The 48,407-nt window shown below is 63.9% G+C and carries 44 protein-coding genes, 1 pseudogene and 1 riboswitch; of the genes and pseudogenes, 36 read left to right on the forward strand and 9 right to left on the reverse strand.

Annotated elements, in window-relative coordinates:
- On the forward strand, positions 1-759 hold a 759-nt coding region (locus tag ACX80G_RS16435; RefSeq protein ID WP_459309037.1), incomplete at its 5' end, for an HNH endonuclease.
- Positions 760-884: 125 nt separating this feature from the next.
- Here the strand turns inward: ACX80G_RS16435 and ACX80G_RS16440 are convergent.
- Positions 885-1,121: pseudogene (locus tag ACX80G_RS16440) on the reverse strand (integrase core domain-containing protein); the annotation flags it as partial.
- Between the two features lie 376 nt (positions 1,122-1,497).
- Here ACX80G_RS16440 and ACX80G_RS16445 point away from each other — a divergent pair.
- From ACX80G_RS16445 to ACX80G_RS16455, 3 genes are read left to right on the forward strand one after another with little or no spacing between them, the layout of a single operon-like run.
- Positions 1,498-2,094 carry a helix-turn-helix domain-containing protein gene (locus ACX80G_RS16445; RefSeq protein WP_459309039.1) on the forward strand — a complete coding sequence of 199 codons (597 nt, stop codon included), beginning with the start codon at positions 1,498-1,500 and terminating at the stop codon, positions 2,092-2,094.
- Positions 2,091-2,822 carry a B3/B4 domain-containing protein gene (locus ACX80G_RS16450; protein ID WP_459309041.1) on the forward strand — a complete coding sequence of 244 codons (732 nt, stop codon included), beginning with the start codon at positions 2,091-2,093 and terminating at the stop codon, positions 2,820-2,822. The genes ACX80G_RS16445 and ACX80G_RS16450 overlap by 4 nt, the downstream gene beginning before the upstream one ends.
- Entirely contained in the window at positions 2,819-3,784 is a 966-nt protein-coding gene (locus ACX80G_RS16455; protein WP_459309043.1) for an EamA family transporter, read from the forward strand. Before ACX80G_RS16450 ends, ACX80G_RS16455 begins: the two co-directional genes overlap by 4 nt.
- On the opposite strand, the gene ACX80G_RS16460 is transcribed toward ACX80G_RS16455, so the two are convergent.
- Together ACX80G_RS16460 and ACX80G_RS16465 are read right to left on the reverse strand one after the other, a co-directional pair.
- The gene (locus ACX80G_RS16460; RefSeq protein WP_459309045.1) at positions 3,678-4,166 is read right to left on the reverse strand and encodes a nucleotide exchange factor GrpE; all 489 of its coding nucleotides are present in this window, start codon (positions 4,164-4,166) and stop codon (positions 3,678-3,680) included. The two genes, ACX80G_RS16455 and ACX80G_RS16460, sit on opposite strands and share 107 nt — an antisense overlap.
- The gene (locus tag ACX80G_RS16465; protein WP_459309047.1) at positions 4,163-4,927 is read right to left on the reverse strand and encodes an alpha/beta hydrolase; all 765 of its coding nucleotides are present in this window, start codon (positions 4,925-4,927) and stop codon (positions 4,163-4,165) included. The genes ACX80G_RS16460 and ACX80G_RS16465 overlap by 4 nt, the downstream gene beginning before the upstream one ends.
- 131 nt (positions 4,928-5,058) lie before the next feature.
- Here ACX80G_RS16465 and ACX80G_RS16470 point away from each other — a divergent pair, with 131 nt between their 5' ends.
- A complete protein-coding gene (locus tag ACX80G_RS16470; RefSeq protein WP_459309049.1) occupies positions 5,059-5,958 on the forward strand; it encodes a lysophospholipid acyltransferase family protein in 900 nt (299 codons plus the stop codon).
- 206 nt (positions 5,959-6,164) lie between these two features.
- Positions 6,165-7,484, forward strand: coding sequence for a class II 3-deoxy-7-phosphoheptulonate synthase (locus ACX80G_RS16475; protein ID WP_459309099.1), 1,320 nt, complete (start codon positions 6,165-6,167; stop codon positions 7,482-7,484).
- 103 nt (positions 7,485-7,587) lie between these two features.
- Here ACX80G_RS16475 and ACX80G_RS16480 read toward each other — a convergent pair whose 3' ends face one another.
- Together ACX80G_RS16480 and ACX80G_RS16485 are read right to left on the reverse strand one after the other, a co-directional pair.
- Positions 7,588-9,714, reverse strand: a complete 2,127-nt coding sequence (locus ACX80G_RS16480; RefSeq protein ID WP_459309050.1) for a protein kinase domain-containing protein — start codon at positions 9,712-9,714, stop codon at positions 7,588-7,590.
- Positions 9,715-9,796: 82 nt separating this feature from the next.
- Entirely contained in the window at positions 9,797-11,182 is a 1,386-nt protein-coding gene (locus ACX80G_RS16485) for a lytic transglycosylase (RefSeq protein WP_459309052.1), read from the reverse strand.
- Positions 11,183-11,445: 263 nt separating this feature from the next.
- Here ACX80G_RS16485 and ACX80G_RS16490 point away from each other — a divergent pair, with 263 nt between their 5' ends.
- A complete protein-coding gene (locus ACX80G_RS16490; RefSeq protein WP_459309053.1) occupies positions 11,446-11,799 on the forward strand; it encodes an Rv2175c family DNA-binding protein in 354 nt (117 codons plus the stop codon).
- 41 nt (positions 11,800-11,840) lie between these two features.
- Here the strand turns inward: ACX80G_RS16490 and ACX80G_RS16495 are convergent, their stop codons facing one another.
- Positions 11,841-12,965 (reverse strand): polyprenyl synthetase family protein, encoded by a 1,125-nt coding sequence (locus ACX80G_RS16495; RefSeq protein WP_459309055.1) that lies wholly within the window; start codon positions 12,963-12,965, stop codon positions 11,841-11,843.
- A gap of 106 nt (positions 12,966-13,071) precedes the next feature.
- On the opposite strand from ACX80G_RS16495, the gene dinB reads away from it, so the two are divergent.
- From dinB to dnaE, 23 genes are all read left to right on the forward strand, one after another.
- Positions 13,072-14,286, forward strand: a complete 1,215-nt coding sequence (gene dinB / locus ACX80G_RS16500; protein WP_459309056.1) for a DNA polymerase IV — start codon at positions 13,072-13,074, stop codon at positions 14,284-14,286.
- Positions 14,287-14,510: 224 nt separating this feature from the next.
- A complete protein-coding gene (locus ACX80G_RS16505) occupies positions 14,511-14,891 on the forward strand; it encodes an SCO2097 family morphological protein (protein ID WP_459309100.1) in 381 nt (126 codons plus the stop codon).
- A 344-nt stretch (positions 14,892-15,235) separates the two neighbouring features.
- On the forward strand, positions 15,236-15,667 hold the full coding sequence (mraZ, locus tag ACX80G_RS16510) for a division/cell wall cluster transcriptional repressor MraZ (RefSeq protein WP_459309102.1): 432 nt from the start codon (positions 15,236-15,238) through the stop codon (positions 15,665-15,667).
- 191 nt (positions 15,668-15,858) lie between these two features.
- Positions 15,859-16,869 carry a 16S rRNA (cytosine(1402)-N(4))-methyltransferase RsmH gene (gene rsmH, locus ACX80G_RS16515; RefSeq protein ID WP_459309057.1) on the forward strand — a complete coding sequence of 337 codons (1,011 nt, stop codon included), beginning with the start codon at positions 15,859-15,861 and terminating at the stop codon, positions 16,867-16,869.
- The gene (gene ftsL, locus ACX80G_RS16520; RefSeq protein ID WP_459309058.1) at positions 16,866-17,495 is read left to right on the forward strand and encodes a cell division protein FtsL; all 630 of its coding nucleotides are present in this window, start codon (positions 16,866-16,868) and stop codon (positions 17,493-17,495) included. Before rsmH ends, ftsL begins: the two co-directional genes overlap by 4 nt.
- 45 nt (positions 17,496-17,540) lie before the next feature.
- A complete protein-coding gene (locus ACX80G_RS16525; RefSeq protein WP_459309060.1) occupies positions 17,541-19,310 on the forward strand; it encodes a peptidoglycan D,D-transpeptidase FtsI family protein in 1,770 nt (589 codons plus the stop codon).
- Positions 19,311-19,367: 57 nt separating this feature from the next.
- A complete protein-coding gene (locus ACX80G_RS16530; protein ID WP_459309103.1) occupies positions 19,368-21,014 on the forward strand; it encodes a UDP-N-acetylmuramoyl-L-alanyl-D-glutamate--2,6-diaminopimelate ligase in 1,647 nt (548 codons plus the stop codon).
- Between the two features lie 6 nt (positions 21,015-21,020).
- The gene (locus tag ACX80G_RS16535) at positions 21,021-22,541 is read left to right on the forward strand and encodes a UDP-N-acetylmuramoyl-tripeptide--D-alanyl-D-alanine ligase (protein WP_459309061.1); all 1,521 of its coding nucleotides are present in this window, start codon (positions 21,021-21,023) and stop codon (positions 22,539-22,541) included.
- Positions 22,538-23,641 carry a phospho-N-acetylmuramoyl-pentapeptide-transferase gene (gene mraY / locus ACX80G_RS16540; protein WP_459309062.1) on the forward strand — a complete coding sequence of 368 codons (1,104 nt, stop codon included), beginning with the start codon at positions 22,538-22,540 and terminating at the stop codon, positions 23,639-23,641. Before ACX80G_RS16535 ends, mraY begins: the two co-directional genes overlap by 4 nt.
- On the forward strand, positions 23,638-25,188 hold the full coding sequence (murD, locus tag ACX80G_RS16545; protein ID WP_459309064.1) for a UDP-N-acetylmuramoyl-L-alanine--D-glutamate ligase: 1,551 nt from the start codon (positions 23,638-23,640) through the stop codon (positions 25,186-25,188). The genes mraY and murD overlap by 4 nt, the downstream gene beginning before the upstream one ends.
- Positions 25,188-26,540, forward strand: a complete 1,353-nt coding sequence (gene ftsW, locus ACX80G_RS16550) for a putative lipid II flippase FtsW (RefSeq protein ID WP_459309065.1) — start codon at positions 25,188-25,190, stop codon at positions 26,538-26,540. The genes murD and ftsW overlap by 1 nt, the downstream gene beginning before the upstream one ends.
- Entirely contained in the window at positions 26,537-27,646 is a 1,110-nt protein-coding gene (murG, locus tag ACX80G_RS16555; RefSeq protein ID WP_459309067.1) for an undecaprenyldiphospho-muramoylpentapeptide beta-N-acetylglucosaminyltransferase, read from the forward strand. The genes ftsW and murG overlap by 4 nt, the downstream gene beginning before the upstream one ends.
- On the forward strand, positions 27,643-29,067 hold the full coding sequence (murC, locus tag ACX80G_RS16560; protein ID WP_459309069.1) for a UDP-N-acetylmuramate--L-alanine ligase: 1,425 nt from the start codon (positions 27,643-27,645) through the stop codon (positions 29,065-29,067). Before murG ends, murC begins: the two co-directional genes overlap by 4 nt.
- Positions 29,064-29,936, forward strand: coding sequence for a cell division protein FtsQ/DivIB (locus ACX80G_RS16565; RefSeq protein WP_459309071.1), 873 nt, complete (start codon positions 29,064-29,066; stop codon positions 29,934-29,936). The genes murC and ACX80G_RS16565 overlap by 4 nt, the downstream gene beginning before the upstream one ends.
- A 187-nt stretch (positions 29,937-30,123) precedes the next feature.
- Positions 30,124-31,317: a cell division protein FtsZ gene (ftsZ, locus tag ACX80G_RS16570; protein WP_459309073.1), complete on the forward strand. Its 1,194-nt coding sequence runs from the start codon at positions 30,124-30,126 to the stop codon at positions 31,315-31,317.
- A gap of 11 nt (positions 31,318-31,328) precedes the next feature.
- Positions 31,329-32,042 carry a purine nucleoside phosphorylase YfiH/LACC1 family protein gene (locus ACX80G_RS16575; protein ID WP_459309075.1) on the forward strand — a complete coding sequence of 238 codons (714 nt, stop codon included), beginning with the start codon at positions 31,329-31,331 and terminating at the stop codon, positions 32,040-32,042.
- Positions 32,042-32,788 (forward strand): YggS family pyridoxal phosphate-dependent enzyme, encoded by a 747-nt coding sequence (locus tag ACX80G_RS16580; protein ID WP_459309077.1) that lies wholly within the window; start codon positions 32,042-32,044, stop codon positions 32,786-32,788. Before ACX80G_RS16575 ends, ACX80G_RS16580 begins: the two co-directional genes overlap by 1 nt.
- 37 nt (positions 32,789-32,825) lie before the next feature.
- Positions 32,826-33,344, forward strand: coding sequence for a cell division protein SepF (locus ACX80G_RS16585; protein ID WP_459309078.1), 519 nt, complete (start codon positions 32,826-32,828; stop codon positions 33,342-33,344).
- 59 nt (positions 33,345-33,403) lie between these two features.
- Positions 33,404-33,700 (forward strand): YggT family protein, encoded by a 297-nt coding sequence (locus ACX80G_RS16590; protein WP_459309080.1) that lies wholly within the window; start codon positions 33,404-33,406, stop codon positions 33,698-33,700.
- 142 nt (positions 33,701-33,842) lie between these two features.
- Positions 33,843-34,508, forward strand: coding sequence for a DivIVA domain-containing protein (locus tag ACX80G_RS16595; RefSeq protein ID WP_459309082.1), 666 nt, complete (start codon positions 33,843-33,845; stop codon positions 34,506-34,508).
- A 166-nt stretch (positions 34,509-34,674) separates the two neighbouring features.
- Entirely contained in the window at positions 34,675-35,292 is a 618-nt protein-coding gene (gene lspA, locus ACX80G_RS16600) for a signal peptidase II (protein WP_459309083.1), read from the forward strand.
- Positions 35,289-36,224 carry an RluA family pseudouridine synthase gene (locus ACX80G_RS16605; protein ID WP_459309084.1) on the forward strand — a complete coding sequence of 312 codons (936 nt, stop codon included), beginning with the start codon at positions 35,289-35,291 and terminating at the stop codon, positions 36,222-36,224. Before lspA ends, ACX80G_RS16605 begins: the two co-directional genes overlap by 4 nt.
- 69 nt (positions 36,225-36,293) lie before the next feature.
- Complete coding sequence (dnaE, locus tag ACX80G_RS16610) at positions 36,294-39,860, forward strand: DNA polymerase III subunit alpha (protein ID WP_459309085.1); 3,567 nt, start codon at positions 36,294-36,296, stop codon at positions 39,858-39,860.
- Between the two features lie 26 nt (positions 39,861-39,886).
- On the opposite strand, the gene ACX80G_RS16615 is transcribed toward dnaE, so the two are convergent.
- Positions 39,887-40,405, reverse strand: a complete 519-nt coding sequence (locus ACX80G_RS16615; protein ID WP_459309087.1) for a flavin reductase family protein — start codon at positions 40,403-40,405, stop codon at positions 39,887-39,889.
- Between the two features lie 55 nt (positions 40,406-40,460).
- Between ACX80G_RS16615 and ACX80G_RS16620 the strand changes: the two genes are divergently transcribed.
- The 5 genes from ACX80G_RS16620 to ACX80G_RS16640 all read left to right on the forward strand — a co-directional run bounded on the left by ACX80G_RS16620 (position 40,461) and on the right by ACX80G_RS16640 (position 45,307).
- Positions 40,461-40,973, forward strand: a complete 513-nt coding sequence (locus tag ACX80G_RS16620) for a hypothetical protein (RefSeq protein ID WP_459309088.1) — start codon at positions 40,461-40,463, stop codon at positions 40,971-40,973.
- A gap of 62 nt (positions 40,974-41,035) precedes the next feature.
- A complete protein-coding gene (locus ACX80G_RS16625; protein WP_459309089.1) occupies positions 41,036-42,055 on the forward strand; it encodes an NADPH:quinone reductase in 1,020 nt (339 codons plus the stop codon).
- Between the two features lie 52 nt (positions 42,056-42,107).
- Entirely contained in the window at positions 42,108-42,377 is a 270-nt protein-coding gene (locus ACX80G_RS16630) for a hypothetical protein (RefSeq protein ID WP_459309091.1), read from the forward strand.
- A 63-nt stretch (positions 42,378-42,440) separates the two neighbouring features.
- Positions 42,441-42,555, forward strand: a riboswitch (SAM riboswitch).
- Between the two features lie 39 nt (positions 42,556-42,594).
- Complete coding sequence (locus ACX80G_RS16635) at positions 42,595-43,932, forward strand: MFS transporter (RefSeq protein WP_459309092.1); 1,338 nt, start codon at positions 42,595-42,597, stop codon at positions 43,930-43,932.
- 7 nt (positions 43,933-43,939) lie between these two features.
- Entirely contained in the window at positions 43,940-45,307 is a 1,368-nt protein-coding gene (locus ACX80G_RS16640) for an LLM class flavin-dependent oxidoreductase (RefSeq protein WP_459309093.1), read from the forward strand.
- Positions 45,308-45,327: 20 nt separating this feature from the next.
- Here the strand turns inward: ACX80G_RS16640 and ACX80G_RS16645 are convergent, their stop codons facing one another.
- Together ACX80G_RS16645 and ACX80G_RS16650 are read right to left on the reverse strand one after the other, a co-directional pair.
- Complete coding sequence (locus ACX80G_RS16645) at positions 45,328-45,918, reverse strand: hypothetical protein (RefSeq protein WP_459309095.1); 591 nt, start codon at positions 45,916-45,918, stop codon at positions 45,328-45,330.
- 222 nt (positions 45,919-46,140) lie between these two features.
- Entirely contained in the window at positions 46,141-46,641 is a 501-nt protein-coding gene (locus ACX80G_RS16650) for a hypothetical protein (protein WP_459309096.1), read from the reverse strand.
- A 1,058-nt stretch (positions 46,642-47,699) separates the two neighbouring features.
- Between ACX80G_RS16650 and ACX80G_RS16655 the strand changes: the two genes are divergently transcribed.
- Positions 47,700-48,203, forward strand: coding sequence for a hypothetical protein (locus ACX80G_RS16655; RefSeq protein WP_459309097.1), 504 nt, complete (start codon positions 47,700-47,702; stop codon positions 48,201-48,203).
- Positions 48,204-48,407 lie beyond the last annotated feature (204 nt).

Consider the following 48,407-nt stretch of genomic DNA (forward strand, 5'->3'; position numbering starts at 1 on the left):
CAGGGCCCCGACGAACCCCGCACCCTCACCCAACTCAGGGCTGACGTCCTCATCGACGCCCTCACCAGCGCCGGCCCGGAATCCGTTGGTGAGACCAACCCTGAGAGGGCTGCCGGTGATTCTCTTACCCGATCACGGGCCGGGTCACAGGCCGAAGCACCCGGTGAAGGCAACCAGTCGCGGGAGGGCAACCAGTCCGGGGAGGGTAGCCAGTCGTGGGAGGGCAACCAGTCCGGTGAGGGCAACCAGTTTTGGGGTGTGCAGGCGAAGGTTTTCGTGACGGTCCCGGTGTTGACCCTCATGGGTGGGGATGCGCCGGGTGAGTTGGAAGGGTACGGCCCGATCGACCCGGACACTGCCCGGAGGCTCGCTGGGCACGCGCCGTCGTTTACGAGGATCCTCACCCACCCCTTCACGGGGGCCAGGTTGGGTGCTGATGCAACCACGTACCGGGTCCCCAAAGACCTCCAAGATGCTGTGAGAGTCAGAGACGGGACCTGTCGTCATCCGGGGTGTAACCGGTTGGCGGTGTTCTGCGAACTCGACCACACGATCCCCTGGTCTCGGGGCGGGACGACCAGTTACTCAAATCTTGCAGCGCTCTGCAAACGTCACCACATGTTCAAAACAGAGGGATTCTGGCACTACACCCAACCCGAACCAGGGACGATCATCGCGATCTCCCCCGCCGGGGAAACCTACACCACCAAACCCAACCCACCACCAACACCACCACCAGAAACCCCACCACCCTTCTAGGATGAAGTGCTTCTTGATGGCCTTGATCGTTCGTGTCTGCGGCTGAACGGTGAGGTGTGGCGGGTTCGCGACTGTTGATCCTGGGCTGCTGTGGGGATTTCGGACAGCGGAATGAGTGGATTCTTCTACGCTGCCAAGGCTGGCTGTTGATAACCATAGTGGACTTCGTTAGGCCGACGGTATCCGAGCGCGGAATGACGGCGCCGGCTGTTGTAAAACCCCTCGATGTAGCGGATGACATCGCTGCGGGCCTGTGATTTCGTTGCGTAAACGGTCCGGTAGACACGCTCATTCTTCAGTGCTGAGAAGAATGATTCGGCCATGCTGTTGTCCCAGCACACACCCGTGCGTCCCATTGAACCCTGCCGGGATCGGCTGCTGACCCGAATCCTGCCGTTGCTGACTGGGCTGGGGTGCCGGGTACTAGTCGAGGCGCTCAACCTAGGAATCACGCCAATGATTGTGCAGCTGCGGCGGGTGTGGCGACAAGGGCGTCGGAAGCCGCGAAATCTTTGCGCACATCTGGTGGGTGCGACCGCGGTCGACCCGCCAGACGTGCACAAAAGTTTGGAGGTGGATCAGTTTGGCCGCCCGTGCGGCGCAAAGGTTTGGTATTGATTAAGAGCATCCGCCAGAGCTGCTTAAAAGCCCGACACGAAATCGGTTCGGCCACCAAGGGAAAGCGGAACAATTCCTAAGGATTGATATAGTGCACTCAAAGTGCAGTAAGCTGCACTTGTGGACAACAGTACGACTGCTCTTGCGGCGGCAATTGGCCGACGGGTCAAACAGGAGCGGCAGTTTCGCTCGTTAACCCTCGATCAACTGGCGACCACGGCCGGTGTGAGTCGGCGGCTGTTGATCAATGTCGAGCAGGGCGCCGCCAACCCGAGCGTTGGAACGCTGCTGCGAATCAGCGATGCCCTCGGCGTCGGGCTCCCCGCCCTGGTGGAATCGCCCACGCCAAAGCCGGTCACGATCACCCGCAACGGCAAGGGAGCAACTCTCTGGAGTTCCGAGGCGGGTGGCCGCGGAATCCTGGTGGCGGGCACGGAGTCGCCGGACGTCGTCGAACTTTGGGATTGGACAATGACCTCGGGGGACCGCCACGAGAGTGAAGCCCATTCCCTCGGCACCAGGGAACTCCTCCAGGTGCAGCAAGGGTCCATCACTGTGAAGACAGGCGACCAATCGATAGTTCTTGGGCCCGGGGATGCGTTGTCCTTTCCGGGAGACGTCGCCCACTCCTACGCTGCAACAGCTGACGAACCAGCGAGGTTCAGCCTGGCTGTTTTTGAGCCTGGCGTTGGACTGAAGCGTGGGGGTACCCCGTGAACAGGAGGACCGCACTGCAGCACCTGGTGGATTCCAGCCGCGTTGATACGGAGGTATTCGAGCTTCGCCCGGACTACCGCGCCATGATCATCGCCGTCGATGGGCTGGTTCCCGGCCCGAGCGACCAGGGCAGCGAAGCGCTGCTGCAGGCCGCCGAAGCAAGTGCGCGGCGCCTTCTTGACGAAACCCGGGTGGAACAGCTCCCCCATGTCGCTGCCTGGCGCGATGCCTACCGTAGTTTTGGCGCCAAACCGCAGCGCACGCGCAACAGTCTGGAGGGTCTGGTGCGGCGAGCCGTCGTGGGGCTGCCCCGCGTGAACCGCCTGACCGATCTGTATAACGCGATCTCGGTCTTGCACCAGGTCCCGCTGGGCGGCGAGGACCTGGCCGGTTACATCGGAGCACCACGATTGATCCGCGCGACCGGTGACGAGCTGTTCGATACCGCGACCGGAGGGACGGAAACGGTCGAGCACCCGCAACCAGGTGAGGTGGTCTGGTGCGATGACGCCGGTGTGACCTGCCGACGCTGGAACTGGCGTCAGGGCCGGCGGACCCAACTCAGCGATGACACGACGACGGCGCTGTTCATCGTTGACGCGTTAGGGCCAATGACCGACGACGCCCTGCAGCGTGCAGTACATGCTCTCGGCTCCCACCTCGAACAGCTTGGACCGGACGTGCAGCTTGCCAGTCACCTCGTTCGGGCCGAACCGGGTAAGCCATGACTCAAAGAATAGCCATCCCGCCGTGGGGACTGGCGATCACCGCGATGCTCTCCGTGCAGCTGGGCTCCGCCCTGTCAGTGGATCTCCTCGGCGTTGTCGGACCTGCGGGAACAGCCTGGCTCCGCCTGAGCATGGGAGCGCTCATCCTGTTAGCGCTGGTCCGCCCACCGTTACGCTCAATCCACCGTCAGGACGTCCCGACGATCCTCGGTCTCGGGGTCGCAACAGGCGTTATGACCATCGGGTTCCTCACCGCGATCGAACACATCCACCTGGGCACCGCCGTCGCCATCGAGTTCCTCGGGCCGTTGACCGTCGCAGCTGTACGAAGTCATCGCAAACGCGCCTTGGTCTGGCCAGTCGTCGCACTCCTGGGTGTCGTGCTGATGACTCAACCGTGGGACGGCGCGGTCAACCTCACCGGCGTCGGTTTCGCGGCGCTGGCCGCCGGCGGCTGGGCGGCGTACATCCTGCTCACCCAGCGCATCGGGGACCGCTTCACCGGGATCGGCGCGCTCTCCCTGACCATCCCGATCGCGGCGGTGACGGCGGCGATCGTGGGAATCCCACAGGCGGTAGGCCACATCACCCCGGGCGTCCTCGCGGCGTCACTGGGACTGGCGGTACTGCTGCCCGTGCTGCCCTTCGCCCTGGAGATGATCGCATTGCGCCGCATGACCCCGACCGCGTTTGGGACGCTGATGGCGTTGGAACCGGCATTCGGTGTGCTGCTGGGGTTGGTCATCCTCAAACAGCAATTGGGCGTGCTGCAGGTCATCGGGATCGGTCTCGTGGTGCTGGCCGGTGCGGCATCACAACGAGACGGCACCTGCCCGCCGGACGGCAACCGAACCGCTAAACCTCAGCGCCGTTATCGCCGTGATCGCGGGTTTTGGGTAGTCGGAGGATCAGGAAAATCACGGACACCAGAAAAATCGCCAGCACCCCCAGCATCGCGGTGAGAGGCGCAGCCCGCCAGAACATGGCGAGCAACAGCAAGGTAATGGGGCCGCCGACGGCGCCGAACCAGGCCAGGACCAGGAGCGGTTCCCCGGCGCCCAGTGCCGGTGGCTCTGGCGGGTGATACCCCTCGTCCTCGTCGTCGGACTCCTCGGGGGTGTAGTCGCGCGGGCCGCCGGGGGAGCGGCGGGGCTGATTCTCGAACAAGGCCCGAACCCGGTCTTGGTCGGACATCTCCACATCGGCGGTCTGCTCTGACGCTGAATCCAACGCTGGAGCAGTTTCCGCCTCGGGCGCGCTCGGGGTTTGTTCCAGCCGCGACACCAGATCCTGCCATACGGCATCATCGGTGGACTCGTTCGGTTCCTGGCCTCGGGATGTCATGCGCTGCTACCTGCCGTCACGTGCTGGATGAATTGCGCTGAGCGTTCAAAAATCAACTGCGCGTCATGATCCATGGTCGCAACATGGTAGCTGTTCTCCAAACGGACAATCTCCAGGACCGCCGAGCCAATCCGCTGTTGAAGGACCTGGAGGCTGCTCTCCGGCACCACCGGGTCAACTGTGGAGCGAAAGATCAGCGTCGGAGCGGTCACCGACGGCAGCCGCTCCACCGTTTCCTTGAACAATCGGTAAAGCTGGCCTACCGCCGCGACGGGGGTTCGCGCGTAGGCGCCCTCGTCCAACCCTTCCTTCTTGATGTTGTTGGCGATCGCCGGGACCGACTTCATGAAGTACTTCAACAATCCCGCGTAGCGCGCGCGCGGATCTGAGATCGTCAGCCCCGGATTGACGACGACGACGCCCGCCACCGGCTGCAACGCTGCCAACCGCAACGCCAGGGTTCCACCCATCGACAAACCCGCGGCAACGATCACGTCGGTTGACTCTTCCAGCTCCCGGTAGCTCGCCTCATAGCTGGCGTACCAGCGCTGCCACGGAGTGCGGGCGAGTTCCTGCCAGGTGGTGCCGTGCCCGTGGAGGAGGGGAAGCCGCACCGCATACCCCTGATCGGCCAGATACTGGGCCCACGCCAACAGGCTGACAGGGGAACCGGTGAACCCATGGCTCATCACCACGCCGACGCGCGCCCTCTCCCCAAAACCGTCGGAGGAGAAGGCGACGGGGCCAGCACCGGATGTCATAGCACCATCGTGCCACCTGCTACCGATGCCTTACCAGCGGATCCGCGCCTTAGAGTAGTCTCTCAAGGAAAAGCGCGATCCACAGTGGGGTACTCTGCCGTGATCCGTTCGGGTCTAGGAAGGCTGTCAGCGTGTTTTATTGGTTCATGAAGCGGATCATCGTGGGTCCAATTCTGGGTCTCCTGTTCCGGCCGTGGGTAAAAGGGATGGACAACGTCCCGGTGGACGGGCCGGCGGTTCTGGTCAGCAACCACCTCTCCTTCTCCGACTCGATCTTCCTACCCATCGCTGTACCCCGTCCGGTGATTTTCCTGGCCAAGTCCGAATACTTCACAGGCAAAGGGATCAAGGGCAAGCTCACCGCCATGTTTTTCCGACTCTCCAACCAGCTCCCGATGGATCGGTCCGGCGGGGCAGCGTCGTCGAGCTCGTTGAGCGCGGGCGAGGCGGTGCTCAACAGCGGCGGCATCCTAGGGATCTACCCGGAGGGAACGCGCAGCCCTGACGGACGCCTGTACCGGGGGAAAACCGGCGTCGCGAAGCTGGTGCTCGCCACCGGGGTGCCAGTGATTCCGGTGGCCATGATCGGGACCGACAAGGTGCAGCCCATCGGGCGGCGCATCCCCAACATCCGCCGGATCGGGATCATCGTCGGCGAACCCCTCGATTTCACCCGGTACAAAGGGCTGGCCGACGACCGCTTCGTGCAGCGGTCGGTCACCGATGAGATCATGTACGAGCTGATGCGACTCTCCGGTCAGGAATACGTCGATGTGTACGCCAGCAGCGTCAAGGAGAAACTCGCCGCGGCCAAGGCATCCGAAAAAAAGGCTCATGGCAAGACCCGTGACGCGGCCAAGTCCGACGACGCGGGAAAGCCACACGGTGCCGGAAAGCCGACGGATGCCGGAAAGCCCCAGGCCGCCCCGAATCCAACGGGTACCACGAAGCCAAGCGACGGCAACGAAAAGTCGGTACTCAGCAGGCTTTCGAGCCTTCGGCTGCCGGGTTGGCTGACCAGGAAACGCTAGGCCACCTCGGGCAGTCGCCCGCCCAGCGTTCACCGAGCCATTCCCGAAGGTGGCGGGCGGCACAATGTGACGTATTGCCCGGTTGCGTGACGGCCCCGGCGGCGCCTTCGATGCCGACCCATTAGGCTTTACGGGTGACTGACATCTTCGCACCCACCGAATCCTCTGTACTCCCAGCTCAGCAAGCAAGCCTGCAGGCAAACTCAATGCTGGACAACTGGCGTCAGCTGCCCATCTCGCAGCAGCCCACCTGGCAGGACAGCAGCGTATATTCGGCCTCCGTCAAGGAGCTCTCGACCCTCCCCCCGCTCGTTTTCGCCGGAGAGGTCGACGTCCTTCGTGACCGCCTGGCCGCCGCCGCGCAGGGCAAAGCATTCCTGTTACAGGGCGGCGACTGCGCCGAAACCTTCGAAGGCGCTACCGCCGACCGGATCAGCGCGCGGGTGCGGACCATCCTGCAAATGGCAGTGGTCCTGACCTATGGTGCGTCACTGCCCGTCATCAAAATGGGACGAATGGCAGGACAGTTCGCCAAGCCCCGCTCCTCCAACGACGAGACCCGCGACGGTGTCACCTTGCCGGCCTACCGCGGCGACATGGTCAACGGCTACGAGTTCACACCCGAGTCGCGGGGCCATGACGCGTCCCGGATGGTCAAGGCGTACCACACGTCGGCGTCGACGCTGAACCTGATCCGTGCTTTCACCCAGGGCGGCTTCGCTGACTTGCGCCTCGTCCACCACTGGAACAAGGGCTTCACCGCCAACCCTGCCCACTCACGCTACGAGTCGCTGGCCGGTGAGATCGACCGCGCCGTCCGGTTCATGGATGCCTGCGGCACTGACTTCGAGGCGCTTAAGCGGGTGGAGTTTTTCGCCAGCCACGAGGCACTTCTGCTCGACTACGAGCGTGCGCTCACGCGCACCGACTCGCGTACCGGGCTGCCCTACGACACCTCGGCCCACTTCCTGTGGATCGGGGAGCGCACCAGGGACATCGATAGCGCTCACATCGATTTCCTCTCCCGCGTGCGGAACCCGATCGGCGTGAAGCTGGGCCCCGGTACCTCGCCCGACGACGCCCTCGCCCTTATCGACAAGCTGGACCCCAACCGAGAGCCCGGGCGACTCACGTTCATCACCCGCATGGGCGCCGGCAATATCCGCGAGAAGTTGCCCCGACTGGTCCAGAAGGTCACCGACTCAGGTGCCCAGGTGCTGTGGGTATCCGACCCGATGCACGGCAACACAGTCACCTCGCCCAACGGCTACAAGACCCGCAACTTCGACGACGTTATGGACGAGGTCCGCGGCTTCTTCGAAGTCCACAATTCGCTGGGCACCTTCCCGGGCGGCCTGCACGTGGAGATGACCGGCGACGACGTCGCCGAGTGCCTGGGTGGCGCCGATCCCGTGGACCAGGAGGCGTTCCTGGAACGTTACGAATCGGTCTGCGACCCGCGCCTGAACCATATGCAGTCCCTCGAGATGGCGTTCCTCGTTGCTGGGGCGCTCTCCAAGCGATAAGCCATCTGCACAACTGAAGCGAAGCGGAAATCCGCTTCGCTTCAGTTGCGTCTGTAGTCTGTGAACCGGCTACGTGACATCAACCGCTACGTGACATCAACCGCTACGTGACGGTGATCGTGACGGTCGAACCTTCCGGTTGCTCACCGGTTAGATCCTGAGCCGCCACCAGACCAAGAACTGATTCGCCGAAGGTGTAGTCCACCACCACGGTGAATCCCGCAGCCTCGAGCTCGGCCACGGCCGCCTCTTCCCGCTCGGAAAACACGTTGGGCACCTCGATTAGGCGTGGACCCAGAGACAGGGTCAGCCTCACGGTCTCTCCCCGGGTCAGCTGACCACCCGAAGGACTCTGCCCAACGACAGCGCCCGCCGGAATATCAGGATGATTCTCACCCTCCGGGGCGACGGCGGCAACAAGGCCGGTCTCGTCGATGGCCGCGACTGCGTCATCGCGGGGCTGCCCCGTCACCACCGGGACATCCAGCGGCTCGGGGCCCTGCGAAATCACCAGGCTCACCGCTGTGCCCCGCCGAGCCTGCTCTCCGGCGGCGGGCGCCTGGCTGATGACCAGACCGTCCTCCACCACGGCGCTGTACTCGCGCGAAATGTTCCCTACCGCCAATCCATCACCCGCTAACCGTTCGGCAGCGGCGGCCTCACCACGATCAACAACGCTGGGTACCTCGAACAGCTCGGGTCCCTTTGACACAAACAGGTCCACCGACTCGTAGCGGCGGATCTCGGTCTGCGCGGCCGGTTCGCTGCGAATCACCAGTCCTGATTCCACGTCGTCATGGAACTCTTCCTCGGAGCGTGGCGCGTCGAAACCGTTCCGGGCCAGCAGCAGCTCCGCCTGATCCACCGAGCGGTTGACGACGTCGGGCACCGTCGCCAGAGCGCCCGGACCTACGCCGAAGAACCAGCCGACGCCAGCTGCCAGACCGGCAAGGAGCACCAGCAACACCACCAGGATCGCGTTGCGGCGCCCCCGGTGGCCGCGGTGCAGCGACTTTTCGGGCCGTTGGGCAGCTTTCGCCTGCCGCTTCTGGTAGAGCTTGAAGTCCTTGGTTGCCTGTTTGTCACGGACTCGCGGATCCGGTTCGGGCGGCGGCACAGTGTGGGTCTGCGGAAGGTTCCGGATGGCCCGGGTGTGCTGGACGTCGTCGGCAATGACCGAGGTCATCGACTGGTCAGCCCGGATCACTTCGGTGGGTCGGCGCCCACGTGAGGAACTGATGACCTCGGTGGTAGACCCGCCGCCCTCCGTGCCGATCACCTCCGTGCCGTTCATGACCGGGGGGATGACGCCCGGCCGGTTGTCTGCGCTCCCTGCCTCTGCGGTGCCACCGGGCAGTTCAAAGTCCAGTTCCTCGTCGGTCAGGGTGGTGCGGATATGCCTGAGTTCCCCGAGCAGGGCGTTGCCGTTGACCGGACGATCCTCGGGGTCCACCGAGGTGCACCATTGGACCAGCTCGTCAATGTCCGGTGCGAGCCCGGGTACCAGGGTGGAGGGTGCGGGGACCGTCGAATTGGCGTGCTGCAGGGCTACCCGGATCGGGACGTCGCCGGTGAAAGGCTGTTTGCCGGTCAGGAGCTCAAACAGGACAATGCCGGCCGAGTAGATGTCGCTGCGGGCATCAGCACCACCCCCGGTCACCAGTTCGGGGGAGAGGTAGGCGACGGTGCCGATCAGGATTCCGGTGTTGGTGGTTGTGGACACCGCCCGCGCCAGGCCGAAGTCGGCGATCTTGATGCGACCATTGTTGGCCAGGAGAACATTCTCGGGTTTGACGTCCCGGTGTACCAGTCCGACGTCGTGAGCGGCGCCGAGGCCTTCGACTACCGGATCCATCATGGCCAGCGCCAGGCGTGGGGTGAGCCGGCCCTTCTCCCGGAGGAGATCCCGAAGGGTCCTGCCCGGAACATACTCCATCACCAGGTACGCCAGCGAACGCTCGGGGGAGTCCTCTATGCCCTGGTCCAGGACGCCCACCACGTGCGGGTGGGACAGGCGTGCCGCCGACTTCGCTTCACGCTCAAACCGGTCGAGAAAGCTGGCGTCCTCGGCGAGGTGCGGGTAAAGGATTTTCAGGGCGACATCACGATCGAGCCGCTGGTCGGTAGCCCGGTAAACGGTCGACATGCCACCCCGGGCAAGGCGCGACAGGACACGATAGCGCCCGTCTACAATCGAGCCAACCAGTGGGTCATTCTGCCGTTCCTGCACCCCTTGATCCTAAGTGCAGACGTGAAGAGGGGCGGAACCGACACCCGATTCCGCCCCTCTTCGCTGGCCGTTCCCGGCGTTACTACCGGAACGTTGCCTGATGTGCAGTGATCGCCGCGACGTAATCCTTGGTATCGCTGAACATCCCGTGGGTGGTCACCGAATACTGGCCCTGATAGTAGGAAGCGATGGCTTCGTCGAGGTTGTCACTGGTGCGGATCAGTGACTGCAGGATGGCTACCCCGGCGGTGGCGTTGTCGTAGGGATCCAGCAGATTCAGCTGTCGACCTACCAGATCGGAAGCCCATTCGCCCGACATGGGGATGACCTGCATGGCGCCGATGGCGTTGGCGGGTGACACGGCACGCTGGTTGAAGCCTGACTCCTGAAAGGAAACCGCGAGGGCAAGGCTCGGGTCAACGCCCATGGAGCGAGCCGTGTCAGCAACGATCGACTTCATGGCGTCGTTGCCGGGGACCGGGAGCGAGTTCAGGATGTGCTTGTTGCGGTTCGCTTCCGACACCACATGCCGCGGATAGGTGTAGTGCAGGAAGGTGGACGGCACCAGGTCGGCCGGAGCTTCGTCAGCAACGGCTGGCGCGGATTCGGCAGCCGGTGCCGCCTTGCCGGGAAGGGTCAGCTTCGCGCCGGGGTGAATCATTGTTGTTGCGGTGAGGTTGTTGGCCTTCAGAAGGGCACTGAGACTCACGCCGTTGTTGGCGGCGATGGCGCCGAGCGTGTCGCCGCCCTTGATGGTGTAGGAACCGCCGTTGGACGCTGGCGCCGCGGGCTTGGGCGCTGCCGGGGTGATCTCCGTGGATGCTACGGAGACGTCTGCTGACCCGCCCAGTTGGATCTTCTGGCCGGGGTGAATGATCGAGGTCATCGACAGGGAATTGGCCTTCAATACAGTCCCAAGGCTTACGCCGTTGTTGGCGGCGATGGCGCTGAGTGTGTCGCCAGCCTTGACCGTGTAGGAAGAGCCGTAGGACTGCTGCGTGTCGTTGGCAGGCTCGGCCGTGGTCTCGCTGGCGGGAGCGCCGGCGAGCTTGATCTTCTGACCCGGGTAGATGATCGAGCTGACGCTTAGGTCGTTGGCCTTGAGGACGGCGCCGGTTCCCAGTCCGTGTTTCATCGCGATGCCGGTGATGGTGTCGCCCGCCTGGACCGTGTAGGTCTTCGGCGCGCTCTGGGCTGGTGCCAGGAAGGTCGGGATCCGGGCTGCGACCGTGCTGGCCGGGATGGTCAGTCCGGCAGGAACGGTCGCCGCTGGAGCGAGCCGGGGGGTGTGAAGCGGTTTTGCTGCCACCGGTGCGGCGGCTGCTGGCTGTGCCAGTGCGACGGCGGAGAGCAGTACTGCGGGAATGGCGGCGGTGGATACCGCAATGGTGAAGCGGCTGGGCAGGCGGGTGCCGTGGGCACGGGCCTGGGATCCGAACAGCGGCGGTGACGAACGCTGGGCAGTCATGGTCTAAATCCTCATCTATGGTCAACGGAACGGGCCGCGCCGATGGCCGAATGGAGACCCGACGGGCGATACCGTCGGGGACCTCTTTCAAAAACATCTGATGGTGCGCGAGAGTCTGATGTTGTTACTGTTGCTGGTGTGACTCCTGTGAATCTACACTAAAAGCCACTTAGCACAACAGTTACTTGGCACCCCGCTGATATTGCATCGGCGTGTCGCCTGGTGGAGTGGAGAGAGGGGCCCACTTCTGGCACCCTTAGGGGGTGAATGAACTAGAAGAACTTGTGCCCGCCTGGTTGAACCTCCCGGAGGTGGCACTGGAATTGGAAGTGCCCATCACCAAGGTGCACGGCCTGCTCGACGAGAAGTCGCTGATTGCCCTTCGCAGTACCGAACGCAATGTCAGGAGTGTTCCGGCGGAGTTCATCTTCGAGGGCGACGTGGTGGACAGCCTGAAGGGAACCATCATCGTCCTGGCCGATTCAGGCTTCAGTGACGAAGACATTGTCAGGTGGCTATTCACTCCTGATGAATCTCTCCCGGGCCGCCCCATCGATGCTCTCCGCGAGGGTCGGAAAACCGAGATTCGGCGCCGAGCCCAGGCCGCAGCCTGGTAATAGGCACTCCAGTTCAGTGACCTTTACCGATCATCTTGCCCTCAGGCTGACCGGCTGACCGCCGCTGTCGCTAGTCCGGCAAGGGCCGATCGACATACATCATCGAGGTTCAGGCGCCCCAGCGCCCGGGCAGCCGCCTCAGCATGCCGGGCGATCAGGGCTTCAACGGCCTGCAGCGCTCCCGATGAAGAGATGGTGTCCCGGAGACGGGCGACGTCGTCGTCGTCGAGATCTGCCTGTCCCAGCCTGCCGTTGAGCAGTGTCCTGTCTGCGGGGCTCCCACCCTGGAGCGCCTGGGCAATCAGGAGGGTGCGTTTGCCCTCTCGCAGGTCATCCCCGGCAGGTTTGCCTGTCACAGTGGGGTCGCCAAAGACGCCGAGTACATCATCGCGGAGCTGGAAGGCTTCGCCCAGAGGCAGCGAGAAGGCTGAGTAGCCGCCCAATAGCGGGGCGTCGGCGCCAGCCAGAGCGCCGCCCAGTCCCAGCGGATGCTCGACCGAATACTTGGCTGATTTGAACCGGATTATCTGCTGGGCACGTTCGGCGGCCTCGGCTGGCGTCCGGCCAGGCCCCACTGCTTCCTCCAGCAGATCAAGATACTGGCCAGCCATCACCTCGGTGCGCATCCTGTTGAAGATCGTCCGGGCACGGGTTCCTGAGGCGGCGCCTGCCCCGATGTCCGAGAACTGCTCCTCGCTAAAGGAGAGGCACATGTCGCCGGTCAACACGGCGGCGGAAACGCCAAACCGGTCGGGGCTGAGATGCCACCGGTTTCGCTCGTGCAGCGCACCAAACTGCCGATGCACGCTGGGGGAGCCCCGCCGGGTGTCGGAGCGGTCAATGACGTCGTCGTGGATCAGTGCCGCTGCCTGGAAAAGTTCCAGCGCAACGCCGGCCAGGATCGGCTCGCTGGCTCCGGCTTGCCCGCCCGCCCCCCTGAAGCCCCAATAGCAGAGCAAGGCGCGCAGTCTCTTACCGCCTGCGGTCAACCGGGTGATGGCGGCGGCGGGCTCCAGCGCATCCTCGGTAATCCCACCCAGAATGGCCCGCTGGCGGGCGAGGAACAGATCAAGCCCGTTCGTCACATCCGCCCGGTACGCTGTTTGCTCGCGCGCTACCAGGTGGTCAACAGTGCCATCGTCGACGAACTGGTTCTGGTCGGTCATGGGCTCTCCTCGAAGGGCGGACGGCAGTCCACGTGGGGCGCGCCGGGCATTCCGCCGGCCAGGGTGATCTGTTGGCTGTCCTATCCTACTAACTGGCTACGATTGGATGGTGACTGTTGGGCCCAGGGCAAATCTTCCGCACGCGGAGTGCACAATCCTCCACGTGGACATGGATGCCTTCTATGTGGCCGTCGAGTTGTTGGACCGACCTGACCTGATCGGCACACCGGTCATTGTTGGATCACCGAGCGGGCGCTCAGTTGTCCTCTCCGCCTCCTATGAGGCGCGACGATTCGGGGTGCGATCGGCGATGCCGATGTCGACGGCGATGAGACTGTGCCCCCAGGGGGTGGTGCTCGAACCCCACCACGACAAGTATTCGTTAGTCTCACGCGATGTGATGTCGATCTTCGGAACCATCACCCCTTTGGTCGAACAACTCAGCGTCGACGAAGCGTTCCTCGACATTGCAGGGTCCATGCGCCGACTCGGCGGGCCACGTGACATCGGTGAACTGATCCGAGCCACCATCCGCCGGGAACTGGGAATCACCGCGAGCGTCGGCGCGGCGACCACCAAGTTTGTTGCCAAAATCGCATCGACCCGATCCAAACCCAACGGCCTGCTGGTGATCCCGGGCGAGGAAACGGTCGCCTACCTGCATACCCTCCCGGTGTCGGCCCTGTGGGGGGTGGGCGCCAAAACGCAGGAGGTGCTGGCACGGCTGGGAATCCGGACTGTTGAAGACCTCGCACAGACCCCCGTGTCCTCCCTGCGCAAGCTCTTGGGTGTGACCGGGCAACATGTCTACGATCTTGCCTGGGGAAGGGATCCGCGGACCGTGACTGTCACCCGTCAGGAAAAAACCCTTGGGGCGGAGGAGACCTTTGCCGAAGATGTCAACGACAATTCAATCCTGCACACCGAAATGCTCAGGCTGTCCCACCGGACCGCGGCCCGGCTACGATCGGCGCAGTTGCAGTGCGGTGGCGTGGCGATCAAGCTACGGTACGCGGATTTCTCGACACTCACGAGGACCAAGAGGCTCAGCGAACCCACCGATAGTGCCAATGCCATCTATGCTGCGGCTACCTCTCTGTTGGCGTCCCTGGGGGAGCGGCCGATGAGCGTTCGGCTGGTGGGGGTGCGCGCTGATCAATTGGAACCATCCGCCGGATTGGGCCATCAACTCACCATCGACCGCCGGGACGAGAATTGGCGCCTCGCGGAGTCCGCACTTGATCAGGTCAACCGGAGGTTCGGCAAGTCCGCCATCCAGCCAGCTCAACTCTTCCGGCGCCCCCCGGATACGGCGCCCTGACCCGGCGCCCTGTGTCTTCAGCAGTGGTGAATTCGGGCTGGGAGGCCCGTGGCTTTCCCTTGCGGGCATTGCGCTCTATCCTTAGAGCGAAGGCTAATTTCAACCAGTAATGCGGGTAGATTCAGGCCCCCTACGCCGAGCAGAACGTGGCAGGGAACCGGATGCGTCAGGTGGTCGTTGGTTGGGGTGAGGGACCAGGAATTATTATTAGCATGGAGGCAGTGATGGCACTCTCGGAACACGAACAGAGGTTGCTTGATCAGCTGGAGCAGCAGCTTCACGCCGACGATCCAAAGTTCGCCAGCTCGATGGCATCGAGCACCCCGCGATCTCTTTCAACGCGCCGCATTGTCATCGGCGCACTGATGGCTGTGGCGGGTATCCTGGTGCTCCTGCTCGGCGTCGCGAACCAGATAATTCTTGTTGGTGTGGCAGGTTTCCTGATCATGGGTGCAGGGGTATATTACGCCACCACCCGACCCAAGGGGAGCGAATCGGCACCCATGCCGCGAGGAACAACCAAGGCCGCTCCGGTCAATCGAGGTGGCGGCTTTTTGAGTACGCTCGAGGAAAAATGGGATGAGCGAAAGAGGGACCAGCCCTAGCCCCACCAGCTCGCAGCCCTCCCCGGGGCCTCCACTTCCATCCACTTCGCCCAAAACTTCAGTTGAACCCCCGCCGATAGACCCGCATAGTCGGGTCTATCGGCATTTAACGGCCATTTCCCGTCCGGTCGGGGCGATCCAGCACGCGGCGGCGCCCCCGGGCCGTCGAAACCCTCCACTTCGCACCACCTCGCCCCAGTCGCGCCAGTACAGGAAACTGCCAGGAAATTGATCGGTTCGAAAGCCCAAAATGGATTGACGGGGGAGGGATGTGGAGTAAAGTGGTGGTTATAAGAGTGTAGTGGTACCGCAAGGTGCTTTCCGGACTGGATGGGCGGTGGCAGATGTTCCTCGGAACTCATCTGCCGCGTCTCGACGAGAAGGGCAGGTTGATCCTCCCAGCGAAATTCCGGGAGGAACTTTCCGATGGGCTGGTGCTCACCAGGGGCCAGGAACGGTGCATCTACGTCTTTAGCCAGCGCGAGTTCGAACGGCTTCACGAACAGATGCGGGCCGCACCGCTGTCATCACGGCAATCCCGTGATTACAGCAGGGTGTTTTTGTCAGGGGCTTCCGACGAGATCCCCGACAAGCAGGGGCGAATCACCATTCCCCAGGCGCTTCGGACCTACGCGGGACTGGATCGGGAACTTGCAGTGATTGGTGCGGGTAGCCGCGCCGAGATCTGGGACGCCTCAGCCTGGAACACCTATCTCGCCGAGAAGGAGAACGTGTTCTCAGAAACGGACGAGGAAGCACTCCCCGGATTCTTCTAGGACTATCACGCATTACCCGCACCGCAGTAGGACGGCTTCTTGAACGAGATCTCCAGCCGCCCGGCGCCCGTTCCACCTGGATCACCTTCCCCGGACCCAGGCGGACACAGCGCCTGGGTCGGATGGGGATCTGGCTCAAGAAACCAGAAACGCCGACAGACCCACAACAACACCGAGAAAGGAGCGAATGGATGAGCGACGATCGCCGTACCGGTGAACGACACGTCCCGGTATTGCGTGAACGCTGCACCTCGCTCCTCGAGCCGGCACTCCTTGCCGCCGTTGCTGCAGGCCGCACCCCGGTAGTCGTCGACGCAACGCTGGGCATGGGCGGCCACTCCGAATTCCTCCTCGAACGTTTCCCGCAGGCCCATCTGGTCGGGATTGACCGGGACCTGCAAGCCATCGGACTGGCAGGGGAGCGCCTCGCAGCCTTCGCGGACCGCACCGACCTGGTTCACGCCGTCTATGACGATATCCCCGAGGTGCTAGATGACCTGGGGATCGACCTCATCGACGGCGTGCTGTTCGACCTCGGGGTGTCATCACTTCAGCTCGACGAACGTGACCGCGGCTTCGCCTACTCCTATGACGCCCCATTGGACATGCGGATGGACACCAGCACAGGACAGACAGCGGCCGACGTCGTCAACGGGTACCCGGAGGCCGAACTCCTGAAAATTATCCGCTCCTGGGGGGAGGAAAAGTTCGCTGGCAGGATCTCCTCAGCCATCGTCACTGCCCGCCGGGACACGCCCTTCACCTCGACCGGTCAGCTGGTCGACGTCATTCGGGCGGTGGTTCCCGCAGCGGCGGCACGGACGGGTGGCCATCCAGCCAAACGGACCTTCCAGGCGTTGCGGATCGAAGTCAACGAAGAACTCACCGTGCTGGAACGAGCCATTCCCGCCGCCCTCGAGTCCCTGAATGTTGGCGGCCGGGCCGTCGCCATGTCGTACCACTCGCTGGAAGACAAGATCGTCAAGGCTGCCTTCACCGCCGGAACGCGGTCCTCAGCTCCCGTCGGCTTCCCGGTGGAGCTTGAGGAGCACAAACCGTACCTCAAATCACTCACCCGGGGCACTGAAGCCCCCACTGAGCAGGAAATCGAAGAAAACCCGCGGGCGGCCTCGGCCAAACTGCGGGCCGTTGAACGAATCAAAAAGGTGTCCCGAAACACCAGAGACAGGAATGCATCATGAGCCAGCAACTCGCTGAATCCTACGCGCCGCTGGCTACCCCCCGAACGGGCGGTGCATCCTCCCAGCAGATCAGAACCCCGCTCTCCCTCGTGCCTGCCGGCCCGGCCCGGCGCCGTATCCCCTTCGCCGTCTTCAGCATGATCGCCCTCGTCGGAGCACTGGTAACCGTGTTGATGCTCAACATCTCGGTGTCCAGCAGCCAGTATGAGCTCGTTGAACTGCGCAACCAGCAGATTGCCCTGAGCCAGGAAAATCAGGCGCTGACCCAGCAGATGGAAGACCTGCAGGCACCACAGAATCTTGCCGCCGAAGCCAGGGAACTCGGCATGGTGGCTTCCCCGGGATTTGGATCCATTGATGTAGATTCGATGAAAATCGCCGGAGTACCAGAAGCTGCAACGAAGGGGGGCGAGCCGTTGGCCCTCATCGCTGCGCCCGACGTTTTCACCGCCACCGCGGCTGCTCCACCAGCCGAAGCTCCGACGGTCGAGACGGCAGCCGAGGACGCCGCTGCAGAGGAAGGGCCGGCAGAAGTTGTGGAGCCCATCAGCCCTGCGGAGCAGCCACAGGCCATCGAACTCAACGGCGGATCGATCCCAGCACCACAGCAAGGCACCGGCGGGTAACGCACCTGGTCAACGATTACCGAAGAGACACCAAAGGACATTGAAGTGGCTACAGCAACTGAGCACGACAAATTCCGGGTGGCTCTCGGTGCTACAAGGCTCCGGGTAGGTCTCGCCTTCGTCCTGGTCCTCCTGCTGGTTCTCGGCGTCCGCCTTTTCCAGGTGCAGGCCCTTGACCTCGGTGGCATGGCGCAGGCCGGGCTCAACAAGCGGCTCGAATCCTTCCCGGTCCAGCCTGTGCGGGGCGATATTCTCGACAGTAAGGGAAACTACCTGGCCCGGAGCGTGGAGCGCTTCGACGTCGTCGTCGACCAGACCCTTGCGGAGGGGGATACGTTCGCGCGGATCAACACCGAAGGCGACCGCGAAGAGCTCACCATGGCTGAGGGAATCGCCGAGCTCGCGGCGATTCTCGGTCAGGATGCAGCCACCCTTGAAGCGTCGATCATTGGGGACAAGACGTTCGGTTACGTGGCCCGCGAGGTGACCCCCGAGGTCAAGAACGCTGCGCTGGCCGTGCGGATGCCCGGCGTTTACGCCGACCCGGTCAGCCTCCGTACATACCCCTCGGGCCCCGTTGCTGGATCGATTGTCGGCTTTGTCGGCTCGGAGAACGAAGGACTCGAACTCACCCAGAACGAGAAGCTGACCGGCAAGGCTGGCAGCCGTACCTTCGAGATCGGTGGGGATGGCATCCGCATCCCCTACGCCACCAACGAGGATGTTCCCGCCCAGGATGGCCAATCAGTAAAACTGACCATCGACCAGGACCTCCAATGGTTCGCGCAGCAGACCATCGCCTCCCAGGTGGAGGAGTACGACGCCCAGTGGGGCAACATCGTGGTTGTCGAAGCGGACACGGGCGGCATCGTCGCGATGGCCGAATCCACCACCATGGACCCCAACAACCCGGGCGCCACCGACCCCGAATTCCGGAAGCCCCTGTCGGTCACCTCGTCCTTTGAACCAGGCTCCACCACCAAACTGATCACGATGGCCGCAGGGCTGGAGGAGGGCGTCATTGAACCGACCAGCGAATTCCTGCTCCCCAACACCTACACCGTCGGTAACCAGACCTTCAAGGATGCTTTTGAGCACGGCGAGGAGCGGCGTACTGTTGCCGGAATCTTCGCCAAGTCCATGAACACCGGCACGGTCATGGTCGGTGAGCAGCTCAGCAAGCAGCAGCGCTACGACTGGCTGACCAAGTTCGGGATCGGCCAGCCACTCGACGTCGGCCTCAATGGCGAGACCAGTGGCATCCTCGCCCCACCAGAAGAGTGGGATGACCGGCAGCAGTACACTGTGCTCTTCGGGCAGGGCCTTGCACAGACAGCGCTGCACACGGCCATGGTCTACCAGACGATCGCCAACGACGGTGTTCGGTTGAAACCCCGCCTGATCGACGCCTACATTGACCCCGACGGCACCGAGCACAAGGTGCCCCAGGATGAGGGCATCGAAGTGGTGTCGCCGGAAACCTCGTCGCAGCTGCAGAAGATGCTCGAAACTGTCACTGTCGAAGGATCGGGTGCCTCGGGTGCCCTGGATGAGTACCGGGTGGGGTCCAAGACTGGCACCGCCGAGGCACCCGGCGCCACCGGCGGCTACGACGGGTACACCCTTTCTTACGCCGGCATGGCTCCCATGGAAGACCCAGAGTATGTGGTGGTGGTGACCCTGCAGCGTCCGCAGGGAGATCTGTATTATCTGATCCCAGGCGAGTCCTTCCAGAAGGTCATGGAGCAGGTGCTCAATGCCAGGAACGTTGCGCCCTCCACAGGCAAGCCCGAGACCTACCCCATCGAGTACTAATCCGGAGCATCACACGTGCCAACAATTGAAGATCCAACAGCGCATCCCGACGCAGGAATGCGCCCCGCAGCGGTGACCCCCATCCCGTTGCACCAGGCATTTGGCACCCTCCCCGCCGGGCTACCGGCAGTCCGGCCGATTCCCGGACGCCACGACGACGGCGCCCGAACCCAGGTGACCGGCGTGGCCATTGACTCCCGCATGGTCCGTACCGGCGACCTCTACATCGCACTCCCCGGCGCAGGCGCACATGGCGCCTCTTTCACCGGCCAGGCCCTGAAGGCAGGAGCCGTCGCGGTGCTGACCGATGAGGAAGGCCTGGCCGCAGTTGCCGACGCCGCTGGCACCACACCAGTGTTCAGTGCCACCCGCCTCAGGGAACTGGTGGGCCCCCTCGCCGCTGTCATCTTCAACAGCCAGCCCACCGGGTCCCACCGTCCCACCCTGTTCGGCGTGACGGGCACCAACGGAAAAACCACCACCACCTACTTCATCAACGCGCTGCTTCACGGGCTGGGAAAGACCACCGGGCTGATGGGCACCATCGAAATCCACGCCGGCGGCCAGCCAATAGCCAGCGCGCTCACCACCCCCGAATCCCCCCAGGTACATGGGATCCTGGGCCTGATGCGTGAACGCGGCATTCAGACCGCAGCCATGGAGGTGTCTTCGCATGCCATCGAGTACCGGCGGGTCGACGGCGTCCGGTTCGACGTGGCGGGGTTCACCAACCTGACCCAGGACCATCTGGACCTCCACGGCACCATGGCGGAGTACTTCGCGGTCAAGGCTGCACTTTTCCAGCAGGATCGGTCCCGGCAGGCGGTCATCATCGTCGACGACCCGTGGGGGGTGATGATGGCTGAGGTCGCTGGAGCCGACGTCGTCACCCTCCGCACCATAGATCCCCGGGACGACGCCGACAATGACGAACGTGAGGGCGCGGCAGTCGCCGGGCCGCCAGCCGACTGGCAGGTTCGCGACGTGGCCAGGCACGGGCTCGGCCACCAGTTCTCCCTGCACGGCCACGCGGGGGAGAGGCTGACGTTGCACTCCGGCCTGCCGGGTACGTTCAACATCTCCAACGCCGCACTCGCCGCGGTCATGGTGCTTGCCTCGGGCGTGCCCGTCGCCGACGTGCAGGCCGCCGCCGACGCCTCCGACCCGTTCTCGTCAGCAGTGCCGGGACGTATGCAGCTCATCGGCGAGCACCCGGCAGCAATAGTCGACTTTGCCCACAACCCGGACGCGTTGGCCCGCACCCTCGAATCGGTCAAGCCCACTGTGCCCGGAGCCCGGCTGATCGTCGTCTTCGGCGCCACCGGTCAGCGGGACCAAACCAAGCGGCCCGTCATGGGGGCCACCGCTGCCCGGCTCGCCGACGTGGTGATCGTCACCGATGATGACCCCCACGACGAGGACGAGGCCATGATCCGGCAGGGGGTGCTGGCCGGGGCACTGCAGGCCCGCGCCACCGCGGCCCTGCCCTGTGAGGTGCTTGAGATCTACCCCCGCGCCGAGGCGATTGACCGCGCTGTCGCCATGGCGTCGTCGTCGGACACCGTCCTGATCGCAGGCCGCGGGCACGAGGTTTGGCAGGAGGTCAAGGGAGTCAACCTGCCCCTCGACGATCGGGTGGAGTTGGCCAAGGCGTTGACACGCTACGGATTCTCTGTCCATCCCAGCCACAGGATAGAATCCTAGACCGTCATGATTGAACTAAGCGCAGCCGAAATCGCGGCAATAACCAGGGGCCACCTGACCCCCACAGCCGCAGCGCGGCAGACCCAGACCGTCAGCTCCGTCACAGTGGATTCCCGCGATCTGCAGGCCGGCGGCCTGTTCGTCGCGAAGCCCGGAGAGACCGCTGACGGCCACCAGTTCGTACCGCAGGCCTTCCACAACGGGGCAGTCCTCGCACTGGTGGAGCACCCGGTGGTCGACACCGGCGCGGACGGAGAGGTCGAGTACCCGGCCGTGGTGGTCGACGACGTGGTGCTGGCCATGGGCCGGCTCGCAGCCGAGGCGGTGCGGCGTCTGCGCGCCCACTCGTCGCTGACCGTCATCGGTATCACCGGGTCGGCCGGAAAGACCACCACCAAGGATCTGCTGGCAGGCATCCTGTCGGAGCAGGCCCCCACTGTCGCTCCGATCGGCTCCTACAACGGCGAGGTCGGTGTTCCCCTGACCGTTTTCGGCGCCGACTACGACACGAGGTACCTCATCATCGAGATGGGTGCCACGAAGATCGGGCACATCACCTATCTGGCCGACATGGTTGCGCCCGACGTCGGGGTAGTCCTGGGCGTGGGCAGCGCGCACGCTGGAGAATTTGGTGGCGTGGAGAATATCGCCCGGGCGAAATCCGAACTGCTGCGGGCGTTGCCCGCTACCGGGACGGCCATCATGAACGCCGATGACGCCCGCGTGCTCGCGATGGAACAAGGCACCGGCGCGCAGAAGCTGTACTTCACCGCCGACGACACCCGGGTGCCCGCCGGGGGCCTGGTGATTCGGGCCACCGCAATCACGACCACCTCCGACGGGCACCCGGCTTTCACGCTCACCGTCCCCGGCGACGACGCCGCCTACCCGGTCACCTCACGCCTGATCGGGACCCACCAGATCACCAACCTCCTCGCCGCAGCATCCGTGGCCACAGCCCTCGGCATTCCGGGGGCGGTGATCGCCGCTGTTCTGTCCCGGCGGGAGCCCCAGAGCCGGTGGCGCATGGAGCGGACCGAACGCGCTGATGGGGTCACAGTCATCAACGACGCGTACAACGCCAATCCCGATTCGATGCGGGCAGCGCTCCGCACCGTCGCCGAACTCGGTAGGGGCAGGCGCACCTGGGCTGTGCTCGGCGAAATGCTCGAACTGGGAGACGATTCAATTGCGGAGCACGACGCCGTTGGGCGGGTAGTGGTCCGGCTCAATATCTCCAAGCTTCTGGTGGTGGGGATGGGGGCACGCGCCCTCTACAACGGTGCCGTCCTCGAAGGGTCATGGGGTGATGAGGTCCTGTTCGCCGATGACGCTGCAGCCGCCGAGCAGATGCTCACCACCGCCCTGCAACCCGGCGACCTCGTGTTGTTCAAATCCTCCAACGGGGCCGGGCTTCGATTCCTGGGCGATCGGATAGCATTGTCATCGACCCACGCACCGTCCACCGCCACGCCTGGAACATCAGTGCCCGGCTCAACTGACCTCCAGGGGGGGCTGCAGCTGTGATTGCACTATTGATCGGCTCAGCCATGGGGCTGGTGCTGGCACTCGTGGGCACCCCCCTCTTCATCAAGTTGCTGGTGAACAGGGGCTACGGCCAGTTCATCCGCGACGACGGACCCACGGCCCACCACACGAAGCGCGGCACCCCGACCATGGGTGGTGCAGTCATTGTCGGCTCCGTGCTGATCGCCTACTTCGTGACCCATCTCCTGATGATCTGGGCGGGGATGTCGACCGGGCCCTCCATGTCGGGCCTCCTGCTGCTCCTGCTCATGGTGGGCATGGGTGTCGTCGGATTCTTCGACGACTACATCAAGATCTCCAAGCAGCGCAGCCTCGGCCTGAGCGCCCCGGCGAAGATCGCCGGGCAGACCCTGGTCGGGATCATCTTCGCCGTACTGGCGCTCGGTTTCCCCAACGAGGACGGCAGGACGCCGGCCTCCACGGCGATCTCCTTCATCCGTGACACGTCCATCGACCTCGCCTTCGCCGGCACCATCGTCGGGGCCGTGCTGTTCGTCATCTGGTCCAACCTCATCATCACCGCAGCCAGCAATGGTGTGAATCTCGCCGACGGCCTCGACGGTCTGGCTGCCGGCGCATCGGTCCTGGTGTTCGGCGCCTACATGTTGATGGGGATCTGGCAGTCCAACCAGAGTTGCGCCCTCGACGAGGTCGCCCGCAGCGTCTGCTACACCGTCCGGGATCCGCTCGACCTGGCCCTCATCGCTGGAACCATGTGCGGCGCCCTGGTGGGATTCCTCTGGTGGAACACCTCGCCGGCGAAGATCTTCATGGGCGACACCGGTTCGCTCGCCATCGGTGGCGCCATCGCCGGGTTCGCCATCCTGTCCCGCACCCAGCTTCTGCTTGTCATCCTCGCCGGACTGTTCGTCATGATCACCCTCTCCGTCATCATCCAGGTCGGCTACTTCAAACTGTCCGGCGGTAAACGCGTCTTCAAAATGGCACCATTGCAACACCACTTCGAGCTGAAGGGCTGGCAGGAAGTGACAGTGGTGGTCCGGTTCTGGATTCTCGCCGGGTTGTTCGTGGCAACTGCGATGGGGATTTTCTACGCCGAATGGGTGGTGCTGATATGACCGCCGCTCCCGACCTTGAGTCCCTGACCACCTGGGATGCTGACTGGCGGGGCCTGCGGGTGGCCGTCACCGGCATTGGGCTCTCCGGCTTCTCGGTTGCCGACACCCTGATCGAGCTCGGGGCCCGCGTTGTGGTCGTCGACGGGTCCGATTCAGCCGAAAACCGGGCCAAAGCGGACACCCTGTCCATCGTCGGTGCGGTGGACGTCCTCCTCGGCCCCGACCACGCAACGACCCTTCCGCTCATCGACGGCGCCCTTCCGGACCTGGTAGTGACCTCGCCGGGCTGGACCCCCCAGCAGTCGATGCTACGGGCTGCCGCCGAAGCTGGCATTGCCGTCTGGGGAGATGTCGAACTGGCCTGGCGGGTCAGGATCCGTGAGGGCCGCCCCACCGCCGAGTGGCTGACCATCACCGGAACCAACGGGAAGACCACCACTGTCTCCCTGGTGGAATCGATGCTCCTCGCCGCTGGCCTGCGGGCCGTCGCGGCGGGCAATATCGGCACGCCGATCCTCGACGCCATCAGGGATCCCCAGGGCTACGATTTCATCGCCGTTGAACTCTCTAGCTTCCAGTTGCACTGGACCGGCTCCATCTCGCCTTTGGCCAGCGTGTGCCTGAACGTGGCGGAGGACCACGTGGACTGGCATGGCGGGTTCGATCAGTACACCGCCGACAAGGCGAAGATCTACGCCAACACCAAAGTGGCTTGCATCTACAACGCCGAGCAACCCGCCACCGAGCGGATGGTCGAAGAGGCCGACGTCGTCGAGGGATGCCGTGCCATCGGCTTTACGACGTCGACTCCGGCCGTCAGCATGGTGGGCGTCGTCGACGACCTGCTCGTGGACCGAGCCTTCATTGAGCAGCGCAAGGATTCGGCTGTCGAGCTTGCCGCTATCAGGGAGTTGGGTGACCTGGTTCCCCGCCATCTGGTGGCAAATGCCCTGGCCGCCGCCGCGCTGGTGCGGGCCGCCGGCGTCGAACCAGCAGCCATCCGCTCCGGGATCAGGAACTACCAGCCCACCGATCATCGCATCCAGCTGGTTTCCTCCCGGGACGGCATCCTCTGGATCAACGACTCCAAGGCGACCAACCCACACGCCGCGGCAGCCTCGCTGTCGGCCTTCCACTCGGTGATCTGGATCGCCGGAGGCCTCTCCAAGGGCGTCAACTATGACCGGCTGGTCATCGAGCATGCGAAGCGGCTTAGGGCGGTGGTGCTGATTGGCGCCGACAGCTCGGACCTGATGGCGTCATTGCGCCGACACGCTCCGGATGTTCCGCTGATCGAAGCGGGCACAGGGGAGACTGGAGCTGTGACGTTGTCCGACGAGACCACACCCACGCCTCAGGGCGAACGGGTGATGGAATCGGCGGTAAGGGAATCAGCGCGGTTGGCCGGCGACGGTGACACCGTGCTGATGGCTCCGGCGGCAGCATCCATGGATCAGTTTTCCTCCTATGCTCACCGAGGCGAAGCCTTTATCGAGGCAGTCCGAGTGATCGTGGAAGGGCAGGCGAAGACCGCAAAGGAGTTCTAATGGTCACCACGCCCACCCGGCCAGTCGGCCGGAAGCCGGTGATGCGTCAGCATTCCCGGGCCGGCACCCCACCCGCCGCGGCACCACGTACCCCCGGCACACCCTCAACCGGCTCAGCTGCGACAGGTCCAGCGAAGAAGGGGCTCGGTGGCCACTTCGGACGGTTCTGGATGTACCTTGAGGGCAGCGAAAAGCAAGCCAGCGGCGCCAGCTACTACATGATTCTCGGGTCGGCCCTCGCCCTGACCGCGATTGGGCTGATGATGGTGCTCTCGGCATCCTCGGTTGAAGCCATCGCCGAAGGAACCAGCGAGTTCGATCTGTTCCTGCGGCAGGCCATCTGGGCCGCCGGAGGGCTGGTCCTGATGCTCCTGCTGTCCCGTTTCGGCGCCCGCACCTATCGACTTCTGGCCTGGCCGGTCTTGGGGGTAGCAATAGTGCTCCTGATGCTTGTCCTGGTCATCGGCGTGAACATCAACGGCAACCAGAACTGGATCCAGATAGGCGGGTTCACGATGCAGCCTTCCGAGCCCGCGAAACTCGCTCTGGCCATCTGGCTGGCCAGCGTGCTGGCCCGGAAGGGCAGGCTGGTCAGGAACTGGAAACACGCAATGATCCCAGCCCTCCCGCTGGGTGGACTGCCCATCGGGCTGGTCCTGCTCGGAGGCGACCTGGGCACCGTCATCATCTTGATGATGATCCTTGCGGCGGCCCTTTTCTTTGCTGGCGCGCCCATGAAAATGTTTACCATTGCCGGTATTGCCGGCATCGCCGGTGCACTGGTGATGGTCCTGGTGAGTGGAAACCGCAGCGACAGGATCAGCGCCTGGCTGCGGATCAACTGCGACGACGGCCGGGACCTGTGCCTGCAGTCCGACAATGGTCTCTTCGCCCTCGCCTCCGGCGGCTGGTGGGGCGTCGGTATCGGGCAGAGCCGGCAGAAATGGAACTGGATCCCCGAGGCTCACAACGACTTCATCTTCGCCATCATCGGCGAGGAGTTCGGGCTGATCGGGACCCTCGTCGTCGTCGCCCTCTTTGGAATCCTCGCCGTCGCCACCATCCGGGTGGCCCGCCGCTACACCGACCCGTTTGTGCGGATACTGCTCGGGTCCATCCTGGTGTGGCTGATCGGACAGGCTTTCGTCAACATTGGGATGGTGACCGGTGTCCTGCCCGTCATCGGCGTCCCATTGCCCTTCATTTCCTACGGCGGATCGGCATTGACCTTCACCCTCGCCGCCGTCGGTGTGTTGCTCTCCTTCGCCCGCAAGATGCCTCCTGCCCCGGCGGCCGATGCAGCTGTCACCCCAGACGCCCGTTTCCTAGAAAGCGAACCAGCAACCCGATGAGCACAACCCCTCTTTCGGTGGTCCTGGCCGGCGGCGGAACCGCCGGCCACATCAGCCCCCTGTTGGCGATAGCCAATGCCTTGGCGGAGATCGAACCCGGTATCCGGCAAGTGGTGGTGGGCACTGCCGCCGGAATGGAGACCCGGTTGGTTCCGGCCGCGGGCTACCCGCTCGAGACGATCGATCGTGTTCCGATGCCACGCCGCCCGTCGGTCGACCTGGTAAAACTTCCCATCCGGCTGATCCGGGCGGTCCGTCAGGCGTCGGCCGTCCTGGACCGCGCCGACGCTGACGTCGTCGTTGGCGTTGGGGGCTACGTCTCGACACCGCTGTACCTGGCCGCGTGGCGGCGGAAAACCCCCATCGTGATCCACGAGGCCAACGCCCGCCCGGGTCTGGCCAACCGTCTGGGCTCCCGCATTGCCGCCACGGTCGCGGTGGCGTTCAAGGGGACCCGGCTGCCCGGTGCGCAGGTGGTCGGCATGCCCATGAGACGCAGCATCTCCTCCCTCAACCGTGCCGAGGAAAGAGCCGCCGCCCGGACCGCGCTGGGATTGACCAGCACTCAGCCAGCACTTATCGTGACCGGCGGATCTTCCGGTGCCGTCAGCATCAACCGTGCTGTGACAGCGGCAGCGCCGTTGCTGGCCGCCGAAGGCATCCAACTGCTGCACATCACCGGCGGCGGCAAGGCTGTCACGGGCTCCGACGGGCGGCCCCTGCACGCCGACGGGTACCGTCAGATCGAGTACGTCGATGACATGGCGACCGTCTACGCCGCAGCCGACCTTTTGCTCGCGCGCGCCGGCGCCGCAACTGTCTGCGAGGTCAGCGCCGTCGGCCTCCCGGCCGTGTTTGTTCCGTTGCCCCACGGCAACGGTGAACAACGCCGCAACGCGGCCGACCTGATCGCTTCGGGCGGTGCACTCCTGGTGGAGGACGGGTCGCTCACCGCAGGCTGGCTGGCCGAGCAGGTGTTCCCACTCCTGAAAAACCCTGCGGCCCTGAACGTCATGGCCACCGCAAGCGCCACCCTCGGAGTGCGGGACGCCGACGTCCAGATGGCCCGGCTCGTCGTCGCTGCGGGACGAGGGGCCCAGTCGTGACCCAGTCCACCAGCCTGACACCTGCCGGCCTCGGCCACGTCCACTTCATCGGCCTGGGTGGCGCCGGTATGTCCGCCGTTGCCCGGGTGCTCTTCGGGCAGGGCGTCCCGGTGTCCGGGTCCGACGCCGCCGATTCGCGGACCCTCCGGGCCCTCGCCGACCTTGGCGCCCGCACCGATGTCGGGCACCGCGCCGAGAACGTTGACGGCGCTGACACCATTGTCATTTCGACCGCGATCAGGGCTACCAACCCGGAACTCGTCGCGGCCCAGGAGAAGGGGTTGCGGATCCTGCACCGGTCCCAGGCGCTGGCCGTCGCCATGACCGGGTCGGAGGTCGTGGCGGTGGCCGGCACCCACGGCAAGACCACCACCACCGCCATGATCACCGTCATGCTGCAGGCCGCCGGGCTGGATCCGTCGTTCGCCATTGGCGGCGACGTGGCAGCGCTGGGCGTCAACGCCGCCTGGGCTGAGGGCGGCGTGTTCGTCGCGGAAGCCGACGAATCTGACGGGTCGTTCCTGAACTACTCACCCCGTATCGCCGTGGTCACCAACGTCGAGGCGGATCACCTCGACCACTACGGCACTGCCGCAGCGGTCCACGAAGTTTTTGACCGGTTCGTAGCCCTGCTGCCAGTCGACGACGGCCTGCTGGTGACCTGCCGGGACGACGACGGCGCGGCTGCCCTGGCCGGACGGGTCGCTGACACTCGACGGGTCAGGACCTACGGCTACTCGCTATTCGCTGACGTGCGGATCGGGGCGACGGTCTCCGACGGCAGCGCCTCGACGAGCATGCTGTCCTTCTCGGTGGACGGGCTCGAGAGTGAGCAGGAGCTCCGGCTCAGCGTGCCTGGCGAACACAATGTCAGGAACGCTACCGCCGCCTTCGCTGTGGCGCTTGAGCTGGGTATTGACCCCGCCGCGGCGGCAGCCGGGCTGGCCACGTTCTCGGGTGCCGCCCGCCGGTTCGAGGCGCGCGGCGAAGGCAGGGGAGTGCGGGTCTTCGACGAGTATGCCCACCACCCGACCGAGGTGACAGCGGCGCTGCGGGCGGCACGCGCCGTCGCCGCCGGGCACGGCGTCCACGTCCTCTTTCAGCCCCACCTGTTCTCTCGGACCAGGGAATTCGCCGCGGAGTTCGCGACAGCCCTGAGCCTCGCCGACTCGGCCACGGTGCTGGACATCTACGCGGCACGGGAAGATCCCACGCCGTCCGTGACCAGCCGGCTGATCACAGACCGGCTCACTGTGCCGGGCGGGTACATCGCTGAGCCGGACGAGGCGGTGCGAGCGGTGGCGGACCGGGCCGCCGCTGGAGACATCATTCTCACAGTAGGTGCCGGCGACGTCACCCAGTACGGCGCCGAACTGGTCAGGTTGCTGACACTGCCAGCGCCGGGGGCACCAGGTTCATGAGCCGTCGTAAACCCGGCAGGCCCGGTACCACGCCCCAGCAGGGCGCCATCCCCGGCCCCGCCAGCGTGCCTCGAGTCACCAGTAGCAAGGTGTCCATGCTCGACCTTCCGGAGGATCCCTGGCTGCCCCCGGCCCAGGAGGAATCGACCAGCTCCGTCGTCGCATTCCCCCAGCCGCCCAGGAAGCGGCGACGGCGGAACCTCGTCCTGGGGCTCATCGTCCTGGTCCTCCTGATGGCAGGGTTGCTGGTGTACGTGATTTTTTCCCCGGCACTCGCGCTGCGCAGTGTTGACGTCAGCGGCAACACCCTGGTGACCGCCGAGGAAGCCACCGCCGCGCTGGAACCGTTGCTCGGCGAACCGCTGCCACAGATCGCCGATGAGGAAGTGGAACAGCTCCTTGAGGGTTTCGCCCCGATCGAAAGCGTCACCGTCGCCGCGGTCCCACCGTCCGGTCTGGCAATCACCATCCGCGAACGCGTGCCGGTGGCGATCCTGCAGAACAACGAACAGTTCGTCCTCATCGATGCCGATGGCCGCCAGCTCGCGTCCGTCAAAGATCGCGACGCGGTGCAGCTACCGCTGATCGACGGTGGGACCGAGGCCGTGAACAGTGAAGTGTTTTCCTCAATTGCCACAGTTCTTGCTGCCCTTCCGGAAAGCATCCTGAACCAGCTGGGGCACGCTTCGGCGGATTCAGTGGATTCAGTGAAGCTGTCGCTTACTACTGACCAGACCATCTTCTGGGGGAGCGCCGAAGGGAACAAGGCCAAGGCGTCGGTCCTTGAAGCGTTGCTTACCGCTCCGCCGGCCGATCCGCCGGCCAAGGAATTCGACGTCAGCACGCCGTCTAGTCCGGTCACTCGCTAAAGAATTATCCGACACGCGGGCTCGGTCATTGCAGATGAGGGCACCTGCCCATAGCGTCTTGAATAGAAGTTACTTGACATAACATTGACTTTCAAGTTGAGAGTTAACGTTGGTCAACGTGAAGGCTGGGAACAGATCCAGCCGGATCAAGCCCCACACAGCGCATTCGAACAAGGGACACAGGACCGTGGCAGCACCGCAGAATTACTTGGCCGTCATCAAGGTAGTAGGCATCGGCGGCGGTGGCGTGAACGCCGTCAACCGCATGATCGAGGTTGGCTTGCGTGGCGTGGAATTCATCGCCATCAACACCGACGCACAGGCCCTGTTGATGAGCGACGCCGATGTGAAGCTCGACGTCGGCCGGGAACTGACCCGCGGCCTCGGTGCCGGCGCCGACCCGGAGGTTGGGCGCCGTGCGGCCGAAGACCACGCCGAGGAAATCGAAGAGGTGCTGCGCGGGGCAGACATGGTCTTCGTCACCGCCGGCGAGGGTGGTGGCACCGGAACCGGTGGCGCACCCGTCGTCGCCCGCATTGCGCGCTCGCTCGGCGCCCTGACCATTGGCGTAGTCACCCGGCCCTTCACCTTTGAGGGTCGTCGACGGTCCAACCAGGCCGAAACGGGCATCGATACCCTCCGCGACGAGGTCGACACCTTGATCGTGATCCCGAATGACCGGTTGCTCTCCATCAGCGACCGGAACGTGTCGATGCTCGACGCCTTCCGGTCGGCCGACCAGGTCCTGCTCTCCGGCGTGCAGGGAATCACCGACCTGATCACCACTCCGGGCCTGATCAACCTCGACTTCGCCGATGTGAAGTCGGTGATGCAAGGTGCGGGGTCAGCCCTGATGGGTATCGGCTCGGCCCGCGGCGAGGACCGTGCGGTCAAGGCAGCCGAACTGGCCATCGCGTCGCCGCTCCTCGAAGCATCGATCGATGGCGCGCACGGGGTGCTGCTGTCCATTCAGGGTGGTTCAGATCTGGGTCTATTCGAAATCAACGAGGCCGCCCGACTGGTGCAGGAAGTGGCCCACCCCGAAGCGAACATCATCTTCGGTGCCGTCATCGACGACGCCCTCGGCGACGAGGCACGGGTCACGGTCATCGCGGCTGGGTTCGATCAGGTCGATGCCACCTCGCAGCCCAATTCGCAGCTTGCCAAGCCCGTCTCAGCGCCGTCCGTCGGTGCGAGTGTACCGGCGGCGGCAGCAGTCCCCGCCTCGGCGGGGCTCGGCGCCTGGTCGCAGCGGTCACAGCAGTCAGGTAACACCGTGCCAGCGGATTCAGGTTTCGATGTCGATCTGCCAGCCGTAGTCGAGCCTGACTTCTCTTCGAGCCGCTCGGACGAACTCGATGTTCCGGACTTCCTGAAGTAGCCATCGACGCCGTGTTCTTCTGGCGACAGGAAATCACTCCGGGCCGCTGGGTAGCTTTCACGAACGCCGAGGCGGGCAATCTCGCACACCATGTGCAGGATGAGCCCACCTCGGTGCGTCGGCGGCGCCGTGATCTGGAAGGCGCGCTGGGTGTCGCTGGAGGCTCCCTTCGTTTCATGCACCAGACTCACTCAGCGGACGCGGTGCTGGTTCATCCCGGACCGATCGTCGAGGCGGTTAGCGCCGATGCGCAGGTCAGCCCCGACGGATCGGTTCCCCTGGCGGTCATGACCGCGGATTGCGTTCCCGTGGTGCTGTCCGCTGGGCGAGGCCCGGGCGGGGCGAGTGCGGTGATCCACGCGGGACGCCAGGGGGTCTTGACCGGCGTGGTGGCTAACACTGTCGAGCTGATACGCCGGGGTGATGCCAAGGACCTGACCGCCTGGATCGGTCCCGCCATCTGCGGGCTATGCTACGAAGTGCCCGAGAAGATGCGGCGCGAGGTGGCAGCGGTCGTCCCAGCGGCGTGGGCAACCACCCGGTGGGGGACGCCCGGCCTCGATCTGCCCGGTGCCGTGCGAAGCCAACTCGCCACACTCGGGGTGGAGATCCGCACAGTCACTGACGATGCCTCGGCCCTCTGCACTCTCGAAAATGAATCCCTCTACTCCCACCGCCGCAGCCCGGCAGCCGGTCGGTTCGCAGGCCTTGTATGGACCAGTTGATGCAGTCGCCGCGCGCCGCGGAGCTCGCCGAGCGGCTTTCTGCCGTGCACCGCCGGATCGAACAGGCAGTGTCTGACGCCGGACGCACCCACAAACCCGAGCTCATCGTCGTCACCAAATACTTCCCCGCAGCCGATCTACGGATCCTCGCCGGGCTCGGCGTCACCACCATGGGAGAGAGCCGCGACCAGGAGGCCGCCGCCAAGGCCCAGGAGCTTAAGGATTTCGAGCTGCACTGGCATTTCATCGGCCAGCTCCAAACCAACAAGGCCCGCTCCGTGGCGCGCTACGCGGATGCGGTGCATTCGGTCGACCGGGCGCAGCTGGTCCGCGCGCTCGGCAAAGCAGTGGCCGCCGGGCAAGCCGGCACAGGGCAAGGACCCGCGCCCGCCCTGTCCTGCTTCATCCAGGTCGACTTGTCGATACCCCATGGCGGTGAGACGAGCATCAGCGGACACCACCGCGGCGGGGCAGCCCCCGCCGATGTCCTCGCGCTCGGACGCCTAGTCGACGACACTGACGGTCTTGCTCTGGCCGGAGTGATGGCCGTCGCCCCGCTAGGGATAGACCCGGCGGAAGCGTTCGGACGGCTGGCTTGTATCTCAGCGTCGCTGCGCGTCGACTTCCCTGCCGCGTCGGGGATCTCGGCTGGGATGAGCGGCGACCTCGAAGCAGCTGTCGCGGCCGGCGCGACACACCTCAGAATAGGGTCGCAGGTCCTCGGCGATCGCCCGCCCTTGCGGTAGCGTCTGGACTATACCCAATGACACGACAGGAGCTACCATGGCTGGCGCACTGCGCAAGACAATGATCTATCTTGGGCTCGCCGACGGTGATGAGCACTACGAGTCCGAGCAAAAGAATTTAGCTGGCAGGAGCGAGGATCACTCAGTGGATTACGACGGAGATGATCGGCAAGTCGCCGCACGCCCGGCGACCAAGCTCGCGCCGGTGGATGAATACCGGGCCCCGGTGACGCCGATCAAACGGGCACAGTCCTCACGTGAGGATTCGGCAGCCCTGCGCCAGATCACCACGGTGCACCCACGGTCCTACAACGATGCAAAGCTCATCGGCGAAAGCTTCAGGGACGGAATTCCCGTCATCATGAACGTCACCGACATGGGCGAATCCGATGCCAAGCGTCTCGTCGACTTCTCTGCCGGCCTCGTTTTCGGTCTGCACGGCAGCATCGAGCGGGTCACCAACAAAGTCTTCCTTCTGTCGCCCTCCTATATTGAGGTACTGGGAGAAGACCAGAAGGCCAGCGAGGCACAGGCTAGTTTCTTCAATCAAAGCTAGCGTGGTTAACTGGTTCACGAGTTCCTCTCGAAATGTCTTTTTAGGACTGTGACTGCCACGTGAGTTTGGTTTTTGTTCTGATCTACCTGGTACTGATGGTTGTCCAGGTAGCGCTGATTATTCGGATCGTTTACGACGCCGTACAGATGTTCGCGCGCGGCTGGCGCCCCAAGCGGCTGGCACTCGTGCTCGCGTCGGGTGTTTACACTGTTACTGATCCGCCGATCAAGGCCCTGCGACGGCTGATACCGCCGGTACGGCTCGGCGGAGTATCGCTGGATTTGGCGTTCCTGGTGGTGTTCCTCGGCGTAACCATCCTCATGTTCGTCGTCGCTGGTCTGGCCACATCGGTCTAGCCGGTTAGTTTTCGAGTCTCAAAAGATATACGCTGAATCAGATAATTGGTGTGAATTCTAGAGTTTTATGTCCGCAATTCGGTACCGTAGTCAGGTCTGCTTCATAGGCAGGCATGTCTTATAACCACTATGAGGTGACCAGATGGCCCTGACGCCAGAAGATGTTGTCAACAAAAGGTTTCAGCCCACTAAGTTTCGTGAAGGCTACGACCAGGACGAGGTAGACGATTTCCTCGACGAGATCGTCGTAGAGCTCCGACGTCTGAATCTGGAGAACGACGAACTGCGGCGCAAGCTCGCAGACTCCACCTCCTCGACGTCCCAGGGAGCTGCAGTGCCCGCCCCGGTTTCGGCGGTTTCGCACACTGAAGAGGTCAAGGATGATCCGAAGGCGAAGGAACAGTCGAAGGTCGAAGAGCCGAAGGTCGAGGAGCGCAAGGTAGCACCAGCTCCAGCAGTTGCTGCAACGCCCGCTGCGTCAACGTCCGGCTCCGCCGAATCAGCAGCCGGTGTGCTGGCCATGGCTCAGAAGCTCCACGACGAGTATGTCAACGCCGGTGTAGAGCAGCGGGACAAAATCATAGCTGAGGCTCAGATCGAAGCCAGCGGCATGGTCAGCGACGCCGAAGAGAAGACCCGCAAGACCCTTGGTGCACTCGAGCAGCAGAAGAGTGTCCTTGAGGGCAAGGTTGAGCAGCTCCGGAGCTTCGAACGCGACTACCGCTCACGGCTTAAGGCCTACATTGAAGGCCAACTCCGTGACCTGGATTCCCGCGGATCGGTCGCTTCGGAAGCCGCCGGCTCCTAAGGTTCCACCCGCGCCGGAGAATCGGCGCCATCAGTTATAGGCATGACAAGAGGCCGGCCCCGGGATCCCCCGGCGGCCGGCCTCTGCCGTAGTCTGGTAAGCAGTATCGACACTGCACCTTTTCCCGACCGGCGCGGTCAGCGGCAGCGCCAGACCTGAAAGTGTTATGACAGACCAGACACCCGAGCACGGTCTTCCGACCGGTGCCGACGAAACCTCCACCGGCCGGCGCACTGCGGCAGCCACCAACCACCACCGGCGCAACGGTGCGCGCTACGCGCTGCTCTTTGCTGTCTGCTGTGCAGTGATCTATGTTGCCGACCAGCTGACCAAGATCTGGGTGGTCTCCACGATGACCGAGGGTCAGATCACCCCGGTGCTTCCGCCGCTTCTGAACTGGCATTTTATCCGCAACCCGGGGGCTGCCTTTTCCATCGGCACCGACTACACCTGGGTGTTCACCATCATCATGGCGGTCGTGTCCATTGCCATCCTCACCCAGGTCCGCAAGATTGCTTCCTGGTGGTGGGCGACGGCGCTCGGGCTCGTCCTCGGCGGCGCCCTGGGCAACCTCACCGACAGGCTGGTCCGGGAACCCTCCTTCGGCCAGGGCCACGTCGTCGACTTCATCGCCCTCCCCAACTTCGCCATCTTCAACATCGCAGATTCGGCAGTTGTCACGGGAGTCTCCCTGATCTGCCTTCTCACCCTGCGTGGCATCGGCATGGACGGCAAACGCAGCAACGACGAACCGTCGACCGACGGCTCGGCGGACGTCAAGTGAACGCCATCGAACGGGACGAACGAGTCCCCGCGGACCTGGCCGGATCCCGGGCCGACACCGTCCTCTCCGCTGTGGCAGGGGTGTCCCGGTCCGCTGCCGCCGCCTGGTGCGTCGCGGGATTCGTGACCAGCGACGGGAAACCGGTCGGGAAGTCCGACCGCCCTGCCGCCGGGGCGGTGCTCCGGATCCGGGTTCCCGAAAGTGTCGACCCGCTGGCCGTGGTGGTGGAGACCGTCGACGGCATGGGCATCCTGTACGACGACGACGAGCTGGTGGTCATTGACAAGCCGGTCGGTGTTGCTGCGCACCCCTCACCGGGCTGGGTGGGGCCCACCGTCGTCGGCGCCCTCGCCGGCGCGGGCTACCGCATCTCGACGTCGGGCGCCCCCGAACGCGCCGGGATTGTGCACCGCCTCGATGTAGGCACCTCCGGGGCCATGGTGGTCGCCAAGACCGAACACTCCTACACCGTGTTGAAGCGGGCGTTCAAGGAACGCACCGTGGACAAGGTGTACCACGCGCTGGTGCAGGGGCTCCCGGACCCGCTCGAGGGGACCATCGACGCGCCGATCGGCAGGCATCCCGCTCATGACTGGCGGTTTGCCGTGCTTGAGGACGGCAGACCCTCCAGAACCCACTACCGGGTGCTTGAGGCGTTCGGGAAGGCCAGCCTGCTGGAGGTCAACCTCGAGACGGGCAGGACCCACCAGATCCGTGTCCACTTCTCCGCCCTCCGCCACCCGTGCGTGGGTGACCTGACCTACGGTGCCGACCCACGGTTGTCAGCAAATCTGGGGTTGACCCGCCAGTGGCTGCACGCCCAGCAGCTCACATTCGAGCATCCGGTGACCGGGGAAACGGTCAGCGCGACCAGCCCCTACCCGAACGATCTCCAGTACGCCCTCGACGCCCTGGCTTCCGGCACCATCTGAGCCGGGGCGGCGCGCCTCCGGCTCGGCAGGTCAGCCGGAGGAGGGGGCCGGCTGACCTAGAATGGGAGGGTGGTTTCAACAGCATCCCCCCAAGCTTCCCCGGCCAAGCCAACCCGCGAAGATTCCTTCGTTCACCTGCACAATCACACCGAGTATTCAATGCTCGACGGCGCCGCACGGCTGACTGATCTGTTCAGCCACACCGAGGAACTGGGCATGAACGCCCTGGCCACCACCGACCATGGGTTTGTCTTCGGGGCCTTCGATTTTTGGGACAAGGCCCGCGCGGCCGGGATCAAGCCCATCATCGGGGTGGAGGCGTATCTCACCCCTGGGACGGCTCGTGCGGACAAGACCCGCGTGAAGTGGGGCGGTGGTGGACGCGACGACGTCTCCGGAGCCGGCGCGTACACCCACATGACCCTGTGGTCCGAGACCACCGAGGGCATGCACAACCTGTTCAGGATGTCCTCCCTGGCCTCGCTGGAGGGGTACCTGTACAAGCCGAGAATGGACCGGGACCTGCTGCAGACTTACGGCAAGGGCCTGATCGGGACCACCGGGTGCCCCTCGGGCGAGGTGCAGACCAAGCTGCGCCTCGGCCTGTACCGTGAGGCAGTCCAGGCGGCCTCCGACTTCCGGGACATTTTCGGTGCCGACAACTTTTTCTGCGAACTGATGGACCACGGCCTGGACATTGAACGCAACGTCAAAGCCGACCTGATCAAGCTGGCCCGTGAGCTGGGGTTGCCGCTGGTGGCCACCAATGACCTGCACTACACGCACGCGGAGGACTCCAAAGCCCACGCCGCCCTGTTGTGTGTGCAGTCCGGTTCCACAATGGCGGATCCCAAGCGGTTCAAGTTCGACGCCAACGAGTTCTACCTCAAATCCCCCGCCGAGATGCGCTCCATCTTCAGCGATTTCCCCGACGCCTGCGACAACACCCTCCTCATTGCCGAGCGGTGCGACGTCGAGTTCAACACCAAGGCGAACTACATGCCGGGCTTCCCCGTCCCGGAGGGGGAAAGCGAGCAATCGTGGTTCGTGAAGGAGGTCGAGACCGGGCTGCAGTTCCGCTACCCGGCAGGGATCCCCGACGCCGTCCGCAAGCAGGCCGAATACGAGACCGGCGTCATCACCCAGATGGGCTTCCCCAGCTACTTCCTGGTGGTTGCCGACTTCATCAACTGGGCCAAGGACAACGGCATCAGGGTGGGTCCCGGCCGTGGCTCCGGTGCCGGGTCGATGGTTGCCTACGCCATGCGCATCACCGACCTCGATCCGCTGCAGCATGGGCTGATTTTCGAACGGTTCCTCAACCCCGAGCGTGTGTCGATGCCCGACTTCGACGTCGACTTCGATGATCGGCGCCGTTCGGAAGTGATCCGCTATGTCACCGAGAAGTACGGCGATGAGCGGGTGGCCATGATCGTCACCTACGGCACCATCAAGGCCAAACAGGCCATGAAGGACTCTTCCCGGGTGATGGGCTACCCGTTCTCGATGGGGGAGCGGCTCACCAAAGCCATGCCACCCGACGTCATGGGCAAGGGGCTCGCCCTCACCGACGTGCACAACAAGGACGCCAAACGGTACTCGGAGGCCGAGGAACTCCGTGAGCTCCTGAAGTCCGACGCTGACGCCGCGAAAGTCTTCGAGACGGCGCTGGGTCTGGAGGGGCTGAAGCGGCAGTGGGGCGTGCACGCCGCCGGCGTCATCATGTCCTCGGACCCGCTGATCGACATCATCCCGCTGATGCGCCGTGATCAGGACGGCCAGATCATCACGCAGTTCGACTACCCGACGTGTGAGAACCTCGGCCTGATCAAGATGGACTTCCTCGGCTTGAGGAACCTGACGATCATCACCGACGCGGTGGAGAACATTAAACTCAATAAGGACATCGAGCTGGTGCTCGAAGACCTGGACCTCGAGGACAAGGGTTCCTACGACCTGCTGGCCCGCGGCGACACGCTCGGAGTGTTCCAGCTCGACGGCGGGCCGATGCGCGCCCTCCTGAAGCTGATGCGCCCCGACAACTTCGAAGACATTTCGGCCGTCATCGCGTTGTACCGGCCCGGACCCATGGGCGCCAACTCGCACACCAATTACGCGCTGCGCAAGACCGGCGTGCAGGAGGTGACCCCCATCCACGCCGAGCTGGAAGAACCACTCGCCGAGATTCTGGGGACCACCTACGGCCTGATCGTGTACCAGGAGCAGGTGATGGCCATCGCCCAGAAGGTCGCCGGCTACTCGCTGGGACGCGCGGATATCCTCCGTCGGGCGATGGGCAAGAAGAAGAAGTCCGAGCTGGACAAGCAGTACGAGGGCTTCGCCAACGGCATGAAAGACAACGGGTATTCGGAAGCGGCGATCAAGACCCTGTGGGACATCCTGCTACCGTTCTCCGACTATGCCTTCAACAAGGCCCATTCGGCCGCTTACGGCCTGGTGTCCTACTGGACGGCGTACCTCAAGGCGCACCACCCCGCCGAGTACATGGCGGCGCTGCTCACCAGCGTCGGCGATGACAAGGACAAGCTGGCGATCTACCTCAACGAGTGCCGTCGGATGGGTATCACCGTGCTGCCGCCGGACGTCAACGAGTCGAGCGTCAACTTCACCCCGGTCGGTACCGACATCCGGTTCGGGATGGGTGCGATCCGTAACGTGGGTGCCAACGTCGTGGGCGCCATGGTGGGAGCCCGCACCGAGAAGGGCGCCTTCACCTCGTTCAGCGACTTCCTTCAGAAGGTGCCGGCGGTGGTCTGCAACAAGAGGACCATCGAATCGCTGATCAAAGCCGGGTCCTTCGACTCGTTGAAGCACCCGCGCCGGGCACTCGCGATGATCCATGAGGAGGCAGTCGACTCGGTGATCGTCCTCAAACGCAACGAGGCGGCCAACCAGTTTGACCTGTTCAGTGCCTTCGACGAACCCGGATCGGTGGGCGGACTCTCGGTGGAGGTGCCCGACCTGCCGGAGTGGGAGAAGAAGGACAAGCTCTCCTTCGAACGGGACATGCTGGGCCTCTACGTTTCAGACCACCCGTTGCAGGGTCTCGATGGGATCCTGAGCCAGCACGCCGATTCGTCGATCACGTCAATTATCAGCGACGAGGGGCCGGCCGACGGCGCCATGGTCACCATCGCCGGCATGATCACGTCGCTGCAGCGACGGATCGCGAAGAACAGCGGCAACGCCTATGCCCGCGCCGAGATCGAGGATCTAGCCGGGTCGATGGAGGTCATGTTTTTCGGTCAGATCTACGGTCCGATCGCCGGTGTGCTCGCGGAGGATCTGATCGTCGTCGTCCGCGGACGGCTACAGCGGCGCGACGACGGCGCGGTAACCCTCAACGCCCAGGAGTTGAGCGTCCCGGATCTCAGCGAAGGACATTCGGGGCCGGTGGTCATTTCGATGGCCCACCACAAGGCCACCGAGACGGCGGTCGTCGCACTGCGGGACGTCCTGAGAACCCACCCCGGCACCAGCGAAGTCCAGATCCGGTTGAACAGCAACCGGAAGGTAGAGGTCATGCGGTTGGGGGTCGAACTGCGGGTCAACCCGACGTCGTCGCTCTTCGGCGACCTCAAGGTGCTGCTGGGCCCCGCCTGCCTGGACGTGTAACCGGAACTGGACGTCTGACCGGCCGGTCAGATCTCGTAGTCCAGCGCGGCGGGCTGCCCGTATGCCCCGCCGTGATAGAGGAGGGGGACCCCGGGCGGGCCCACCTCGCCGGACTGCACTTCAGCCACCACCACGGCGTTGTTCTCGAAGGACAGCCGCATGCTGATCCGCCCGATCAGGTGAGCTGCGACGTCGGCCAGGAGCGGTACCCCGTGCGGTCCGGGCTTCCAGTGGTCCCCGTCGAAACGGTCACGGCTCCTCGCGAACCGGTCTGCGAGTTCCCGGTTGGCGAGGCCGAGCATATGCACGCCAATGTAGTTGGTGTTCGCGATTGCGGGCCAGGAGGACGAGGTGCGGGCCATATTGAAGGTGAAGCGCGGCGGGGCCGCGGACAGGGATGATACCGACGTCGCGGTGAATCCGTAGGGTTCTCCTTGATAGACCGCGGTGATGATCGTCACCCCAGCCGGATGGCGGCGGAAGGCGTCTCGGAAGGCTTCCGTCGGGTCAGTGACAGGCTGGTCGGCTGGGTCTAGGGGATCCACGCCCCCCACCCTAGGCGAGGTCCAGTCGACGCATAACTTTGTTAATGTATAAGTCATGCACCCCTCCACTCCTGAAGCCGAGCAGCCCGGCAGTTATCCGCCGCCCGTGTACGCGGTCACCACCGATGACACAGCGGTTCCGCCCACGTCCCTGCTGTGGTGGGTCAGCGCGATGGCGGGGTTAGGGCTCCTGATGGGAGCTGTCTGGTGGTTCGCAGCGCCCGGCGGCGGACTCTACGGCGACCCAGTCCCCGAAGAGGCTGGCCTGCTGCGCGATCTTACGCTGGGCGGTCTCCAGCTGGTGGTCGGCATTGTGGTGGGATGGCTCCTGGTTCAGCGGATGGACCTGGCTGGGGCCTGGCAGCGGATCGGCGCAGCCGTGGGCGGGTCATTGATCGGGTCGGTGCTCGCCGTCGTCGTCGGACAGTGGCTGGGCATGATGTTCGGGGCCGATCCCGAGTTTGTGCTGCACTCGCTGGGCGCGGCAGCTATCTGGCCCGCCGCAGCGGCGCTGGTGGTGTTCATTTCGGCGCTGATCGAGCTGGCCTGGGGCAAACGCCACCCCTAGCTCGCGCCTTAGGTCCCCGACGTCCCGGGAATAGTGCGTGGGGCCAGCCCGTTCCATCAGCCATGAAAGCAATCGTTTACTCCCACACTGGCCCCTCAACCGTTCTCTCCCTCGCCGACCGCGACGTCGCTGCTCCCGGTCCGGGAGAAGTGCGGGTTCGCATCGCCGCCTCGGGCGTGAATCCCACCGACTGGAAGGCGCGCTCCGCCGGGGATGTGGCCTTCGCGGAGCTGGTCCCGAACCAGGACGGTGCCGGGATAGTGGATGCGCTGGGTGAGGGCGTGACGGACGCAGAGGTCGGCGACCGGGTATGGGTGTACCTTGCGGCCCACGGGCGGCCGACCGGGACCGCCCAGGAGTTTGCCGTCCTTCCGGCTGACCGGGTCGTAAAACTACCGGAAGGCATCGATTTTGACGTCGCCGCCAGCCTCGGTGTTCCGGCGATGACGGCGCACCGGGCGCTGACCGTTCACGAGCACGGTCCATCCCGGCTCGCACCGGGCGCCCTTGCGGGCCGCGTGGTTCTTGTCCAGGGTGGAGCGGGTGCGGTGGGTCATGCAGCGATCCAGTTGGCTGTCTGGGCGGGTGCGACAGTCATCGCGACGGTCAGCAGTGACTCGAAGGCAGAGCTTGCCTCCGCCGCCGGCGCGCATCACGTTCTCCGGTACCCCGATGACTCACTGGCAGACCGCATCCTCGGGATTGCACCCGATGGCGTCGACCAGGTGGTGGAGGTGGCTCCGGCCCAGAACGCTAGGCTCGACGTCGAGGTGCTCGCCAACCACGGGAGCATCGCCTACTACGCAAACAACAATGGGGACGATTTCACCACCCCGATTGTTGCGAGCTTTGCGAAGAACGTCCGCTGGCAGGGTCTGCTCCTGTACACGGTGGGATCCTTTGCCCTGCACGCCGCCGCCGAGGACATTACCGCTGCGCTGCGGGCTGGCGCGCTGCCGGTGGGGGAGTCGGCGGGGCTCCCGCTCATCTGGTTCCCGCTCGAGGAAACAGCGGCCGCGCACGACGCCGTCGAGGATGGCGTCACTGGCAAGGTCCTGATCCGCGTGGCCGAGCTAGGCTAACAAAAAAGCGCGCGTTTGCGCAGCTGACTGAGACTGTTCCGAGGAGTGGGAAATGGCGTTCGTGCATCGGGATCTCGTTCGCCGTCTCCTGCGACGCCTGGGACGTGGGCTGGTGCTGGGCGTCTCGGCGGGACTCTTTGTGGGGATCGTTGCTGCCGTGGTGACCTCGGGAGGAACAGACAACGTCCTCCGCAGCGATGTGGGGTGGGGCGCCGGATTGTGGGCGTTCGCCATCGCCTTTCTGTTCACCAGCTGTCTCCCCTCACCCGACGCGGTTGACGGGCCGCCGCAGTACGGTCAACTGCACGGTCCGCGGCCGTAGGTCTGGTCATGTGGCGTCATCAGCTTTAGCAGCAGCGGCGTCAGACCATAGTCTCGAAAGCAGAATCAAGAGCCCCGACGCAAAACCCTGGTTTGTCGGGCGGCAACCCTCCCGCTGTAGCGGGGTGCCCCAGGTGATGATTCGGCCCGATGCGGAACCGCACGGGCAAGTATGGCGTCGCTGAACCGGTTGCGCCTGATGTGCAAGGGGTTGTTCCATGTCCGTCGTCGAATCCGTTGCGGTGCCCACACCCGCAATCCGCATCCGTGACAAGAAGCGTGTCCTCAGTTCCGCCTTTGTTGGCACCACCATCGAGTGGTACGACTTCTACCTGTATGGAACGGCCGCGGCGCTGATTTTCAACACCCAGTTCTTCCCGCAGTCCTCGGCACTCGCTGGCGTCCTGGCATCATTCGCCACCTTCGCCGTGGGCTTCTTCGCGCGACCGGTGGGCGGGATCCTGGCAGGCCATCTCGGTGACCGGATCGGGCGCAAAGCCCTGCTGGTGGCGTCCCTGCTCACCATGGGAGTTGCCTCAACGGGCATTGGTCTCCTACCCAACTACGACAGTATTGGCAGCTTCGCCGTCGTCGGGCTGGTGGCGCTCCGCCTCTTGCAAGGGCTATCGGCCGGCGCCGAATGGGGAGGCTCGGCCCTGCTCTCGGTCGAACACGCTCCACGACACCTCCGCGGGTTCTTCGGCAGCTTCACCCAGGTCGGTTCCGCCGCGGGCATGCTGCTGGCCACCAGCGCCTTCGCCCTCACCCAGCTGGCCATGACTGCCGAGCAGTTTCAATCCTTCGGATGGCGGATCCCTTTCCTGGCCAGCGCTGTACTGGTGATCATTGGGTTGGTCATCCGGCTTGGTGTTGAGGACGCACCCCAGTTTCAGCAGCTCACGGCGGAGAACAACACCGCGAAGGCCCCCATTGCCGAGGTGCTGAGATATCACCGTCGTAGCCTGCTGGTGGCTATTGGTCTCCGGCTGGCTCAACCGGCACTGTTTGTGGTGCTCACCGTGTACCTCCTCGGATACATCAGTTCCCGCCGGGACGATACGACGTCGGGACTGACCGCGGTCCTGGTCGGCTCCGCGGTAGGACTGATCTCGGGTCCGTTCTGGGGGTGGCTCTCCGACCGTTACGGCAGGCGGCCCATCGCCATAGCGGGCACGATTGGTATCGGCATTTTTGTGTGGCCGCTGTTCTGGTTCCTCGATCATGGACCGCTCGTCCTGCTGCCGCTGGTGATGATTCTGGGAATGAACGTCCTGCACGATTCTATTTATGGCCCGCAGGCGGCGTGGTTTGCGGAGCAGTTCCCGTTGCATCTGCGCTACAGCGGAGTGTCGTTCGGCTATCAGGTGGGCACAGTCCTCTCAGGAGGTCTCACGCCGTTCATCGCGGCGGCTCTCCTCAATGGTGGTGGCGGTCAGCCCTGGCTGATCTGCGGGTATCTGACCCTGCTGGCGGCGCTGTCCGCTATTGCCGCCTTTGCCGCGAAGGACCCGGCCCGTGCTTACGCCAAAGACAAGTCAACCCCCGATACTTTCTAGGAGAACAGTGACGAAGTCCATCCTGCTCAACGCCTTTGAAATGCTAGTCCCAGTTCACCAGTCGCCTGGTCTGTGGAGACATCCTGAGGATCAAAGCCGCCGGTACAACGAGCTCACCTATTGGACCTCCCTGGCTACGACGCTGGAAGAGGGAGGCTTCCACGGCATCTTCTTCGCCGATATTCTGGGACAGTATGACATCTACGCCGGGAACGCTGATGAAGCTGTTCGTGGCGGAGTGCAATACCCGATGCTGGACCCACTGCTGATCGTGAGCGCTTTGGCGGCGGCCACCAGCCACATCGGCTTCGGAGTCACCGCATCCCTCACCTACGAACAGCCCTACCTGTTGGCGCGAAAATTCAGCACCCTCGACCATCTCACCAACGGGCGGGTGGCATGGAACATCGTCACGTCCTATCAGGACTCCGCCGCCCAGAATCTTGGATTCACCGAACAAATTCCGCACGACCAACGGTATGACCGCGCTGAGGAGTACATGGACGTGGTCTACAAGCTGTGGGAAGGCTCGGCTGATGATGATGCGGTCAGGGCAGACAAGGCAGCCAACGTCTTTGTTGACCCCGCGAAGGTGCGAGGCATCGGCCACATGGGTGAACATTTCACCGTTCCTGGGCCTGCCCTCACCGAGCCATCACCTCAGCGCACGCCCTTGTTGTTTCAAGCCGGAGCTTCGCCCCGGGGACAGGCCTTTGCTGCGAACCACGCCGAGGCGATCTTCTTCAGCGGCTACTCCACCGAGCTGACACGCAAATGGGTGGACGGCATTCGTGCAGCGCTTGCTGCCCAGGGTCGCGCGCGGGACTCTGTGAAGATCTTCGCGATGGCAACGGTCATTGTGGCGGAAACGGAAGAATCCGCTACGGCGCGGTTGGACGACTACACCCGCTACATTGATCCGCAGGCCGCGCTAGCTCTTTTTGCTGGCTGGACCGGTGTGGATCTCAGCACAGCCGACCTGGATAGCACCCTGGAGTACGTGCAAACCGAGGGAAACCAATCCGCATTGGCCGCCTTTACCAAGCTGGATCCGTCCCGGGTGTGGACGGTCCGCGAGCTGGCGCACTTTGTGGCCATCGGGGGACGGGGCCCGGTCATTACGGGCTCCCCATCGACTGTCGTCGACGAGCTGGAACGGTGGATGGATGAGGGCGACGTTGACGGGTTCAACTTGTCGAACGCAGTGCGTCCAGCAGATCTGGAAGAATTCGTGCGCCTTGTCTCACCCGAATTGCGCCGACGGGGACTGTTGCCGGAGGCCCCGCAACCCGGGACCACTCTCCGAGAAATCATTCTCGGAGAGGGGCCCCGCCTGGCCGATGACCATTACGGCGCCCGCTTCCGCCAAGGATGAGCTGGGCATAATTGGTGTTGTCATCGATTCGACGAGTCGCCGGGCTGAGGCCTGTCCTCGGTCGACGTCGACAGGGCCTCTTCTAGACGTGCCAGCGCGTCCTCATCCGCTGCGAGATGCATCATTCCCTTATCGGTTTGCAGGACGGCAACAGCCCACCCGCGACGCCAGACCCGTGGTTTCCTGATCGGCTCAACCCGGTCCAGGATGTCCAGAATGACGTAGGTCCGTTTGCGGCCGGCTGGCGCAGGCTGCAGATCACCCATTTGAGTCTGGAAATCCATTCCCTGTCCCGTTTGCTGTGCGACGCCGTCATCCCACAGGTCCCGCAACGAGCCGGGCAGGGCATTGGCGAAGCGGATGGAGCAGTCGAAAATCCCGCGATCCGACTCGGTCTGAAGTCGTCGTCGGCGTTCGGCCCCAGCGGGTCGCCCGAGGAGATACAACAGACCAAAGTAGATGAAGAGGGTAAACCCGGTTCTGGCCCAGAAGCTGATGCCGAGGCCCTCGAGCACACCCCAGATCAGGTAGGCCGGAAAGAAGATGCCAATCAGGACCATATATTGAATCTTCTCCCATTTGCCCACCTTGGCGCGTCCGATATCGTCCATGCCTCAGCGTAACTACTGCGGACTCCCGAAGTAAGGGTGATTCAACCATCGGTTCGGGTGCCAGAGAAGCCTGTCGATCCATGATGTGGCTGCAGCGGTTGGGCTACCTTCCCCGGCATTTCCTCGGGCGGGGAAGGTGCGTATCGCCTCGTCAGCGCCGATCCTGAGCAGGTTTGGGGGTTTCGTCTAATACTCGATCGAAGCATGCAAGGCGGACTACAACTAGGCAGCCTTCCGATGGGGCTGATCCTTCCGTGTAGCGGTGACCAGTAGGAGGATCAATGAGAGGAGGCTCATGGCGTAGAGAATATTGCTCCAGGGGGCATGGTCTCCGCCTGAGGTGGCGAACGCGTCAGCGATGCTCATTTCAGGATTAAAAGAGGCAAAGAAGTAGGCAGGCATCCCGAGCATGACGATGATCAGGAAGAACCGGCTAATCATCCACGGCAAGTCAGGGTATTTGACGATAGCGAAGGCACCGACGATAAGCGCGAGGATCGGACCGGTCAGTGCCCACATATAAACCGGGGCTTCCACTAGCTGTTCGTTCGCAGACGACATAGCAGTATTGATCTCTTGGAGGCTCATACCCGGAACGGCCGCCATGGGGTTCCAGACGAGAATCTGTAGTGCGCCGATCAACGCGTACGCTGCGGTGATCAGAACGCCGACCGCCACGATCGGAACAATATGCCGTTGTCGCTTATCCAAGACGGTCCCCATGCGGCCATACTAAGCGAGGTGGCAGAGCGGTGGGGGATCGCCGAATGAGCAGCTGTAGCCTTTGGCTATTGCTCGTGGTTACCAGGGCGGACGTAGAACCAGAATCTCTGAATGGGGAACAAACGGGTGCAGCCCTTTGCTATGGCAATGCCTGGCTCAATGGGCCGATGGATGAGACCCGCGTTTTCGTTTCGGACCACTTCGCCGTCGGCTCAGGTGGGGTCACCTCTGATGCCCTGGCCCGTGTAACTGAGGACGAGTAACAGGCCGAGGTGGAGAGCCCATGGAATCGGTTTACGGCCCGGGTGGGGCTAGCAGAGAAAGATTTTCCCGACCACATCCCAGCCAAAGCTCGCTGCCTTTCGTGGGCGGCGAGAGATGCATCTTCGCGTGACTTCTGTCAGCCGAATCCAACGAACGCCCTCACTGATCCGCCACGGAAATCCTCCGTCTGCCAGTAGCCAAAGCGTTCCGAAGCCGGTCGATAGTACGACGAATCCTGTTGATCGGAAATGACATGTTGATAGCGATTTTCCGTGCAGGAACCAGCTAACGGGCGTGTCGCGCCACACTGAGTGGCCTGGTTGCGCGTGTGTTTCTCCGTTTGCACGCCGCTTCTCGCGTGCAACAGTATTCCGGTGGGTGGGCGAGTATCGCGGCGTGTTCGGCGACCGGGACGGCAATCTTGCTGTATCTCTCGACTTCGATGCTGACACAGTCATTTGGAGGCAACCACATTGGGCTGGCGAAGACGACGAGGACCCCGGGGCCTATGATCCAACGCTGCTCTTGCCCCAGATAATGGTGTTCGACCGCACCGAGTACGAGGCCGCGATGGCGGATACGGAGCGGTTCACCACCCGGGCGGGGTGGCACCGGGATCCACCAGAAGCCGCCGAGGGTGACGGTGCTCGGAGGGGCACCTTCGGTCCAGTCGTGTGGCTGGATCGATTACGTCACCGATGCAAACCTTCATGGGACACATAGACACCAGCGTGCTGCGGCGTTGCCCGACTCTAGTGAGCTGAAAAGCATGGGCTTACGAGTAGTATCCGAAAGTGATGATCTCCTACGAGTACCGGATCCACTTCCGCGGCCAGATAGTCGCCCTCGTGTGGCAGACGGACGACGGAACCGACGATCGTGAGACCGATACCGATTGCGTACTTGTTAGTAACGGGAAAATTGTGTCTGGTGCTGTTGGGGAGGGGGTCGCAATGGTGGCGCATCGCTGCGGCCTGATCCTGGAACAGGGTGACGATGAGCCACTCAACCTTGATGGACTAGAGCAACTGCTGGACCTTCCGGCAACAGATGCAATCTGCGCGCAGATACTCAACGGCTGGAACCTATTCAACGACATAGCTCGCAGTTTGGGCGTATCCCTGAATGACGACGGAACAGAAGCCTCCAATTGCCATGACAAGCTCTTTTTCGGCAACAACCTAGCAAGCACCACGCCCGATGGCGAGCACTACAGACCATCTTTCACCCGGCAAGAACGCTCCTGCATCACCACAATCCTCAATCGCGGCCGCGCCATGCTCGCCGCAAATATTTGAACCCTAGACGTGCTCAAGGCACTCGTTCGGTGGAGAGTCCGGCAGAGGGTCGCGCTCAGGGCATCGGCTTGCAGGCACCACAACCACTCGTGGGCGGGATCTACTATGCACGGTAGGATTGGATCCTAACGGTACGGTTTCGGTTTACTGCAAGAAGAAAGGGTCCGGGCATGCATCGTCTTGGCCAGCTTGAATCCACCATCA

This window comes from Arthrobacter glycogeni, assembly GCF_054510815.1.

Coding starts and splice junctions, on each gene's coding strand:
- ACX80G_RS16625 (WP_459309089.1), top strand. CDS start 41,036: ATGAAAGCAATCGTTTACTCCCACACTGGCCCCTCAACCGTTCTCTCC.
- ACX80G_RS16505 (WP_459309100.1), top strand. CDS start 14,511: ATGGCACTCTCGGAACACGAACAGAGGTTGCTTGATCAGCTGGAGCAG.
- ACX80G_RS16455 (WP_459309043.1), top strand. CDS start 2,819: ATGACTCAAAGAATAGCCATCCCGCCGTGGGGACTGGCGATCACCGCG.
- murD (WP_459309064.1), top strand. CDS start 23,638: ATGACCGCCGCTCCCGACCTTGAGTCCCTGACCACCTGGGATGCTGAC.
- murG (WP_459309067.1), top strand. CDS start 26,537: ATGAGCACAACCCCTCTTTCGGTGGTCCTGGCCGGCGGCGGAACCGCC.
- dinB (WP_459309056.1), top strand. CDS start 13,072: ATGGTGACTGTTGGGCCCAGGGCAAATCTTCCGCACGCGGAGTGCACA.
- ACX80G_RS16475 (WP_459309099.1), top strand. CDS start 6,165: ATGCTGGACAACTGGCGTCAGCTGCCCATCTCGCAGCAGCCCACCTGG.
- ACX80G_RS16565 (WP_459309071.1), top strand. CDS start 29,064: ATGAGCCGTCGTAAACCCGGCAGGCCCGGTACCACGCCCCAGCAGGGC.
- ACX80G_RS16595 (WP_459309082.1), top strand. CDS start 33,843: ATGGCCCTGACGCCAGAAGATGTTGTCAACAAAAGGTTTCAGCCCACT.
- ACX80G_RS16485 (WP_459309052.1), bottom strand. CDS start 11,182: ATGACTGCCCAGCGTTCGTCACCGCCGCTGTTCGGATCCCAGGCCCGT.
- rsmH (WP_459309057.1), top strand. CDS start 15,859: ATGAGCGACGATCGCCGTACCGGTGAACGACACGTCCCGGTATTGCGT.
- ACX80G_RS16620 (WP_459309088.1), top strand. CDS start 40,461: ATGCACCCCTCCACTCCTGAAGCCGAGCAGCCCGGCAGTTATCCGCCG.
- ACX80G_RS16645 (WP_459309095.1), bottom strand. CDS start 45,918: ATGGACGATATCGGACGCGCCAAGGTGGGCAAATGGGAGAAGATTCAA.
- ftsW (WP_459309065.1), top strand. CDS start 25,188: ATGGTCACCACGCCCACCCGGCCAGTCGGCCGGAAGCCGGTGATGCGT.
- ACX80G_RS16630 (WP_459309091.1), top strand. CDS start 42,108: ATGGCGTTCGTGCATCGGGATCTCGTTCGCCGTCTCCTGCGACGCCTG.
- lspA (WP_459309083.1), top strand. CDS start 34,675: ATGACAGACCAGACACCCGAGCACGGTCTTCCGACCGGTGCCGACGAA.
- ACX80G_RS16580 (WP_459309077.1), top strand. CDS start 32,042: ATGCAGTCGCCGCGCGCCGCGGAGCTCGCCGAGCGGCTTTCTGCCGTG.
- ACX80G_RS16495 (WP_459309055.1), bottom strand. CDS start 12,965: ATGACCGACCAGAACCAGTTCGTCGACGATGGCACTGTTGACCACCTG.
- ACX80G_RS16535 (WP_459309061.1), top strand. CDS start 21,021: ATGATTGAACTAAGCGCAGCCGAAATCGCGGCAATAACCAGGGGCCAC.
- ACX80G_RS16635 (WP_459309092.1), top strand. CDS start 42,595: ATGTCCGTCGTCGAATCCGTTGCGGTGCCCACACCCGCAATCCGCATC.
- ACX80G_RS16465 (WP_459309047.1), bottom strand. CDS start 4,927: ATGACATCCGGTGCTGGCCCCGTCGCCTTCTCCTCCGACGGTTTTGGG.
- ACX80G_RS16585 (WP_459309078.1), top strand. CDS start 32,826: ATGGCTGGCGCACTGCGCAAGACAATGATCTATCTTGGGCTCGCCGAC.
- ACX80G_RS16530 (WP_459309103.1), top strand. CDS start 19,368: ATGCGCCCCGCAGCGGTGACCCCCATCCCGTTGCACCAGGCATTTGGC.
- ACX80G_RS16650 (WP_459309096.1), bottom strand. CDS start 46,641: ATGGGGACCGTCTTGGATAAGCGACAACGGCATATTGTTCCGATCGTG.
- mraZ (WP_459309102.1), top strand. CDS start 15,236: ATGTTCCTCGGAACTCATCTGCCGCGTCTCGACGAGAAGGGCAGGTTG.
- ftsL (WP_459309058.1), top strand. CDS start 16,866: ATGAGCCAGCAACTCGCTGAATCCTACGCGCCGCTGGCTACCCCCCGA.
- ACX80G_RS16460 (WP_459309045.1), bottom strand. CDS start 4,166: ATGACATCCCGAGGCCAGGAACCGAACGAGTCCACCGATGATGCCGTA.